Source organism: Rhizobium sp. ZK1, from assembly GCF_047782645.1.
In the GTDB taxonomy this organism is placed as follows: domain Bacteria; phylum Pseudomonadota; class Alphaproteobacteria; order Rhizobiales; family Rhizobiaceae; genus Rhizobium.
The window spans coordinates 3607254-3664692 of the sequence record NZ_CP180586.1; the positions used below are offsets into that span (position 1 = coordinate 3607254).

Genomic DNA, 57439 nt, shown 5'->3' on the forward strand with positions numbered 1-57439 from the left:
GGCGGCGACAAGGAAAACGAAGCTGAGCCAGCCGGCCCAATCAGGCATCTCGGGAAAGAACCCCACCATCCAGGGAAAGATGAAACTGATGAACAGACCGCGCAGCGCAAACCATAAGCCGATCAGCACCAGCACCGTCAGTCCCAGAACTTTCCAGAAAGCCGACCGGGTCTCTGGCGCAAACAAATTGGCAAGTGAAAGGCGAGCGGCCTCAAGGATCATTTCTCTGGCGTCTCCGTTACGCAGCACCATGTAGGAAACCTGCGTCCTTCCGGCAAGTCAGTTGAAAATTACATGCATGAATAGAAAACTTGTCGAAAATTATGTGCTAATATATAGTTGATATGTTCGAAATACGTGTGGGCCATAAGAAGAGCTTCCGGACAATATTAAGAAACAAGGATTCGGCTCTGCATGAATCCACGGAAAGCCTCTGATGAAATGGGGGAGGCTGCGACGTGGAAGACTTTGTAGAGAAACTTAGGCAATACGCGAAGTCCGGCACGCCTGCCGAACGACGCATCGCGAAATATTTCACAGAACACTTGAACGACCTGCCGTTCGAAACCGCCGCGTCGGTTGCCGACCGGCTTGATCTTTCGCCCATGACGGTCGGCCGTTTCCTCCGTGCACTCGGCTATCAGGGCCTGGACAGTGTCAAGGTGGAGATCCGCGAAACGGCAACGACCTCTCCTGTCCAATTCCAGAGCGCGATGACGGAATTGCAGACGGATGCATCGGAGGGCAAGGCACTCGCCGTTCTCGTGGCCGAACAGATACAGGCGCTGCATCACATCTATCATCTGACTGCACAGCCGCATTGGGCCGAAGCCGTCGCGATGATCGGCGCGGCCAAAGAGGTCTTCGTGGCCACCCATGCCAGACTTGCCGGCCTCTCCAATCATTTCTGCCAGCGGCTGACCCAGGCTCGCGACGGCGTGCGTGCGATCGACGGCGCGGGAAGCCGCTTCACGGAGCTTTTCGCCCGTTCCTTCATCGACGACGCCGTGCTCGTCATCATCGATTGCCGGCGCTTCACCAGGTCGCGGTTGCTTGCGCGCACTGCCAGGCGCTACGGCTACAAGGTGATCCTGATTTCCGCTCAGCATGCGGACTGGCTGCCTGAACAGTCGAACGTCGTCTTGCCTTTGCCGCCTGCCCGCGCGCCCGACACGGATAACCTGCCGCCGCTGATCGCCTTGCTCGACTGTCTGTCCGAGGCGGTCATATTGAATGCCGGCGAGGAGGCGAGCCAGCGTCGCCGACGCATGGCGGAGTTTGCAACGATCCTCGGCGAGGCGACAAACCGCTGAACTACTCCACGGCTTCCAACTCTGCCCGATGACGATACATGGCAAGAAAGCGGCGGTAATCGCGGTCGTAAAACGCCTGCTTGCTCCTGTCGGGAAGTCGCTCAACGCCGCCCGGGTACATGGCTTTGCCCGCCGCCGCCAAATTCCTGTGTAAGCCGCAGGCAACCGATGCAGCGATCGCGGTGCCGAGCAGCACCGCCTCATTCATGTCAGGCACGATGACCTTGCAGCCCGTCACATCCGAATAGAGTTCCATCAGCACGGGGTTCTTCACATGCCCGCCGGCCACATGCAGCGTATTCGGCACGTAGCCGTGATCTCTCATCTTTTCGAGGATGTGACGGATGCCGAGCGCAATTCCGACTGCGGTCCTCCAATAGAGCGCACAGAGCCCGTCGAAGGACGTATCGAGCGTCAGACCGCTGATGACACCGACAGCATGCGGATCGGCCAGCGGCGACCGATTGCCGTGAAAATCCGGAAGGACGAAGATCCGTGCACCGAGCGCGTCACCCTCCTCTGCCCTGAGTTCAGCAATGCGGGCGACGATCCTCTGATGCAGCACCGTGGTCGGCTCACCGCCGGCCGCATGCATGCGCACGATATGATCGAGCAGCGCACCGGCCGCCGATTGGCCAGCCTCGACGAGCCATGATTGCTGAAAAACCACCTCGTAGTAAGGCCCCCACATTCCCTGGCTCGGCTTTCGCTCGCGGGAAAAGGCGACAACGCAACTCGATGTCCCGGCAATCAGCGCAAGCTGATGCTCGAGTTTTGCCGGGTCGCCGGCATAGCCGCTGAGCGCGCCGAGCGCGCCGGCATAGGCATCGATCATTCCGGCCGAGATATGGCAATCGATGGTCAGGCCCAACGCTTCGGCAGCCTCCGGCGTCAGCTTACCGATGCTCTCGCCAACTGCCACCGCCTCAGCCGGCAGATGGCCGCGCACCAGCAGATCCTCAAGACCGATCTGCTGCAGGAAATCCCGCCGCCAGCCGTTTTCCTTATGCGCCAGATAGTTCCACTTGGCTGTCAGCGTGCAGCGGGAGCGGGCAAGCGAACCGGTCGCCTTCCAGGTCAGGAAGTCGGCGAGGTCGAAGAAATAGCCGGCCTTCTCCCAGGTCGCCGGCAGGTTCTTCTTCAGCCACATCAGCTTCGGCATTTCCATTTCCGGCGACATGACATTGCCGGAATGTTCCAGCACTTCGTGCTTAGTCGCCGTGCAGAAATCGGCTTCCTTGAGTGCCCGATGATCGAGCCAGACGATCGTGTCGAAACGCGTCTCGCCGCCAGTGGAAACGCTGATCTGCCTGCCCTCTGTATCACGCACCACAAGCGAACAGGTGGCGTCGAAACCGATTGCGCCAACAGCGGCCGCTTCAATGCCGGACTGGCCCATCGCGGTGCGTACCGCGCTGCAGACGGCCCCCCAGATATCCTCGGAATCATGCTCGGCATGGTTCTCGCGCGGCCGATTCATGACAACAGGATGTTCAGCCTTGGCAAGCAGGTGACCATGCGCGTCAAAGACACCGGCGCGTGCGCTACCCGTGCCGATGTCCACCGCAACCACATGATCACGCATCAATGCTGAGTCCCGTCCCGCTTTTGTTTGCGGACAAGGTGTATCAATTCCGGCATGGCGTCAAACACCACTTCCGGTGAAAGACGGTCGAGTTCTTCCCGGTATCCGGCGAAGTTGGCATGCGAGCCACCAGTGAAGGCGAAGACCGTCATACCCGCCGCTTTTGCTGCGGCAATACCGGCCGGACTGTCCTCGATGACGATGCAGTCATGCGGCTCGACTTGCATTTTTCTGGCCGCGTAGAGGAACAGATCGGGTGCCGGTTTGCCGCGCTTGACCATGCTGGCGCTGAAGATATTCGGCAGCTTCGGCAAGAGCCCGGTGACCGAAAGCGACAGCCTGATCCGCTCGACTTGGCTCGACGAAGCCACACAGCAGGGAACACCAATCGCATCGATCGTTTCGCCAATGCCCGCCATGGGTTTCAGCTCGGTGCGGAAGCGGGCGTAGAGGTTGGTGCGGATGCCTTCGAGAAACGCCTCGTTGGCATGCACATTGAACTCCGTTTCCAATATGTCGATCAGGGTTGCAAGGCTGCGACCGAGGAAACGCTCATAGGCCTCGTCCTCGGTGATCGTCACGCCGAGGTCGGCCATCGCCCTGACGAGAACGCTGATCGAAATCGGCTCACTGTCGACGAGCACACCGTCGCAATCGAAAATGACCAGCCGTGGTTCAGCATCAGACATGGAAGACCCAACCTGAGTTCAGTTCGGACGCAACCGTCCTGCTTTGTCCGCAAGCCGGGATGGCGGCAGAAACACCGCCACCGGGATTTCTTACACTGCGAGCTTGCCGTCGAGATAGAGCTGCAAGGTTTCCTTCGTGCCTTTTTCCCACAGGGTTTTGAGCGCACGGGCGAAACGCTTGCGGAAAAGCTCGGATTTCGCCACCTCGCCGAAAATATCGTCGAAGACGAGGAAGGCCGCGGGATCGTCCTTGGCCTTTACCGCCGCCTCGTGCAAACGTTCGGCGCTGGCATCATTGAAGACGATGTCCTTGCCGCTGTCGCTCTTGCCGAAGAAGTAGCGGCACCAGAGCGCAGAGACGAGCGCGAGGCCGACGACATCCCTACCCTGGCGCAGGTTGTCGAGCGTCGAGGGCAGGATGAATTTCGGCTGACGGTTGGAGCCATCCTGTGCAAGCCTCGGGATCGTGTCGGCGATCTTCGGGTTGAGGAAACGGCGTTCGATCAGCTTGAAATAATCGGCAAGCGACGTATCCGGCACCGGCGGCACGATCGGGATGATTTCCTCGTTTTCCAGCTTCGCGAGGAAAGCCCGGATGAGGTCGTTTTCCATCGACTCATGGACGAAATGAATATCCATCAGCGCCGCCGGATAGGCGATCGCCGCATGGCCACCGTTCAGGATGCGGATCTTCATATGCTCATAGGGCGTGACATCGGGCACGAAGGTTACACCGACCTTTTCGAGCGCCGGGCGGCCCATCGGGAACCTGTCTTCCAGAACCCACTGCTTGAACTCTTCGCAATAGACCGGCCAATTATCCTCGATGCCGAAATTCTCCTTGAGAAAATCGATCTCGCGCTGGCTGGTCGCCGGCGTGATGCGGTCGACCATGCCGTTCGGGAAGGAGACGTTAGCCTTGATCCAGTCGGCAAAGGCAGGATCGGAAAGCTTGGCCGTTCCGACGATGGCATTTGCGGTGACGGCGCCATTATGGGGAATGTTGTCGCAGGACATGACGGTGAAGGGCGCGATGCCCTTATCCTTGCGGACCTTCAGGCCGGCAACGATCAGACCGAAGACCGTCTTCGGCGAAGAGGGGCTCTGCCCATCAGCGGCAATCGCCGGATGCGCCGGATTGAACTTGCCGGACGCATCGATGAAATATCCACCTTCCGTGATCGTCATCGAGACGATGCGGATCTCGGGATCGGCGAGCTTGGCAATGATGACATCAGGTTCGCCGACTGGCAGGATATCGATCATCGGCGCGGTCACACGCGCGGCAGTCTTGTTGTTGTCCTGCTCGACGACGGTCGTCAGGAAATCCTGCGCCGCAAGCTTGTCGCGCATGGCCGCATCCGAGGGCAGGACGCCGGCGCCGATGATGGCCCAGTTGTGGTCGCTGCCGGCATTGAAGAGATCGTCGAGATAGATCGCTTGATGGGCGCGATGGAAGTTGCCGACGCCGAAGTGCACGATGCCGGCTTTCAGCGACGCCCGCTCATAGGCCGGAATGGCTGCAGTCTTTGCTGCCTCGGCGAGCGTTGCCAGCGATAATTTGCACGTCATGTTTCAGTCCTCTTGAACGTCTTGCGAAAAGGCTCTCGGCCCCTCCGGTAGCGCGGGCCGGACGATTGCCCGGTCCGCATGTCTGCCCCCAGCCGGCGGCCTCCTCAGATCGCGAGGCCGCTCTCGTTGAATTTATGAATGCGCGTCTTGTCCGGCGTCAGGTAAACGACGTCGCCGGCCTTGGAAGCAAAATCGCCATTGCTGCGTGCCGTCACCATGCCGATGCCGTCGACATCAGCATGCAGGAAGGTGTCGGAGCCGAGATGCTCGGCGACAGTGACCTTGCCCTTCCAGTCGCCGCTTTCAGTCGAGAGCAGGACATGCTCGGGACGGATGCCGATCGTATGCGCATTGAGCTGCGCGGCATTCTGCCCGTTGATGAAGTTCATGCGCGGCGAGCCGATGAAGCCTGCCACGAAGAGGTTCCGCGGACTGCGGTAGAGCTCCAGCGGCGAACCGACCTGCTCGATATTGCCCCTGTTCAGCACCACGATCTTATCGGCCATAGTCATGGCTTCCACCTGGTCGTGGGTCACGTAGATCATCGTCGTCTTCAGCTGCTGATGCAGCTCGCTGATCTCGATGCGCATGTTGACACGCAGCGCCGCATCGAGGTTCGACAGCGGTTCATCGAAGAGGAAAGCCGAAGGCTGTCGCACGATGGCGCGGCCGATCGCGACGCGCTGGCGCTGGCCGCCCGAGAGCTGGCGCGGCTTGCGGTCCAGATAGTCGCCGAGGTTCAGCACGCGCGCCGCATCGTTCACCTTGCGGTCGATCTCTGCCCTGTCCATGCCTGCCATCTTCAACGGGAAGGCGATGTTGTTGCGTACGCTCATATGCGGATAGAGCGCATAGGACTGGAACACCATCGCCAGACCCCGCTCGGACGGGGCCCTCTCGGTCGCGTCCTTGCCGTCGATGACGATCTTGCCGCCGGAGACATCCTCAAGGCCGGCGATCAGGCGCAGCAGGGTGGACTTGCCGCAGCCGGACGGGCCGACGAAGACGACGAACTCGCCGTCCCGGATATCGAGATCGATCGAAGGGATGACCTTGGCTTCGCCGAAGACCTTCGAAACTTTTTGAAGGGTAATGCTGCCCATGTTTCTCTCCCTATGATCTTATTTCACCGCGCCGAAGGTCAGGCCGCGGACAAGTTGTTTCTGGCTGAACCAGCCGAGGATGAGGATCGGCGCGATCGCCATGGTCGAAGCCGCCGAAAGCTTGGCGTAGAACAGGCCTTCCGGGCTCGAATAGGAGGCGATGAAGGCCGTCAGCGGCGCTGCCTTGGAGGCCGTCAGGTTCAGCGTCCAGAAAGCTTCGTTCCAGGCGAGGATGATGTTGAGCAGCAGCGTCGAGGCAATGCCCGGCACCGCCATCGGCGTCAGCACGTAGATGATTTCCTTGGCGAGCGAGGCGCCGTCCATGCGGGCGGCTTCCAGGATCTCGCCCGGGATCTCCTTGAAATAGGTGTAGAGCATCCAGACGATGATTGGCAGGTTGATCAGTGTCAGCACGATCACCAGACCGGTGCGTGTATCGAGCAGGCCCGAATTGCGAAACATCAGGTAGATCGGGATGAGCGCGCCGACCGGCGGCATCATCTTCGTCGACAGCATCCACATCAGCACATCTTTGGTCCGCTTGGTCGGCGCGAAGGCCATGGCCCAGGCGGCGGGAATTGCGATGATGAGGCCCATTAGCGTCGAGCCGAAGGAGATCACCACGGAATTCATGAAGTGGCCGAGATAGTTGGAGCGGCTCTGCACCTCCGCGTAGTTCTCCGTCGTCCAGTGGAAGAACAGGAACTGCGGCGGCGAGGCGATCGCATCCGCCTCCGACTTGAAGCTCGTCAGGAACGTCCAGAGGATTGGGAAGAAGATCAGGATGGCAAGCGTCCAGGCGATCGCGGTCATGATGACTTTACGTTGGGTAGTAGCCTTTCTAGCCATCTCAAGCCTCCAGATTCTTGCCGACGAGGCGCACGAGGAAGATCGCAACGATATTGGCAAGCACGACCGCCACGATACCGCCCGCCGAAGCCCCCCCGATATCGAACTGCAGCAGTGCCTGTACATAGACGAGATAGGTAAGGTTCGTGCTCTGCGTGCCCGGGCCGCCATTGGTGGTGACGAGGATTTCGGCAAAGACCGACAGCAGGAAGATCGTCTGGATGAGGATAACCACGGTGATGGCGCGGGCCATGTGCGGCAGGATAATATAGATGAATTTTGAGATCGGGCCGGCGCCATCCATTTCGGCGGCTTCCTTCTGCTCTTCGTCAAGCGACTGAAGCGCGGTAAGCAGGATCAGCGTGGCGAAGGGAAGCCACTGCCAGGCGACGATCAGAATGATCGAGAACAGCGGGACGCTTGCCAGCCAGTCGATCGGCTGCAGGCCGACAGCCTTTGCCATATAGGCGAAGAGGCCGTTGACCGGATTCATGAACATATTCTTCCAGACAAGCGCTGCCACCGTCGGCATGACGAAGAAAGGCGCGATGACCAGGATGCGCACGATCCCCTGACCGTAAATGTCCTGGTCAAGCAGCAGCGCAAAGAGGATACCGCCGACGACGGTGATCAGAAGCACACCGGCAACCAGCACCAGCGTATTGATGAGCGCCGCGAAGAAGGCCGGATCCGTGAGGAAGTACTGGTAGTTTAAGAGACCGACGAAATTCTCCATGCCTGGGTTGAGCAGATTGTAGTTCAGCAGGGAGAAATAAATCGTCATCGCCAGCGGGACGATCATCCACGCGAAGAGCAGCACCACGGAAGGTGCTATCATCAGGCGTGCTGCGGAGCGAGTGTGGAACGTTGCCATAGCAATCACCGGTCTGATCTGAAGCGGAAACGGCTGCGAAACAGCTTTAAAAAAGCGGCCGCCGATGCAATTCGGGCAATCGGCGGCCCAGAGGTGCGGAATGTCAAGCATTCCGTACGTCTCAGGAGGTTTTACTTGATGTAACCCGCCTTGGTCATTTCGCGGGTGGTCAGCTGCTGCGCGCTCTGCAGGGCCTGGTCGACCGAGATCTGGCCGGCAAGAGCTGCGGAGAACTGCTGGCCGACAGCCGTGCCGATGCCCTGGAATTCCGGGATCGCCACGAACTGGACGCCGACATAGGGAACCGGCTTGACAGTCGGCTTGGTCGGGTCGGCGGAGTTGATGCTGTCGAGCGTCATCTTCGCAAACGGAGCGGCCTTCTGGTAGTCGGCATTCGCATAGAGCGAAGTGCGGGTGCCGGGAGGTGCGTTCAGCCAGCCTTCCTTTTCGGCGACGAGATTGGTGTAATCCTTGCTCGTTGCCCAGGCGATGAACTTCTCGGCTGCTTCAGACTTCTGAGAGCCTGCCGGAATGGCGAGGTTCCAGGCCCAGAGCCAGTTGCCGCGCTTTCCGAGGCCCTTATCAGGAGCCAGTGCGAAGCCGACCTTGTCGGCCACGGTGGATTCCTTCGGATTGCTGACGAAGGAAGCAGCAACCGTTGCGTCGATCCACATGCCGCACTTGCCGGTCTGGAAGAGCGCCAGGTTTTCGTTGAAGCCGTTGGAAGAAGCACCGGGAGGGCCGGCTTCCTTCATCAGGTTGACGTAGAAGGTCAGCGTGTCCTTCCACTCGGGCTGATCGAACTGCGGCTTCCACTGCTCATCGAACCAGCGGGCGCCGAAAGAGTTCGACATAGCCGTCAGGAAGGCCATGTTTTCGCCCCAGCCAGCCTTGCCGCGCAGGCAGATGCCGTAGATTTCCTTGTCCTTGTTGGTAATCTTCTTCGCAGCGTCTGCGATGAAATCCCAGGTCGGCGCGTCGGGCATCTTCAGGCCGGCAGCGTCGAACAGGTCCTTGCGGTACATGACCATGGAGCTTTCGCCGTAGAACGGAGCTGCATAGAGCTTGCCGTCCTGGCTGATGCCGCTGCGGATAGCCGGCAGCAGGTCATTCACGTCGTAGCTGTCGCCGAGGCTGTCGAGCGGCAGGAGCCAGCCCTGCTTCGCCCAGATCGGAACTTCATAAGTGCCGATCGTCAGCACGTCATACTGGCCGCCCTTGGTCGCGATGTCGGTCGTAACCTTCTGGCGCAGTACGTTTTCTTCGAGGGTTACCCATTCAAGGTCGATGCCGGGATTTTTCGCCTTGAAGTCATCCGTCAGCTTCTGCATCCGGATCATGTCGCCGTTGTTCACGGTCGCGATTGTCAGCGTCTCGGCCGAAGCCATGCCGGCAAACGCCATTGCCGAGCAGGCGCCCAGCAGGAAAGTTCTCAATGTCATATCTTCCTCCCAGAAGATGAGTAGTGAGCATTCGCTTTGCTCATGGGCAATTACTCATCAGCGGAGAAAATTTGTCAATTGGCAATCGTTGTTGCAATGCCGAACAATCGATCTATGATATTGATTCACAATGGCAATATTTTTGCTCAGCTATTGAGCAAAAACTCAGCCGTCTCTTCGTCAGTGATCAAACCGTTCACCTGATGGCCGCTGATGGCAGCCCTGATCGCCTTGAACTTGCGCTTGCCCTTGGCAATCCCGATGACGACAGACGAATCGCGCGGCGGGATCGGAGCCGATGCGACACGCTCGTTGATCGGGTTGTCGAGCAGTTTGCCGTCGGCGTCGAAGATCCAGCCGCAAATCTCGCCTGCTGCGCCGCCGCGCATCAGTTCCATCATCTCGTCCTTCTCGAGGAAACCGTCGACGCAGAGCGGGCCGTCGATCCCGAGCTCGCCGATACCGACGAACGTCACATCTGCCTGTGCGCTGATCGCCAGCGTCGAGCGCACGAGCTGCTGGCCATGCAGAAGCTCGCGCTCCTCCGCCGAGGTGACGAGAACCGGCAGCGGCATCGGATAGTGCCGCGCCTTCACGGCATCGGCCATGCTGAAGATGACGTTGTAATAGGCAGCCGAACCGTCCGGCGCGATATTGCCGGTCAGCGAGACGATGCGGTGATTGGGACATTCGATCGCCGGCAACTGGTCGACGGCCGCCTTCAGCGTTCGCCCGGTGCCGACAGCGAGCACGATCGGATCGGGGCGTTTCAACCAGCGCTCGATTTCGGAAGCTGCCGCCTCCGCAATGCCGACCGTCGTCGAGGAAGAACCCGGATCGCTCGGAACGACCTCGACGTGCTTAAGACCGAATTTCTTGCGCAGCTGATTGCCGAGTTCGAGGCATGCGGCAATCGGATGGTCGAGCCGTACCTTGATCAGCCGCTCGGCCACGGCGAGCGAGACGAGCCGCTGTGCCGACTGGCGCGAAATGCCCATGGCCGACGCGATTTCGTCCTGCGTGCGGCCGGCAACATAATAGAGCCAACCGGCGCGCGCCGCGTCATCCAGCCGTCCGGAAGTCTCCGATCTCTTTACCATCTATCGCCGCCATTGATTTCTTTGAGTCTGTCTGGCGTCAGATCAAACCAAAAATCGGGCAAATGTCGAGGGCGTTGAAAAAGTGAGCAGCCAGTTCTTATCCGAACCACTGCATGACGATGTAGATGGCAGCCTTGACGAGACCGTAGATCACCCCACCGGCAACAGCGACGGAAACCGCCGTCATGATGAAGCCGAGAAGTGAAAACAGCCCGTCCCGGCCGAGAATTGCGAAGGCAAAGACAGAAATCGCAATCGCCGGCAGGATATTGCCGAGCGGCACCGGCAGCACGAGAACGATCGCTAGCACCAAGCAGCAGAAGCCCGCCAGATATTCCGCAGCCGGCTCTACGAAAATGCTGAGCCGCGGCTGCAGCATGCGCTCCGCCCAGGCGAGCCAGGGATGGATGCGCCCGACGATCGTCTCGAAATCCTCCCGTCGCATGGAGCGTGCCGCAATCGCCCTCGGCAACCACGGCTTCAAGCCGAAGGTGAGCTGTGCAGCGAGGAATACCAAGGGAGCGCCGAGCAGCGAGGAGGTGCCGGGCGGCGTTGGAAAAGCGTTCGGCAATGCGAAGATCAGCATCAATGCGCCGGTCGCCCGATCGCCCATCGTCTGGAACAGGTCTCCGATCGAAACCCGTTCGCGGCTTCGATCCGCCGCCATCTGACGTAGAATGGAGGAAAGCCGCCGGCCCTTTGGCCGCGGCCTGCGAGTGGTCGTTCTATTGGCTTCGGTATTTTCGATTGTCATGAATCCGGCATCGGCAGGTGAATAATGAAAAGCTTGCCCGTGCAATATGCCATTAACATGACCCTGACGGATGAAAATTTCGGCGCGTGCCTGCCAGTAACTTAGTTCATTTATCGAATAATCCTTGTAATTCCCCGCCAGGAGTGCGAGCAGACGCCGACACAGACAATCGGCAGGCATCAGATGATCATTTCATTCGATATCGGAGGCTCCGCCATCAAGGGCGGGATTGCACGTTCGGAATCCGACATCGTGCCACTTGGCCGCCGCCCGACCCCGAAGAACGATTTCCCGGCTTTCGTCAAAACGCTGAAGAGCTTTATCACCGAGGCCGGCGAACAACCCTCCCGCATTGCGCTCTCGATTGCCGGCGTCGTCGACCCGGACACGCAGCGCCTGATCGTCGCCAACATACCCTGCATCCACGACCGCAACCTCGCTGCCGATCTTGAGGCCGCGCTCGGCCTGCCGGTGCTGATCGCCAATGATGCCGATTGCTTCGCCATGGCGGAAGCCGAGCTCGGTGCCGGTCGCGGTCACCGCATCGTCTTCGGCGCCATCCTCGGCACCGGCGTCGGCGGCGGCGTCGTCTCCGATGGCCGCCTCATTAATGAGTCGGGTGGCTTTGCGGGAGAATGGGGCCACGGCCCGATCATCGCGTCGCAGGCCGGCACCCCGCCGGTCGCTATCCCCGCCTATGCCTGCGGCTGCGGCCAGAAAGGCTGCGTCGATACGGTCGGCGGCGCACGCGGCCTGGAACGCCTGCACAAGACGCTGCACGATCTCGACCTCTCCAGCGAAGAAATCATCATCGACTGGCGCAACGGCGAGGAAAAGGCGAACCGCACCATCGACGTCTATGTCGATCTCGTCGCTTCGCCGCTGGCGCTCGCTATCAACATAACGGGCGCAACCATCGTGCCCGTCGGCGGCGGCCTCTCGAATGTCGAACCGCTACTCGCCGAACTCGATCAGGCAGTGCGCGCCCGCATCCTGCGGAAATTCGACCGGCCGCTGGTGGTGCGCAGTGAATGCCGCATCGAACCGGGTCTGATCGGCGCAGCGCTTCTGGGCCTGAAGGCCGAAGCTGCCTAAAGCAATTCCAGCAGAAGTGTGCAGCGGTTTTTGCGTCCGGAATTGCGTAAAACGAAACCTTAGAGAGTCGGCCACATCCTGACGATCGCGGCGAAGCGCAGCCAGTCCTTTCGCAGCGTCGGGGTCCAGGCAGCCTCCGCAACAGCCGACAGCCGCGGGAAGACCAGCCGGTTGAAATAGGCCCTCGAGACGAAATTCTCGCCCCAGATGCAGGCTTGGATGCCACGCATCCGCTCTCTCATCTCCCCCGGAAATTCGCCTTCAGCCTCGTAGGCATAGGTCTTTTCCGGTGGTGTGAAACCAGCCCAGCTCGCACCCGGCTCTCCCCAGCCTTCCGCCTGGGCCATGTCGAGATAATAGGCCTGCCCCGGCGTCATGACGATATCATAGCCCTCGCCCGCCAGCTCGATGCCGACCTCCGGCTTCTCCCAGGCCATCAGCAGCGTGCCGTCGCGATCGACACCGCCGCCATGCGAGACCTCGTTCCAGCCGGCAAGCTTCTTGCCGCGCTCAGCCAGCATGGCCTTGATCCGCCGCATGAAATGCGACTGGAGTTCGGCCGTACCGGCAAGCTTCTCCTTCTCCATCAGCGCCTTGCAGGCCGGTGAGGCGAGCCAGGAACCATGCGGCACCTCATCTCCGCCGATATGGAGATAGTCGAAGGGAAAGAGTGCTGCTACCTCGTCGAACACCTTGCCTAGGAATTCATAGGTGAACTCAATCGCCGGATTGAGCGCATTATTCGGATAGCCCTGCACAGAGCGATAGCTGTCCGGCGCCTCCTGCCCATCGATAAGCTTTGGCAGAGAAAGGAGAGCGGCTGCGCTGTGCCCGGGAACATCGATCTCGGGCACGACATCGACATGAAGTGCAGCGGCGTGAGCGACGATCCTGCGCGCGTCGTCCTGTGTGTAATATCCCGATCGCGGCTCGGCCCCGTCACCGAGCTGCGGCACGAGAACCTCATCCGGCCCACGCTTTGCGCCGATCTCCGTCAGTTCCGGATAGGCCTTGATCTCCAGTCGCCAGGCCTCATCGTCGGTCAGATGCCAATGGAAAATGTTGAGCTTGTTCCAGGCAAGGATATCGATCAGCCGCTCGATATCCTCGACCGGATAGAACTGCCTGCTAACATCGAGATGACAGCCGCGCCACTCGTAACGAGGCTGGTCGGCAATATCGCCGAAGACGGGAAACTGGAAGATCTCGGCATCCCGGCGCGCACCGTGCAGCAATTGAGCGAGGCTGATAAGCCCGTAGAACCGCCCCACCGCATCATCGGTGGCGAGAATGATTTCCTGTGCCGTGAAGCGTAGTTCATAGGCGGCCGGCATGATCGAGGATTCCGTCTCGAAGCGGACCGGCCGCCCACCCTGGACCGGCTGCAGCGTGAAAGTCACGTTGTCGGCGGGAAAGAGCCGTTGGCAGAGTGCCAGCACCTTCGCCACAGCCTTGATATCTTCGGCGCGCGAGCCGGCCGCCGGATAAAGCGCGACGGGCGGCACGTCGTTCGGCCGCATTGATAGGGAGAGCGGCCAGGGCAGCAGCGAAAACGGCTCCGTCACCTCGCCTCTCGGCAGCAGCTCCGGCAATTCGCCGCGCTCTGCGCCATCAAGCATCAGATCGCCGAAGCTGACGGGGACATGCCGGCCATCGGCAAGCGTAAGATAGGCGGATTTGATGCCCGCCGTGACGTGCTTCGGGCCATTCGCCAGCCCCTCTACGGTAAACTGCCAACTGTCGCCAGGCTTGAGCATGAGCCCGTCAGGTGGAGAATACTCATGAAAATTTGCAACGCGCCGCTTGAGCACGGCACCTTCCACGGCATGTTCGTCCGCCACGCGGGTGAGCGAAGTATAGGCGAGCGTAAAACCGGAGAGCGGTTCGTCAGAAAGGTTGAAGAGCGTGAAAGTGAAGCGGCCGAAACTTCCTTCGACCGGGCTCCAGCTTGCTTCTAAATGGTAATCGGCCACAGTCATATCCTCCCTCCGGCGAATATAGGGCGATCTTTACTCCCGTTTAGCGCCCCGTCTCCTCGACGGCAGCATCCTGGGCGCCGATGGCGTGCGCGGCGACCGCATGCTCTGGCAGTCGCTCTACTACCGCCACAGGCACGAAGGCCCGAAACAAAAGATGAGTGAGACAAAGGACGAGTGAAACAAAAATGGCGCGGCCACGACCGCGCCATTGTCTCATTCGGCTGCCAATGCCGGCGGATGATGGATGTCCCCATCCGCCTCTTCCTGGTTGGCATTGGCATGTTCGTCATTCCTGGCCTTCGGCTCGCGGCCGAAGAACAGGGCATAGCCGGCCGGCAGTACGAGAATGGTCAGCACGGTGGCAACCAGGATGCCGCCCATCATGGCGTAGGCGAGCGGACCCCAGAAGACGCCGCGCGAGATCGGGATCAGCGCCAGCACGGCTGTCAGCGCCGTCAGCATGATCGGCCGGAAGCGGCGGACGGCAGCACCGACGATCGCCTCCTGCCTGTGCATGCCCGCCTTGATATCCTGATCGATCTGGTCGACCAGAATGATCGAGTTGCGGATGATGATGCCGAGCAGCGCGATGACGCCGAGGATCGCCACGAAGCCGAATGGCGCACCGCTGATCAACAGGGCCGAGGCGGCACCGATGATGCCGAGAGGGCCGGTTGCGAAGACCAGCATCGCCTTGCCGAAATGCTGCAGCTGCGCCATCAACAGGATCATGATGACGACCAGCATGATCGGTGCCTTGGCAGCGATCGAAGCCTGACTTTCGGCCGAATCCTCGGCGCCGCCCTGGATCTCGATCTTGTAGCCTGCGGGTAGGCTGTCGCGCAGGTCCTTCATGTCGTTGTACAACTTGGTCACGACGTCATTCGACTGAACATTATCAGGCAGTGTCGCACGCACTGATATTGTCGGCAGGCGGTTGCGCCGCCATTCGACACCTTGTTCCATTGATGGCACGACCTTGGCGATCTGCGAGACCGGAACGAAGCCGCCGAAATCCGTCGGTACATAGACCGAGTTGACGGCTGAGAGCAGCGAACGGTTGGCATCCGGCTCACGGGCAACGATCGAGACCGTCTCCTCGCCGTCGCGGAAGTCGTCGAGCGGTGCGCCGGACATGGCAGTCTGCAGCATCTGGCGGACGCGTTGCGAGGTGACGCCAAGCGCACGGGCACGGTCCTGATCGATGACCAGCTTCATGGCCGGCACCGGCTCCAGCCAGTCGTCATGGATGGCACCGAGCATCGGATCCATCGTGAAGCGCTCCTTCACCTGATCGGCGATCTCACGCACTTCCGCACGGTCCGGACCCATCACACGCATCTGCACCGGCCAGCCCGTCGGCGGGCCGAGGAAGAGACGGTCGACCTTGCCGCGGATGGACGGGAAGTCTTCCGCCAGGACCGTCCTGAGCTTGGTAATGAGGCGTTCACGGGCTGGCTCATCATTGGCCACGATCAGGAGCTGCGCATAGTTCGGATTGCGAAGCTGCTGGTCGAGCGGCAGGAAGAAGCGCGGCGCGCCTTCGCCGATATAGGTGGCGATGAACTTCTTGTCCGGGTCGTCCATCATCTTGGCTTCCAGCGCCTTTGCCTGGACTTCCACTTCCTTGATGCTGGTGCCCTCTGGCAGCCAGAGATCGACGAGGATTTCCGGACGCGATGACTGCGGGAAGAAGTTCTGCGGAATGAACTGGAAGCTCCAGAGGCTGGCAACGAAGGTGGCGAGCGTCAGCGCGACCACGATGACGCGATGGCGCACCGCCCAGCCGACCGTATGGCGCAGGCCGCGATAGAAGCGCGTGTCGAACACGTCATGATGCTCGCCCGCATGGTGACGCTGCTTCAGGATCATATAGCCGAGCCACGGCGTGAAATAGACCGCCACGAACCATGAGGTCACAAGGGCGATACCGACCACATAGAAGAGCGAGCGCACATATTCGCCGGCCGTCGATGCCGCAAAGCCGACGGGAATGAAGCCGGCCGTAGTGATCAGCGTACCCGTCAGCATCGGGAAGGCGGTCGAGGAATAGGCGAAACTCGCCGCATCGATCTTGACGAGACCTTCCTCGAGCTTTCGCTCCATCATTTCGACGACGATCATCGCATCGTCGACGAGCAGGCCGAGCGCGATGATGAGCGCGCCGAGCGAAATGCGCTGCAGGTCGATACCGAGCTCGTACATGATGGCGAAAGTCGCGGCCAGAACGAGCGGAATGGCGATGGCGATGACAAGACCCGAACGCCAGCCGATCGACAGGAACGAGACGACGAGCACGATGGCAAGGGCTTCGCCGAGCGCATGCATGAACTCGCTGACCGCATCCGTCACGACGTCGGGCTGGTTGGAGATCTGGTCGACGGCGACGCCATAGGGCAGCGAGTCCTCGAAGCGCTTGTAGGTCGCCTCCACATCCTTGCCGACATCGGTGACCTTAAAACCCTTGGCCATGACGACGCCGACCTGCACGCTCTCGTGACCGTTATAGCGGTACTTGCGCTGATAGGGATCCTCGAGGCCGGAGGTGACGGTGGCGATATCGCCGAGGCGCGTCACCTGATTGCCGGAACGCAGACGCAGTTCGCGGATATCCTCCACCTTGTGAACATTGCCTTCGACCGAAATGCGCACCGAGCGCAGGCCGGTATCGACGTTGCCGGCCGGATCGACGGCGTTCTGGCCCTTGATGGCGTTCTGCAGGTCAGGGATCGTCAGTCCGCGCTCGGCGAGCGCTTTGGAGGAGACGTCGATATAGATCTTTTCCGGCTGATCGCCGATGATGACCGCCTTCTCGACGCCTGGCGTCGTCAGCAGCATGTCGCGCGCCTGGATCGCGAACGTCTTCAACTCCGGATAGGAATAACCGTCGCCGCCGATCGAATGCAGCGTGATGAACGTATCGCCGAATTCATCGTTGAAATAGGGACCGAGCAGGCCCTGCGGCAGGTCGCCGTTGATGTCGCCGACCTTCTTGCGCACCTGATAGAAGGCGTCCGCGACCTGAGCTGAATCCGTGTCACCCTTCACCTGCACGGTGATGATCGTGCTGCCGGCACGTGTGTAGGACTTTACCCAGTCGAGATGCGGAGTTTCCTGCAGTTTGCGTTCGATCTTGTTGGTGACCTGGTCTTCCATGTCCTGAAGCGAGGCGCCAGGCCAGAGCGCCTGTACCACCATGACGCGGAAGGTGAAATCAGGGTCTTCCTTCTGGCCCATGCGTGTCAGGCCGAGCACGCCCGTAATCAGGATCAGCCCGAACAGGAACCGCGCGATGCTCGGATGGCCGATCGCCCAGCGCGAAAGGTTGAAGGGGCGCTTTTCAGTGGTGGTAGTGTCCATGATCCTGTTCCCTCTCCCTGACTGTTCAGCGGACGGCTGCGTCCGTTTCGGCGGCCGCCGATTGCTGGTCGGGAAGCTTGACCTTCAGGTTTTCGCTCATGAATTGTGTGCCGGCTGCCACGACGAGATCGCCGCTGTCGAGCCCCTTTGCGACACGAACGCCATCGCCGGTGAAATCCGCAATCTCGACGCCACGGACATGGACGGTTTCCGTTCCACGGTCGACGGTCCACACGACCTGCTTGCCATCCTTCTGTGCCAGTGCGCTGAGCGGGATGGAAACATAGGTGTCGGCATTGCTGACATCGGCTTCGATCGTCGCCGTCATCCCGAGCAGCACGCGCGGATCGTTCGGCAGGCTGACACGCACGGCGAAGGTGCGCGACTGCTGGTCGGCGCTGCCCGCGACCTCACGAACGGTACCATCAAGCACCAGCTTGTCATCGGACCAGAAGCTCGCCTTGACGGTCTTGCCCGGCTTGAACTGCGCGATATCGTTTTCCGGCACCGCGATCTGAACTTCCTTCTCACCATCGACGGCAACGGCAACCACCGGCGTGCCGGACCCTACGACCTGTCCGACATCGGCATTGATGGTGGTCACGATACCGCTGTGGTCGGCCTTGAGTTCCGTATAGCTTACCTGGTTCTTGGCCTGATCGAGCGCGGAAGCTGCGGCATCCCGGCTCGAAATCGCCTGGTCATGGCTGAGCGAAGCCTGCTCGACCTGGGATTTCGGCGCAACATTCTTGTCGAAGAGCTGCTCTGCGCGGCGGTTGGCGATATCGGCCGTCTCGACGGCCTTCTCGGCGGCGGCGAGATTGGCGTCGGCAGTCTTCACCGCAAGCTGGTAATCAGTCGAATCGATCCGTGCGAGAACGTCACCCGGCTTCACCTGCTCGCCGATATCAACGAGGCGCTCGGTGATCTTGCCGCCGACGCGGAAGCCGAGGTTCATTTCCGTGCGCGCCCTCACCGATCCGGAATAATCGAGCGTGCGGGTATCACCGGCCTTGGCGACCTCGACCACTTTTACCGGCCGGATGACCTCCTTGACCTCTGCCTTTTCTTCCGTGCAGCCGGCAATGCCGAGCCCGACCGCACCAAGGAGCGTGAGGCTCATGACGGACGGCATGCGGTTGCTGAAGGTCTTGAGCGAAAACATCTTTCGCACTCCTGATTATCTAGGGTTTTCTCGGGCGACCTTGGCCGCGCTTATTTTCTAAGTGCCTTGATCGCAAATTCGATCAGTTCGTCCACGGTCGCCCGGTTTGTCTTGGCAAGACATTGGGCCACCATCTGCGGGTGGCAGAGATTGATGGTCGCCGCGCCAAAGCAGCGGGAGGCGACCTCGGGATCCTGGTCAGCGAATTCACCGGCAGCGATGCCTTCGCGGATGACATCGGCAAGCAATGCGTGAATGGAATCGATGTGCCTCTCGATGACGTGCCAGTCGCGTTCGATTGCGACGACCACCATCTCATGCACCTTCTGCTGATCGAGCATGGTGTCGAGCGTCAGCTGGTACTGGCTGCGCACATATTGGCGTAGCCGGTCCGAAGCGCTGATCTTCTGATGGCAGATGTTGGATGCAAGCTGATAGGCGGCTGCCAGCATCCGGCCGCAGATCGCCTGGTGGATTTCAACCTTGGAGGCGAAGAAGCGGTAGATATTGGCAGGCGACATGCCGAGATCGCGGGCGACATCCGCAACCGTCGTCTTGGAATAGCCGTAGTGGCGAAAGAGCCGCTCCGCCGCATCGAGAATGCGGGTGATATTTTCCTGCCGCGTGACGTCCAGCGTATTTTCCGCGATGTCATTCATGGGTTTCAGGCCTGATATTTTACGACTGACGAAATTCGAATTTCGTCAGTCGTAAAATATCATCTTTCATTTGTCAATGATTTCGCGATGCAAATAAAAATGCCGCAGCCCGGAAAGACTGCGGCATCGAAATAAAAACAAGCTTGAAGGATCAGGCGAGCTTGACGTCGAGCGTGATCGGAACGGCAGAAAGCGCCTTGGAAACCGGGCAGCCGGCCTTGGCCTTGCCGGCAAGTTCCTCGAACTTTGCCTGGTCGGCGCCAGGAATGCTGCCTGTCAGCGACAGGTGGATGGCAGTGATGGCAAAGCCGCCCTCGACGCTTTCAAGCGTTACCTTGGCGGAGGTTTCCATGTGATCGGCCTTGAGGCCGGCTTCGCCGAGGATCAGCGACAGCGCCATAGTGAAGCAGCCTGCATGGGCAGCGCCGATAAGCTCTTCCGGGTTGGTGCCGGGAATGCCTTCGAAGCGGCTTGCGAAGCCGTATGGGTAATTGTTCAGCGCACCGCTCTGGGTCGAGATCTGACCCTTGCCGTCCTTGAGACCGCCCGACCACTGGGCTGAACCTGTGCGATTGATCTGCATGCCGTCCTCCTGTTTCGATTGATTTTCGAAGCGCAGCAACGCTCCACCGCGAAGAGCGTTCTGCCCTTCCGACCGGCAATATAGTCCTCTATCCGCCGAAGACGACATCAGATTGAATTCCAATCATCATACAAGAAGATTGCTTGTGTATGATGATTGCTTTAAAAGACTTGGCCACGAGGAATCTTCCGATGCAGCCCGCAGTAAGACGCGATGAAAAAACTGCGGCGCCCGAGCGCCGGCCGCGCGTCCGCCGTAACGTCACGGCGGCGATTGCCGAGGATATCTGCGCCAACCGGTACCCCGTCGGTACGCTGCTGCCGCGGGAAAACGATCTCTGCGACCTCCATGGCGTCAGCCGCACCGTCATACGAGAATCCCTGAAAGTCCTGGAATCCAAGGGGCTCGTACGCGGCAAGCCACGCATCGGCACCACCGTCTGTGACAAGGACGAATGGAACATCCTCGATCAGGATGTGCTGGAGTGGATGGGGCCGCATCTCGGCGACTTCGACCTGCTGGCGAGTATCCTGGAGGCCCGCCGCACGATCGAGCCGGCAGCGGCCGAATATGCCGCGAGCCGCGCGACCGCCCAGGAGATCGCCGATCTGGAGGAAGCCTGGCAGCGCATGCAATCGGCGAGCGACGATCCCGAAGCCTTCACCGAGGCGGACCTCCTCTTTCATACGGTGCTTTTCAAGGCGAGCCACAATCAGGTCTTTCGCCGCCTCTCCAGCGCCATCCACGCCGCACTGAAATTCGCGCTTCACGCGTCGAACCTCGCCATGCCGGATCACCGGGAAGCGATCGCCTTGCATGGCAAGGTCGTGGAGGCTCTGCGCCTGCGAGACGCTGCAGAGGCGCACGATTGCGTCAACCGAATTCTCGACCTCGCCAAACGCGACCTCACCGCCGCCGGCCGGACGAAATAAACGACCTCTGAGCAATATCGGCGGCTTCGTTCGCCGATGGGAACACCAAGCGAAACGAAAGCACGATTTCCATGAAGATCACCAAACTGACCACCTATATCGTCCCGCCGCGCTGGCTGTTTCTGAAGATCGAAACCGATGAAGGCATCGTCGGTTGGGGTGAACCGGTCGTCGAAGGTCGCGCGCTGACCGTCGAGGCCGCCGTTCACGAACTCGCCGACTATCTTGTCGGCAAGGATCCTTTCCTCATCGAAGACCACTGGACCGTCATGTATCGCGGCGGCTTCTACCGCGGCGGCGCCATCCACATGTCGGCGATCTCGGGCATCGACCAGGCGCTTTGGGACATCAAGGGCAAGGCGCTCGGCCAGCCGATCCATTCCCTGCTCGGCGGCCAGGTGCGCGACCGCATTAAGGTCTATTCCTGGATCGGCGGCGACCGCCCCTCCGACGTCGCCCGCAATGCCAAGGACGTCGTCGCCCGCGGCTTCAAAGCCATCAAGCTCAACGGCTGCGAAGAGATGCAGATCGTCGACACCAACGAGAAGATCGACAAGGCGGTCGAGACCATCGCGACCATCCGCGAGGCGATTGGCCCGCATATCGGCATCGGCGTCGATTTCCACGGCCGCGTCCACAAGCCCATGGCTAAGGTTCTCGCCAAGGAGCTCGAGCCCTACAAGCTGATGTTCATCGAAGAGCCGGTCTTGTCCGAGCATCGCGAAACTCTGAAGGAAATCGCCAACCATTGCTCGACGCCGATCGCGCTCGGCGAACGCCTCTATTCCCGCTGGGACTTCAAGTCGGTCCTGTCGGACGGCTATGTCGATATCATTCAGCCGGATCTGTCCCACGCCGGCGGCATCACCGAATGCCGCAAGATCACCGCCATGGCCGAAGCCTATGACGTGGCGCTCGCGCCGCATTGTCCGCTCGGTCCGATCGCGCTTGCCGCCTGCCTGCAGCTCGACGCCGTCTCCTACAATGCCTTCATCCAGGAGCAGAGCCTCGGTATCCATTACAACAAGGGCAACGACATTCTGGATTACATCTCCAACAAGGAAGTCTTCCAGTATGCCGACGGTTTCGTCTCCATTCCCCAAGGCCCCGGCCTCGGCGTCGAAGTGGACGAGGCCTATGTCATCGAGCGCGCCAAGGAAGGCCACCGCTGGCGCAACCCGATCTGGCGCCACGAAGACGGCAGCTTTGCCGAATGGTAAGCGAGAGGGCCGTGACGCGGCCCTTTTTCATGTCCCCTGTCGGATAACGGGCAGCTTGTCCGTCATAGTGAAAACTCAAAGGGGAGATTTTACCATGGCCAGAGCAATAGCGATCCTTATCGCCCGCATCATCTTCAGCTTCATCTTCTTCATGGCCGCCGGCTTCAAATTCGCCGATATCGGCGCGACGGCGGCCTATATCACCGCGGCCGGCTTTCCGGCGGCGGCATTCCTTGCCTGGGTCGCAGCCTTCTTCGAGATCGCGCTGGCGCTCGCCTTCATCACCGGCGCCTTCTTCAGCGAGGCCAGCTTGCTTGCCGGCATTTACGTGATCTTCCTCGCCTTCTCCTTCCATGGCCCGTCTCACTGGCAGCAGAACCAGGCTGAGTTCGGCTTCTTCGTCGATCACTTCACCTTCCTTGCCGGCCTGCTCTTCGCCGCCGTTCACGGACCGGAAAAATGGGCGCTTCGCCATAGCCTCCTGAAATAGTCCTCAACGCCACACGCTCCGGAACCAAGAGCCGCCCCGATCATTGCCTTTACCGGCAACCGCAAAGAGGAGCGGCTCATGGAGTTGCAGGGAAAGATCGCATTGGTGACCGGCGCGGGCTCGGGCATCGGCAAGGCAACCGCATTGAAGCTCGCCGCCGAAGGCGCAAAGGTTGCGGTGCTGAGCCGCACCGAGAGCGAGGTGCACCAGACCTGCCAGGAGATTATTGCCGCCGGCGGCCAGTCGATCGAACTGACCGCCGATACCAGCGACGAAGCGCAGATGCGGACTGCCATCGAGAAAATGACCGAGACTTTCGGGGGCATCGACATCGTCGTCGCCAATGCCGGCATCAACGGCGTCTGGGCACCGATCGACGACCTCAAGCCCGACGAGTGGGATCAGACCATGGCCGTCAACCTGCGCGGCACTTATCTGACCCTGCATCTCACGGTGCCCTACCTGAAGATGAATGGCGGCTCGATCGTCGTGGTCTCCTCGATCAACGGCACGCGTACTTTCACCACACCCGGCGCCACGGCCTATACAGCCACCAAGGCCGGCCAGGTCGCCATGGTGCAACAACTGGCGCTGGAACTCGGCAAACACGGCATCCGCGTCAACGCCGTCTGCCCCGGCGCGATCGAAACCAACATTTCCGCCAACACCACCACGCGTCACCGCGAGGAAACCGAGGTGCCCGTCATCTGGCCGGAGGGCGAAATTCCGATCACCGGCGGCAGGGCGGGATCAAGCGATGATGTCGCCGAGACGATCCTCTTCCTCGCCTCCAAGCGCGCCCGGCATATTACCGGCACGCCCGTCTGGATCGACGGCGGACAGGGATTGCTGCGTTAGAGCAGTCGCAGCCGACAGGATGAGCGTCCCTGTGCATAGTCTGCAGGGGCCGCATAGGCATTTTTGGTCGTATGTGGAAAAATGTCAGTCTCTTGTCTGACATTTTCTAGAAAGCGTAGGAAACTGCCCATGCACCCTCCGCACCCTATGCAGGCTCCGAACACGGATGGATCTTGTTGATCAGCCGTTCAGCCGCGCGCTTTCCAGCGTGTAAAGCAATTGCGGGCGTTTGACCCCACGCAGAGCATAGCGGCCGATACAGGCGAGGACGTTCCGCTCTGCCTCGGGGATCGCCGCTTCGAAATCCGACGACATCAGCACGTTGAGATCGACCGAACGGCAGATCGAGGCAATGCGGCTGACCTCGTTGACCGCCGGCCCGATGACCGTGAAGTCCAGACGATCCTGGCTGCCGATATTACCGTAGAAGACATCGCCGATATGCAGGCCGATATAGACATCCGTCGTCGGCTGCCGGTTCACTTCGCGCGCAGCGTTGAGTGCTGCAAGCTTCTGCCGGAGCAGGCGCTCTGCCCTCAGCGCCGCAGAACAGCTTTCCGCCGGCTCCTCGCCCTTGAAGATCGCAAGAACCCCGTCGCCGATCAGCTTCAGAACATTGCCGCCGGCCTCATGAATCGCTGTTATCACCGCCTCGCTATATTCGTTGAGCAGCGGAATGATCTCTTCCGGCGGAGAATTGTCCGAGATCTTCGTGTAGTTCAAGAGGTCGGAGAACCAGAGCGCTGCCGAAATGCGCTCGGTCTTGCCGCGCGAGATCTTGCCGTCCATCACCTGGCGCGCCGCATCCTCGCCGAGATAGACCTCGGCGATCGTGCGGGCGATACGGGCGAGCGCCACGCATTTGATTGCGAGCCCCAGCACCGGCACCAGTTTGCGCAGGATCGCAAGATCCTGATCGGAAAAGCCTTCCGGATGTTTGGTCGAGAAATGCGAGAAGAAGCAATCCATCTCGCCGATCGTGCCGGCCTCGGCAAAGCGATGCGCCATGGCGACGTAATCGGTATGACCGAGCTTATAGATCTGATCCAGCATGATGAAATCGGTCGGATCGCCGAAGCCGATCCTGCGCCGCACCTCTCGATCTCCGCTGGTCCAGAGATGGTAGAAGGCCGACCGACGCCAGGTGTCCAGCCCCTGGCCCTCGCTCGAAGGGCCATATTCGAATTCGCCTTCGAAATCCTCAACACTATCCCAGCGAAAGGCGCGGCCTTCATGCACGGGGTGAAGCGTGTCCATCAGCGCCATGGCGCGATCGAGCCGCATGCCGGCATTGCGGCAGGCTTCGCAGAAGCCGGCAAGCAGCTCCGCTTCGGTCGCACCGTTCAGGCCCTGTTCCGTCACCCATGCTGCGATTGTGCCGACGTCGCTGTGGTCCATGCGCTCTCCTCGCTATTCGCAAGCTGTAACGTGAATCTGCCGCAGATGGAAAGACAATCAACCCGAACAGCCTATTGGCTCGTCGGCATATTGTAAGGCGTAACGATTTCGACGGCCGAAAATGACGCCGGCGCCGTCCGGATGGCAGGCGTCGCGCGGGCCATCATCGCACGAAAGGCGGAACGCGCATCGGTTCTGAGATCGTTATGCAGCACGAAATCGATCCGCCGTTCAGCCAGCAAGGCGCGGTTGTCGGCATCGAGATCATGTGCCACGAAAACCGAGATAGGCCGGCCTGCGGCCTCGAAAGCCGCAAGCACCGCGCGGTTGCCGCCGCCGACCGAATAGACGGCATTGATATCGGGATCATCGGCGAGGGCTGCCGCAACGAGCGTACCTGTCGGGGCATCGGTGCCGTGCCCTTCGCTGACTTCGATAATGCCGATCGAAGGATAACGCGCCCGGATCACCCGGCGAAATCCGATCTCGCGCTCCTCCTCGCCACAGAACCGGCCGCTTGAGAGCGTCACCAGCACCTTGCCGCCGGAGGCGCCGAGCAGCCGGCCAATGAGATAGGCGGCCGTCTCGCCCGCTGCCCGGTTGTCGGCGCCGGCATAGGCTGATCGCGCCGAATTCGGCAGGTCCGTCACGAGCGTGACGACGGGAATACCAGCCGCATCGAGCCGCGCAACGGCGGCAACGACCTCAGGCACATCAGGCGCCTTCAGCACGATGCCATGCGTGCCGCGCAGCGGATACGGTCGAGAAGCTGCACCAACTCCGCCGCCCGCATCACCTCGGCGAAATGAAAGCGGCAGCGGAAGACGGTCGGCAGGAAGGTCGCAACCTCCGCTTCAAAGGCCGTGCGCACCGCAGTGCTGAACCGCTCCGGCGTCTCCATGACGATTTCGATCGCAAGCTTGCGGCCGGCCACATCGGCTCCCGTTTGCTTTTCGAGTTCGGCCATTGCCGCCCTCACCCGCATCTCCGTCTGCCGCCGCACACCGGGCCTGCCGTTCAGCACCCGGTCGACAGTTGCGGTGCTGAGGCCTGCCTGAAAAGCGATGTCCTTGACGAGAAAGGGATGAGCCACAGCGATCTCCACTCTTGGAACTCTGATGGATTTTTGATGGATTCCTGATCTACATCAGGATCGCCGGCGGCGTATATTCCCTTCATCGGACATGGAGGAGCACCCGATGAAATCAGACAACCAGCAGAAACTGCGTACCGACCGCGTCTGGCTCACCGAAGACGCCTGCGATCTCAGCGATTTCCGCGCGCTCGCCGAAAAGACAACCGTCCTCGCCGACTATCCAACGGCTTCTGCCGTCGAGAAGAACGTGTTGATCTACGACAGCCGCAAGGTGATCGAGGCAGCCTCGACGCCGGAAGGCCGTCGCGCCGTTCTCGCCGAGATCTCGGAAGCCTTGGGCATCGGCCCCGGCGTCGTCGTCTTCAAGCGCGCCTATGAAGATACCGGCATCATCGACCGGGCGAGCACGATCTTCGAAGAGATCATTGAGGAGCAGCACCGCACGTCCACTGGCGGCGGCGACCATTTTGCCAAGCCGGGCGCCAATGACCGCATCTGGAATTCGCTGGAAAAACACTGTCTGGCAGACCCTGAAAATTTCGCCCGCTATTACGGCAACGCCGTCGTGGCGCTGGCAAGCGAGGCATGGCTCGGCCCGTATTATCAGATGACGGCGCAGGTCAACCGGGTGAACCCCGGCGGTGCGGCGCAATCCGCCCACCGCGACTACCACCTCGGCTTCCAGTCCTCCAAAGTGATCGAGCAGTTCCCGGCCCATGTGCATCGCCTCTCGCCGGTGCTGACGCTGCAGGGCGCGGTTGCCCATTGCGACATGCCGCTCGAAAGCGGCCCGACGCTTTTCCTGCCGCACAGCCAGACCTTCGAGCCGGGCTATCTCGCTCTCAAGCGCCAGGAATTCAAGGATTATTTCGAGCAGAACCATATCCAGCTACCGCTGGAAAAGGGCGATGTCGTCTTCTTCAACCCCGCCCTCTTCCACGCTGCCGGCACCAACCGCTCGAAGGACATCAAACGCATGGCGAACCTGCTTCAGGTCTCCTCGGCTTTCGGCCGGGCCATGGAAACCGTCAATCGCGAACGCATGGGCGCAAAACTCTTCCCCGCCCTGAAGGCGCTGAAGAGCAGGCTTTCGGCCGACGAGATCACCAATGCCGTCGCATGCTGCGCGGAAGGCTATTCCTTCCCGACCAATCTCGACCGCGACCCGCCGCTCGGCGGCCTCGCGCCGAAGACACAGGCACAACTGATGCACGAGGCGCTGGAGGAAGGCTGGAGCGACGAGACATTCACCAAAGCCCTCGCCGACCACGCGGCCAAGAAGCAGAGCTGACATCGCGCCTAACGCTATAATCATCCCAGAGCCTCTCGCTTCCGGCGAGGGGCCATTTGCATATCATCAGGAGGAGAAGACATATGAGCACGGATTACGCCCGCCTCGACGGCAAGATCGCCATCGTCACCGGCGGCACACAGGGCCTCGGGGCCACCATCGCCCGCCTCTTTGCCGAACGCGGCGCCACGGGCATCGTCATCTGCGGCCGCAACGAGACCAAGGGAAAGGCGAAGGCCGAGGAGATATCGGCAAAGACCGGCGCGAAAGTGGTTTACGTCAAGGCCGATCTCGGCAAGGTCGAGGATGGGCAGAATGTCGTCCATGTCTGCGACCAGACCTTCGGCCGCGTCGATGCTCTCGTCAATGCTGCCGCCATCACCGATCGGGGCACAATCCTCGACACCAGCCCGGAACTCTTCGATGCCATGTTCGCCGTCAACGTCCGCGCGCCTTTCTTCCTCATGCAGGAAACCGTGAAGGTCATGCGACGTGAGAAGATCGAAGGTACGATCGTCAATATCGGCTCCATGTCCGCCAAAGCAGGCCAGCCTTTCATCGCCGCCTATTGCGCCTCTAAAGGCGCGCTGGAGACGCTGACTAAGAACACCGCCTACGCGCTCTTGCGCAACCGCATCCGCGTCAACGGCCTCAATATCGGCTGGATGGCCTCGGAGGGCGAAGACCGCATTCAGAAGGAATTTCACAAGGCCTCGGATGACTGGCTCGCTAAGGCCGCCGCCAGCCAGCCCTTCGGCCGGCTGGTCGATCCGGAAGAAGTTGCCCGCGCCTGCGCCTATCTCTCGTCAGCCGAATCCGGCCTGATGACCGGCTCCGTCATCTGCTTCGACCAATCGATCTGGGGCGCTTATGACGGCTCGCCCCATCCGGTGTCGGCACTCTGACGTGCCATTCGAGGTTCCAGAGCCCGACGCTTTCCGTCTTCGGGCTCTGGCAGATTCGTCCGTTTGCCGCTACGAAGAAACAAGAGCGATCTGGGAGGAATCGGGCATGGCTGGAAGCGAGCTTTATGACATCAAAGACGAGCGTTTTCGCGCGCTGATCGCCGGCAGTGCCGTGCTGGAAGAGCTTTACACGGGCTGCCGTTGGGCCGAAGGTCCTGTCTGGTTCTCGGATCTGAATTGCTTGCTCTGGAGCGACATTCCGAACGAACGCCTGATGCGTTGGGTGCCGGATGGAACAGTCTCCGTCTTCCGCTCGCCGTCCAACTACGTCAACGGCAATACCCGTGATCGGCAGGGTCGCCTGGTTTCCTGCGAGCATGGAGGCCGCCGTGTGACTCGCACCGAGTCGGACGGCCGCATCACCGTGCTTGCCGACAGTTACAACGGCAAGCGGCTGAACTCCCCGAACGACGTCGTGGTCAAGTCCGACGGCTCGATCTGGTTCACGGATCCAAGCTACGGCATCATGTCCGACTACGAAGGCCACAAGTCGCCGGAAGAGCAGGAAAGCCGAAACGTCTATCGCATCGATGCCGCGACTGGCGACATCGAAGCCGTCGTGACCGACTTCATCCAGCCGAATGGGCTGGCCTTCTCACCGGACGAACGCCAGCTCTTCATCGCCGATTCCGGTTCCGCCAATCATGACGTACCGCGCCATATCCGCGTCTTCGATGTCGTGGATGGACGCAAACTCGCAAACAGCCGCTACTTCTGCTCGATCGACAGCGGCATACCGGATGGTTTCCGCTTCGATGTCTCCGGCAATCTCTGGACGAGTGCGGCCGACGGCGTGCACTGCTTCGCGCCCGACGGAACGCTGATCGGCAAGATCAAGGTGCCGCAGACCGTCTCCAATGTCACCTTCGGCGGCCCCAAGAGGAACCGCCTCTTCATCACCGCGACACAATCGCTCTATTCGATCTACACGACGACCAACGGCGCGCAGTACCCGTAATCCTATCCCTTGCTGGCCGCGGCTCTGAGCCCCACCCGCGGAGGCCAGAACCTTCATGGCCCCAGCCCCACGGGAGGGATTACTAGGCTTTCACCTTGTCCGGCCGGGCGTGCAGCGGCTCCTTGCGGTGCCAGTTCTCGAGGATGCGGCCATCCGTGTGCTTTTGCTGCGCCCAGCGGATGCCGTTCGAGATGACCCTGTGCACGGTCTTGTCGTGATAGATCGGATAGGTCTCATGGCCGGGGCTGAAGAAGAAGATGCGCCCACGGCCGCGCTGGAAGGTGCAGCCGCTGCGGAATACCTCGCCACCGGAATACCAGGAGATGAACACCAGCTCGTCCGGCTGCGGAATGTCGAAGGGCTCGCCATACATTTCCGAGGCATTGACCTCGAAATAGGGCGGCAGTCCCTCGGCGATCGGATGCGAGGGATTGACCACCCAGACGCGCTCCAGATCGCCTTCAGGCGTCTCGCGCCACGAGAGGTTGGCGTTGGTGCCCATCAGCCGGCGGAAGAGCTTGGAGTGATGGCCGGAATGCAGGACAAGCAGGCCCATGCCCTTCAGCACCCGCTGCTGGACGCGGTCGATCAGCCCGTCGCTGACCTCCTCATGCGCCATATGCCCCCACCAGAGCAGCACGTCGGTATCGTTGAGCACGGAATCCGGCAGGCCTTCATCCGGATCGTCGAGCGTGCCGCGACGGATCTCGAAATCGGGATGGGCGATACCGGCTGCGATCGCGCCGTCGATGCGGTCAGGATAAATATCCTGAACTTCCTTGTGGACCTGCTCGTGGCGTCCTTCGTTCCAGATCGTGACCTTGATTGTCATGCTATTCCTCGATGTTTCAGGCTTGAGCCGAACGGACAAGCCGGCCGGCGGAATCGAACAGATGGCAGGCGGCGCGATCGGCCGTCAGCGAGACGCGATCGCCGGGGCGGATGCTCATGTCGCCTTCCGTGCGCACGACGATCGGCTGCTGCTGCGAGCCAACCGTCAGATAGGTCTCGACGCCGAGCCGCTCGACGATGACGACCTCGGCCGAAAAATCGCCCTGCCCTTGCGGCGCCAGCTTCAGATGTTCCGGCCGGATGCCGAGCTTCGCCTCGCCCTGCGGCACGGAACCGTTTGCATCCGAGAGATCGATCGCAAGACCGAGCGGGCTTTCCAGATGCACCTTACCGGCATCCCGGCGCGTCGCCGTCATCGGCAGCACGTTCATTTTCGGCGAACCGATGAAGGTTGCGACGAACTCGTTTTCCGGCTGGTGATAGAGCTCCATCGGCGCGCCCTGCTGGGCGACGACGCCCTTGTTCAGAACGACGATACGGTCGGCCATCGTCATCGCCTCGACCTGGTCGTGCGTGACATAGACCACCGTCGCCTTCAGCTCGCGATGCAGGCGCTGCAGCTCGGCGCGCATCTGCACGCGCAGCGCCGAATCGAGGTTCGAGAGCGGCTCGTCGAACAGGATCAGCGACGGCTTCTTGATGATCGCACGGCCGATCGCCACGCGCTGGCGCTGGCCGCCGGATAGCGCGCCCGGCTTGCGGCTGAGATAGTCGGTCAGCTGCAGGATCTCGGCGACGCCTTCCACCTGCTTCTTGATTTCGGCTTCCGGCACCTTCTTGAGGCTCAGCGAAAAGCCGATATTCTCCGCGACCGTCATATGCGGATAAAGCGCGTAGGACTGGAACACCATGGCGATGCCGCGCTTGTCCGGCGGCACATCGTTGATGCGCTGGCCGTTCAGCACCAGATCGCCCTCGTCGATGCCTTCAAGGCCGGCAATCATGCGCAAGAGCGTGGACTTGCCGCAGCCGGACGGGCCGACGAAGACGGCAAATTCGCCGTCTTCCACCGTGATGTCGACGCCCTTGATGACTTCGAGCGCGCCGTAGAATTTGCGAACGTTTCTGAGATTGATCATTCGTTTCTCTTTCTTGATCTCAGCCCTTCACACCGCCCGAGAAAGTTTGGACGAGGAAGCGCCGCGCAAAGCCGAAGGCGACGACGGCAGGCAGCAGGTAGATGAAGGCGAGAGCCGTCAGCAGTCCGTAATCGATCTCGTTAATACGCAGGAAGGCGCGGAAAAGACCGAGCGGCAGCGTCTGCAGCTCCGGCGACGACAGGAAGATCAGCGGCAGCAGGAAATCACCCCAGGCCGACATGAAGGCGAAGAGACCGGCAGCCGCAAGCCCGGGCATGGCAAGCGGAATCAGCACGCGGCGGATGCGCTGCATCATCGTCGCCCCGTCCATGACGGCCGCTTCCTCATAGTCGCGCGGCAGGCCGTCGAAGAAGGTCTTCATGATCCAGAGCGCCAGTGGCAGCTGCATGGTGGCAAGCACCAGCATGATGCCGAGATAACCGTCGATGAACCCGGTCCAGCGCATGATATCGCGAGCATAGCTGCCGAAGATCGGCCTGAGAATCGCGCTTTCCGCATTGTTGAGCGTCAGCAGGAACTTGTAGAGCGGCACGACGAGCGCCGTCGGCGGCAGCACGCGGATCAGCAGGATCGCGTAGAGGAAAGGCAGCTTCCACCAGGCTCGCGTGCGCGACAGCGCATAGCCGCCGAGCCCCGCCAGAACCATGACGATAACCGTCGCTCCGCCGACCACGAAGAGCGAGTTGAACAGCCACTTCGCCCCATCCTCCTTGGTGAAGACGCGCATATAGTTTGCAAGCGTCCATTGTTCCGGCCAGCGCAGGAAGAGCTGCGCATTGCCATCGAGGGAGGCGAGCAGCACCCAGAAGAAAGGCACGGCGCAGAAGATCGAGATGATCGACAGCGTTGCATAGGCGAGAAGATCGGAGCGGGTCCTGTTGGCGCCTTCGCTCGGGGAAATAACGGCCATGTCAGACCTCAACTTTCATGGCTCGGACATAGCCGATGCCGAGGATCAGCGAGATGATGAGCGCGACGACCGCGACCGCAGCGCCGTAACCGAGCTGGAACGCCGTAAACGACTGGTTGTAGATGTAGATGCTGACGACCTCCGTCGCTCCGCCCGGGCCGCCGCGTGTCAGCGCGTAGACGAGGCCGAAGACGGCGATGGTGGAGACGGCCGAGATCAGCATGTAGAGCAGGATCGTCGGCATCATCAGCGGCAGGGTGATGCGACGGAACATCTGTGAGGGTGTCGCGCCATCCATGCGCGCCGCCTCGTAGATCTCGGAGGGAATGGTGCTGAGGCCGGCCGTCAGCAGGATCATCGCCGTGGCGATGCCGCGCCAGGTATTGACGATGATGATCATCGACAGCGGGAAGGCGTTCAGCCAGTCGGCCGGATTGACGCCGAAGAAGGCGACGATGCGCGAGAGCGTCGCATGTTCGCCGCCGGCAAGCATCGAGATCCACATGAAGCCGGCAACGACTTCGGGGGCGGCATTCGGCAGGAGAATGATCGAAGAGAAGAACTGCCGGAAACGGATCGACCGGCGCAGCGCCATCGCCGAAATCAGCCCGAGCACGAACTGCCCGATGACGGCCGAACCCATGACGAAGACGAAGGTGACGAACAGCGAATTCCAGAACTTCGCATCGTTGAGAAGGCGCGTGTAATTGCGGATGCCGACGAAGCGCGGCCGCAGGGCCGCAGCTCCCGTCAGCGCCTCGTTGGTGAAGCTCAGATAGACGGAATAAAGGGCGGGATAGATCACAAAGGCCAGAAGCAGGACCAGCGACGGCAGCAGAACCAGCAGGAGTTGGCGCTCGGTTCGCTTTTCATGAGAGTTTCGGGCCATTGAAGCTCACAACCTTATCGAATGAAACCGGGAAGACGCGGCCAGAATACCGCGTCCCCGTCTTGGCGGGAGGAAGATATCAGTGGCTTACTTGACCATGTCGTCGCCTAGCGTTTCCTTGACGTAGTCGACAAGGATCTTCTGGGCACCAGCTGCATCGGTTTCCTTGCGCAGCAGCGCTTCGGTGGCGCGCGCCACGCCTTCGGCAACCGTACCGAAGCCGGAAGCTTGCTTCAGGAAGACACCGTTTCCAGCAGCGGCATGGATCGGAACGAGTTCCGTCAGCTTCTGGAATTCCGGGTCCTTGGCGGCATCCTTGCTGGCCGGGATATTACCGATGCGGGCAGCGTAGGAAACCTGCGTTTCGACCGAGCCGATTTCCATCAGCGCCTTCTTGGCAAGTTCGACATTGGCGGACTTGGAGCTGATGGCCCACGGAGCAGCGAGATTGGCGAGAACATACTGGCCGCCGCTCTGGCCGGGAACCGTCCAGGTGCCGACGATCTTGGTCACGTCAGGGATCGGGTTCTTGCTCTCGCGGCCCCAGTCGAAAATGTAGCACCAGGAGCCGCAAGTGGTAGCGGCAAGCTTGCCGGCCGGGAACATCTCATACTTCGGCACGACCCAAGGCTCCGGTCCGAGCAACGGCTGCACCGGCATCAGATCCTTGTCGATCAGCGTCTTATAGACATTGAAGACATCCTTCACGCCCTCGCCATTCAGATCGAGTTTGCCGTCGGCGTCGACGAGCTGCGGCGTCTTGGAGCCGACGATCAGGTGCTGGAAGCCTTCGTCGAAGGCGCCGCTGCCCCAGGACACGCCGGCCGGAAAGAGCAGGCCGTAGGAGCCGGTCTTCTGCTTCACCTCGGCTGCGCGATCGAGGAGTTCCTGCCAGGTCTTCGGCTGTTCGGTGGAGATGCCGGCCTTTTCGAGAACGTCCTTGCGGTAATAGATTTCCTGAATGCCGAGCATGAACGGCATCACATAGGTCTCTCCATCAGGGCTGACGGCAAGCTGCTTGGCGACGTCATAGAGATTGGCGTAACCGTCCCATGCCTTGAACTCGGTGGTAACGGGCGCGAGGTAGCCAGCTTCGACCATGTCGGCAACGGCAGCCGTCGTTGGGATGGAGAAGAGATCGGGCGCGTTGCCGGCGCCGAGTTCGGTCAAGAGCTTGGTGAGATAGTCCTTGTCCGGCGCCGGATATTCGACGACCTCGACCGTCACGCCATATTTTTTCTCAATCCGCTCGACGGTCGACTTCATGGCATCGATTCCGGCCTGACCGTGATTGGCAATACGAATTGTTTCAGCATGCGCCAGCGTTGAAACCGCGCTGAGCAGGATGGCGCACAGGCCACCGATAACCGTCTTCTTCAACGGAAGTCCTCCCTTTTTTAGAGCTACGGCGCCCTCCAGCACCGGCGACGAAAATGTACACGCATTCTGAATGCTGACAAGATGATTTTTGAAACCTCAAACGGCACAAATTTATAGTATTGATTTTATTAAGTTATTTATAACTTGCACCAATTGTGTCATTTGTGTAATCGTTTGCACAACGATATCAGGGAGGATTTCGATGTCTCAGAAATTGCGCCTCGGCGTCATCGGCGCCGGCTTGAAGGCGGCTGAATATGCTCAGAGTTGGGCGAAGATGCCGGAAATTGAATTCGTGGCGCTTGCCGACACCAGCGAAACCTCCCGCAAGCGGCTGATTGACGTCTGCACGGCGGCCGGTGCGCCGGAGCCGAGGGGCTTCGCCGATTACCGGGATCTGCTCACAAAATGCCGCGACGAACTCGACATCATCTATGTCTCGACCCCGCACGCTTCCCATGCCGAGCAGGCGACCGCCGTCGCCGAAGCCGGCCTCGACCTCTTCCTCGAAAAGCCGATGGTCACGACCGTCGCCGAGGCCGAGACGCTGATCGCAGCACAGAAGAAAAGCGGCGTCACCATCGTCACCGCCTTCCAGGGCGGGCTGTCTCCGCTGGTGCTCGACACGCGCAAACGCGCGCGCTCGGGCGAGTTCGGCGAGCTGATCGCCATCTCCGGCATGATCTGGGAAAGCTGGTCTTCGAACTATGACGGGCATTGGAAGCAGCAGCCGGAAATCTCCGGCGGCGGATTTATGTTCGATACCGGCGCGCACATGATGAACACCGTCTGTCTGCTCGCCAATTCCGATTTCGACAGCGTCTCCGCCTATATGAACAACCATGGCAAAAAGGTCGATATCGCCACCGCTGTCTCCGCCCGGCTGAAGAACGGCGCGCTGGTGACCCTGACGGCCGCCGGCGAAGGTCCTCCCGGTTGCGCTTCCTACATCACCTTCTTCTATTCGAAGGCGATCGTGCGCATCGACGCCTGGGGTGGCTGGCGCGAAATCAGCGTCGGACACACCAGCGAACCGCGTGAAGAGGCCGAGATTCTCGGCAATCCCTTGAAGAATTTCCTCGCCATCCGCGCCGGAACGATGGAAAACTCCGGCTCCGTTGAAATGGGTCTTAGATTCGCTAGGCTCTGGGACGCAATCAAGGAATCGGCAGCGGCCGACGGCACCCCCGTCAGGATCACCGCATAGGCGCAAGACGATGAGCGGAACGAACAGACGACGGATCACCTCGAAGGAACTGGCGAAACTCGCCGGTGTCTCCTCGGCGACGATTTCGAGGGCCTTTTCGCCGGATTCGCGGATCGGCAGCGCCACGCGCGACCGTATCCTCGCCGTTGCGCGTGAATATGGCTACCAGCCGAATGCGATCGCCCGTTCGCTGAACAACCAGCGCTCGCGCCTCGTCGCCCTCGTCGTCAATGCCATCGGCAATCCCTGCGAGGCCGAGGAGCAGCAGCTCCTCGTCCACCGCCTGCAGGCCCGCCAGCTCCTGCCCATTATTCTCTGCTGTGCGGATCATTCGGATCGGCTTCAGCTCATGCGGCTTGCCTCTACCTACCAAGTGGATCACGTCGTCATCTTCTCAGACATGGTGTCCATGCAGGATGCTGTCGACATCTTCCATACGACGAAGCCGATCATCGTCTCCTTCGAACCATTGGAAAACGAGGACGTTTCCAACATCCGTATCGATGGCGCGGTCGGTGCGGGCGAGATCATCGACAAGATCGTCGGCGACGGCAAACGGCGCTTCGCCTATCTCTCCGGCACCAAATCGAGCTGGATCGACAAGCTGCGCCGCAAGTGGTTTGCGGACGCTCTGGCGCGTCACAGCCTTGCCTTCGAGGCCGAAGCCTTCGGCGACTATTCCTACGATTCCGGCTTCAAGGAAGCCGTCCTGCTGCTGCACCGCTCCAAGGTCGATGCCATCATCTGCGGCAACGATGTGATGGCGATCGGCGCGCGCGACGCCGCCCGCCGCGTGCTCGGAAAGAACACGCCTGAGGATATCGCCATCGTCGGCCAGGACGGTATTGCCATGGCCGCCTGGGACTGCAACGACCTAACGACGCTGAGCCTCGACCACGTGGCCTTCATGGATGCGGTCGTCGAGGTAATCGAACGCCATGAGGCCGGCGATGAAGGCCCGCACAGCATTACGCTTGCCTGCACACCCCGCTGGGGTTCGACCGCCTGAGGGGCGGCTCCAGTCATTTGCATCAAGGAGGAATACGATGATCACTCTTTCACGCGCCGCCGCCGGGCGTCGCCTCTCCCCTGCCGCCTGCCGGGGAGCCTGAGATGCGTTCCGTCGTTTCCCTCAATGAATCCTGGAGCTTCCACGAAGGCTTTGGCCAGCACCTGACCGAGGCTTTCGATGGCGACCATATGGTCAGCCTGCCCCACACGGCTGTCGAGCTGCCCTTCAACTATTTCGACGAGAAGCGCTATCAGCGCGCCTTCACCTATCAGAAGGTGCTGCGCTGGCTGCCGGAATTCGAAGGCCGCGAAGTCTCTATCCTCTTCGATGGCGCCATGGCCGACAGCGTCGTCTATCTGAACGGCGAAGAGATCATTGCTCATAAGGACGGCTATACGACCTTCGAAGCCCGCCTGACCGGCAAACTCACCAAGTGCGAGAACCTTGTCACGGTCAAGATCGACGGCAGCGAGAACCCCGCCATCCCACCTTTCGGCGGTCGCATCGACTACCTCACCTATGCCGGCATCTATCGCGATGTCTGGCTGAAGGTCACCGACAAGGTCTCCATCCGCAATCTCAAGATCGAGACCCACGACGTGCTGTCCGACATGAAATCGGCGACGGTGCGCATCGATATCGCCAACCCGCAGAACCTGACCTATGCCGCAACCATTACGGCCTCGCTGAAGGGTGCCGATGGTATCGTGCTCGCAAGTGCCGCCGGCGAAACGATCGGCTCGGTGACAACCCTCTCCTTCGGCGGCCTGACCGGCATCGAATTGTGGGACCTGGCAAACCCGGCGCTCTACGAAGTTGTCGTCGATCTCAGAACCGAACACGGCTCAGACAGAACTTCCGCTCATTTCGGCTTCCGCACCGCCAAATTCACGCCGGAAGGCTTCCTGCTCAACGGCCGCCCCGTGAAGCTCCAGGGCCTCAACCGCCATCAGGCCTACCCCTATGTTGGGTACGCTGCCGGCCGCTCCGCACAGGAGCGTGACGCCGATATGATGAAGAAGGTGCTGAAGTGCAATATCGTGCGCACTTCGCACTATCCGCAGTCGAAATGGTTCCTCGACCAGTGCGACCGCATCGGCCTGCTCGTATTCGAAGAAATCCCCGGCTGGCAACATATCGGCGATCTCGATTGGCAGAGAGAGTCCATCGAAAACGTTCGCCGCATGATCGAGCGCGACTGGAATCACCCCTCGATCATCATCTGGGGCGTGCGCATCAATGAATCGCTCGATAGCCACGACTTCTATACCGCCACCAATCGCCTGGCCCACGAACTCGATTCCACCCGCCAGACTGGCGGCGTTCGCTACCTGACCGAAAGCGAGCTTCTGGAAGACGTCTATACGATGAACGACTTCATCCTCGGCAACGAGGAATTGCCGGGCGCCAATCGCCCACGCACGGCGCTTCGCAGCCAGCAGGAAAATACCGGCCTCTCCTACAAGGTCCCCTACATCATTACCGAATTCAACGGCCACATGCATCCGACCAAGATGTATGATGCCGAGCAGCGCCAGGCCGAGCATGTGCGCCGCCACCTGGAAGTGCTGAACGCCGCCTATGGCGATCCGGATATTTCAGGAGCGATCGGCTGGTGCATGTTCGACTACAACACGCACAAGGATTTCGGCTCCGGCGACCGCATCTGCTATCACGGCGTCATGGACATGTTCCGCGAGCCGAAGTTCGCGGCCTATGTCTATGCCAGCCAGTGCGACCCTTCGGATGAGATCATCATGAAACCGGTCACCTTCTGGGCGCGCGGCGAGCGCAGCATCGGCGGCGTGCTGCCGCTGATCATCCTGACCAATTGCGACGAGGTGGAACTGACATACGGCTCTCTGACCAAGCGCATCGGCCCGGATCGCGAAAACTATCCGCACTTGCCGCATCCGCCTGTCGTGCTCGACCACCGCCATTTCACCCAGGACGAACTCGGCCGCTGGGGCCTGGAATGGATCGACGGCGAATTCACCGGCTTCATCAATGGTGAATCGGTCGCCAAGCTGACACTCGCCGCCGACCCGCTGCCGACCGCACTCGAAGTAGCGCCCGACAGCACCACGCTGAAGGCCCGCGAACGCGACACGACCCGCGTCGTCATCCGCGCGCTCGACCAGCGCGGCCAACGCCTGCCCTTCCTGAACGATGTGGTGACCCTGACGGTCAAAGGCCCTGCCGAGATTGTCGGCCCGACAGCCGTACCGCTCCAGGGCGGCACGACGGGCTTTTGGCTGGAGGCAACCGGCTTGACCGGCGAAATCACCGTCGAAGCGACCTCAAGCCGCTTCGCACCAGTCACGCTCTCGGTAGCGGCCATCTGACGGCCGCCAGACAAAATATTTCTGGCTAAGCGATCCTGAGCTGGCTTGCAGGATCGAAGAACACCGCCTTGTCGAGATTGAAGGCAAGGCGGGTGTTCTGGCCAGGCAGGATGCCGGTATCGGCCCCGAGGCGCGCCACCACCGACTTGCCGCCGAGCTTGGTGACGGCAAACGTATCCGACCCGGCCGGTTCCACGACTTCGATGGCACAGTCACCATGAACGACCGACTTCGCCTTGCGGTCGGCTCCGTCTATATCCGTCAGTGCTTCCGGACGAATCCCGAAGATCACCTGCTTGCCGGCATAACCTGTGAGGCTGGTATTGCCGGCATTGACGGGCAGCTTCAGCGGTTCGCCATTCGGCCGTTCCAGCGAGACCTGCAGCCCGCCGGTACCGTTTTCAACGGTCGCGTTCAGCAGGTTCATCGCCGGCGAGCCCATGAAATCAGCTACGAAGACATTGGCCGGGCTGTTGTAGATTTCTGCCGGCGTACCGAACTGCTGCAGCACACCGTCCTTTAGCACAGCGATCTTCGTCGCCAGCGTCATCGCCTCGATCTGGTCATGAGTGACGTAGACGATGGTCGTTCCCATGCGCTGATGCAGGCGCTTGATTTCCGTGCGCATATCGACACGCAGCTTCGCATCGAGGTTGGAAAGCGGCTCGTCGAAGAGGAAGACCTGCGGATTGCGCACCAGTGCGCGGCCCATCGCCACACGCTGACGCTGGCCACCCGAAAGCTGCGAGGGTTTGCGATCCAGCAGATGGCCGATCTGCAGCATGTCGGAGACCTGCTTGATCGCCTTTTCCCGCTCTTCCTTCGGCACGCCGCGGATTTCCATGCCGAAGGCGATGTTGCCGGCAACGGTCATATTCGGATAGAGCGCGTAGCTCTGGAAGACCATGGCGATATCGCGCTTGGAGGGGTGCAAGCCGTTGATGGAGCGGCCATCGATGCGGATCTCACCCGAAGTGATCGCTTCGAGCCCGGCAATGGTGTTGAGCAGCGTGGACTTGCCGCAGCCGGACGGACCCACCAGCACCAGGAAGCCGCCCTTTTCGAGTTCCAGATCGATCCCCTTGAGAATGTCGACGGCGCCGAAGCGCTTCTTGAGACCGGAAATTTCAAGGAAAGCCATGGATCACCCTTTGACGGCGCCCGCCATCAGACCGCGCACGAAATAGCGGCCGGCGAGGATATAGACGATGAGCGTAGGAACGGCCGCGATCATCGCCGCAGCCATGTTGACATTGTATTCGACCACGCCGGTCGAGGTATTGACGACATTATTGAGCGCCACCGTCATCGGCATGGAGTCACCCGTACCGGCATAAGCCGAGGCGAAGAGGAAATCGTTCCAGATATTGGTGAACTGGTAGATGACCGTCACCACGATAATCGGCAGCGAATTCGGCAGCATGATGCGGCGGAAGATCTGAAAGAAGCTTGCGCCATCCACCTGCGCGGCCTTCACGAGTTCCGTCGGAAACGCCTCATAGAAATTGCGGAAGAACAGCGTCGTGAAGCCGAGGCCATAAACCACGTGCACGAAGACGAGGTTCACAGTCGGATTGCCGAAGCCGAAGCTGAAACCCGTTGCATTCTGCAGCGTCGTTCCGAAACGGCCGAGCGCGCCGAGAATAGTCGCCATCGGCAGCAGCACCGACTGGAACGGGATGAAGCAGGCAAAGAGCATCAGGCCGAAGACCAGCGTATGGCCCGGAAAGCGCCACTTGGTCAGTACATAGCCGTTGAGCGCGCCGAGAACGGTCGAGATCGCCACTGCCGGCACGACCATCTTGATCGAATTCCAGAAGTAGCCCTTGATGCCGGCGCAGGTGAGGCCGACGCAGGCCTCGCCCCAGGCCTTGAACCAGGCATCGAACGTCGGTGACTGCGGCAGCGCGAGCATATTGCCGCCCTGAATTTCGTCCATGGTCTTGAACGAAGTCGTCAGCATGACGAAGAGCGGCATCAGGTAGAGAACGGCAAAGATCAGCAGCAGCCCGTAGATGATGACGCGGCCGATCCAGCGACCGCTGTTGCCGCCCTGCGCGACCTCGGAAGAGGTAATACTGCTCATCGCGCCTTCTCCCTCAGTTCGGAATAGAGATAGGGAACGATGATTGCCGAGATCGTCATCAGCATGATGATGGCGCTTGCAGAACCGACAGCCATTTCATTTCGCTTGAACGTATACTCATACATGAAGTTGGACGGCAGCCATGCCGAGCCGCCGGGACCGCCCGATGTAAGCGCCACGACAAGGTCGTAGGACTTGATCGCCATATGCGCGAGCACGATAAAGGCCGACAGGAAGATCGGCCGCAGCATCGGAATGACGATGCGCCGGTACATCTGGAAGGGCGATGCGCCGTCGATCTGCGCCGCCTTCATGATTTCGCCGTCAATGCCACGCAGGCCGGCCAGGAACATTGCCATGACGAAACCGGAGGCTTGCCAGACACCGGCGATGACGACAGTGTAGATGACGAAATCCTTGTTCTTGATCCAGTCGAAATGGAAGCTCGTCCAGCCGAGATGATGCAGCGTCTGCTCGAGCCCGAGGCCCGGATCAAGGAACCACTTCCAGGCGACGCCCGTCACGATGAAGGACAGCGCCATCGGATAGAGGAAAATCGGCCGCAATATGCCTTCGCCGCGGATCTTTTGGTCGAGAAGGATCGCCAGCAGCAGCCCGAGCGCCAGGCAGATGAAGATATAGAGGAAGCCAAAGATCCCCATATTGGTGATCGATGTGTACCAGGAGGACGGCGGGTCGCTCTCGAAGGTCCAGCGCCAGAGCCGATGATAGGCGCGCGAGCCCGTCAGCACATAGGACGGAAAGGTCTTGGAATTGGTGAAAGAAAGATAGGCCGTCCAGACGATAAAGCCGTAGACGAAGATCACCGTGATGAGGAAACTCGGCGCCAATACGATTTTCGGCAATGCATCCTGCAGTCGGCCGCGAATGGACGTGCGGGTTGAGGGCTTCGACGTCAGGACCGGATCCGTGGTCGCAACTGTGCTCATGTGATCATCTCCTCCCCGCGCAGCAGGGCCGTGGCTTCCCCGCAAGAGGGCGGGAAAGCCTTTGTCGTTAGAATTAGCGGGCGTCGTCGATAGCCTGAACGAGCTGGGTAACAGCCTCGTCGGAGGTCTTGATCTGACCATGGACGAACTTCGAGACAACGTCCTTATAGGCGTTAGCAATGGCCGGAGGAGCACCATAGCCCTGAGCCAGCGAGCCGAACAGCGTGCCGCCTTCGTTGGCAGCCTTCAGGTCGGCAATGCCCTTCTTGCCGCAAGCGTCGAAATCCGTATCCGGAACGTCGGTACGGGCCGGAACCGAACCCTTGACGACGTTGAAGGCGGACTGGAAGCTCTTGGACAGCGTTGCCGTGGCAAGCGCCACCTGAGCGGCCTTGCGGTCGTCAGGAACGTTGAACATGCCGAACATGTCGGAGTTGTAGACCACGCTGCCCTCGGTGCCCGGGAAACGGTAGCACAGGAAGTCGGTATCAGGGGTCTTCTTGGCGGCAACGAATTCGCCCTTCGCCCAGTCGCCCATGACCTGCACCAAAGCATCGCCCTTGATGACCATGGCAGTCGCCAGGTTCCAGTCGCGGCCCGAGAAGTTCGGATCGACATACTGGATGATCTTGGCGAGGTTATCGAACGACTTCTTCATCGTGTCAGACTTCAGCGATTCCTCGTCGAGGTCGTTGAAAGCCTTCTTGTAGAATTCCGGACCACCGGTCGACAGCACGATGGAGTCGAACATCGTGGCTTCCTGCCAGTTCTGACCGCCAAGCGCGAGCGGGATGACGCCGGCTGCCTTTGCCTTGTCGAGCAGGGCGATCAGGTCGTCGAAGGTCTTCGGCTGCGTGCCGCCGATCTTGTCCATGACCGACTTGTTGATCCACAGCCAGTTGACGGAGTGAACATTCACAGGGGCTGCGACCCACTTGCCGTCATAGACGGAGAACTTCTGCAGCGCTGCCGGAACGGACTTGTCCCAGCCCTCCTTCTTTGCCGTCTCGGTCAGGTCACCCATGACGCCAGCCTGGGCATAGTCGAGAACGGTATAGCCGAGCATCTGAGAAGCGGTCGGATAGGTGCCCGCGGCAACCATCGCCTTCAGCGCGGTCATGGCTGCGTCGCCGCCACCGCCGGCCACCGGCACGTCCTTCCAAGCAAAGCCTTCCTTAGCGAGGTCCTGCTTCAGCACGTTGAGCGCCGCGGCTTCACCGCCCGACGTCCACCAGTGCAGCATCTGGACTTCCTTGACGTCAGCCGCGTGAGCGCTGCCGAAACCAGCCATCATCACGACAGCAAGAGCTGCCGAGCTCAAAAACTTGCGCATGAATATCCTCCCGTTCGTAAGTGGCGGCGAGACCCACCTCGCCCGCCCCGATGTCTTCCGCCGTGAGGGCGGCCAAACATCACGCTACCGCACCTCCCAGCGCGGTTACCAATTTAAAACGTTATAAATGCTATTACGTCAAGTCCTTCCTCGACTCCCGAGAAAAATATGATTAGTTCAATAACTATTGATTTTATTTGCTTTTTTCTGAACGCTTAAGAAACCGTAAAAATTTAAATCGTTTGCATTGATTGATTGCGTGCCGGTTTCATCGTGTTATTGTAGCCGCGATCCAGCATGGAATGTCTCCAGTGACCGAATCGTCCCAACTGCAACGTGGTGAAAATCCGGATGGTGCGCAAAAGCGCGGCAAGCCGACCTTGCGTACCATCGCGACATTGACCGGTCTTGCAGTGACGACGGTTTCGCGCGCACTCAGCGACGCGCCGCAAATATCGGTTGAAACGCGTGAGCGCGTCCATCGCATTGCCCGCGAGATCGGCTACTTGCCGGACCGGGCTGCCCAGCGCCTCAAGACGGGCCGCACCAACGTCATCAGCATCCTTCTCGATCCGCATCAGGAAGTGGTCGGCTTCGGCACCGCGATCATGTACGGCATCGCCAAGGCGTTGAAAGAGACATCCTATCACCTCGTCGTCGCCCCGAACTTCCTGTCGACGACCGATCTCGAAGCGGCGGAATATATCGTCCGCAACAATTTCGCCGACGGCCTGATCTTCACGCGGACAGAACCCTTCGATGCGAGGGTGCGGATGCTGCAGGAAGTGGGCTTCCCCTTCGTGTCTCACGGGCGCACGGAGTTTTCGACACCGCACGCTTATGTCGATTACGACAATTACGCCTTCGCCTACGAAGCCACCCGGCGCCTGATCGCCAAGGGCAGGAAGCGGGTCACGGTCGTCATGCCGCCGAAGCGGCTGACCTTCAGCCAGCACATTCTGCATGGTTTCATGACCGCCGTGCGCGAGGCCGGCGTCGCCTATGAGATATCGGAAGCGGTCACGCTCGATTCACCGGCCAACGAGATCAGGGATTTCTTTCGCGCCCGCGCCGCAGCACCCGATGTTCCCGATGGCTTCGTCTGTCCCGGCGAGGTTTCGGCGCTGGCTCTTGTTACGGCCATGAATGATGCGGGACGCGTTCTCGCTGATGACTACGATATCGTCGCCAAGGAGACGTCGCATCTCCTGACGCATCTGCAGCCGAAAATCGAGACTATCTATGAGGACCTGGTCGAGGCGGGCGAACATCTCGGCCAGATGCTTCTTCAGCGGATCGGCAATCCGGCAGCGGAGAGCCAGAGCCTGCTCCTGCCACCGCAGATCAATTTTCCGGTAGCCTAAGCAGCGTCACGACCGGCTGTCGGCTTTTCGCGGAAAGCGAAGACTTCGACCGGCTCGCCAAGCCCGCGCAGGGGAAAAGTGCCGAGATTGTCCATCTCTTCCGTGCAGGTCGCCATCTCAACGAAAGCGCGAGACAGCAGTACCGGCCGCTTAACCTCCTTGGTCAAGGTTTCAAGCCGCGAAGCGACGTTGACTGCCGGGCCGATGACCGTGAAATCCAACCGCCGGCTCGAACCGATATTGCCGTACATCACGTCGCCGACGTGGACGCCGACACCATAGCGTAAGGGATCACGCCCCAGGCGCTGATGTTGCTCATTCACTTTCGCCATCGCCTCCTGCCCTTCACGGATCGCCGTCAAGAGATCCTCGCAGGCCGAAGGCTTCGACAGCGGGAAGATGGCAAGCAGTCCATCGCCCATGAATTTCAGGATTTCGCCGCCGTGCCGCTCGATCGGATCGGACATGGCATCGAAATAGTCATTGAGCAGCTGAATGACGTCATCGCGCGGCCAGAGATCGGAGATCGCCGTGAAATCGCGCAGGTCGCAGATCATGATTGCCGCGCCGACGGTCGTGCCGCTGCCGCGGGTGATGACGCCGGAGAGAATCTGTTCGCTCGCATGCGGCCCGACATAGGTCTGCAGCAACGTGCGCGCCATGATGTTCTTCAGCCTGATCTCGCTGACGAGAGTGAGAGCCGGCAGCAGATCGCGCAGGAAATCCACGTGTTCGCCGGTAAAACCGCCTGGCCTATTGGTGGAGAATGTAACGACGTGGCGCTTGTCGAACGTATGATCGATCGGCCAGGCAACATATTCCGTATAGCCGTCGTCTCGCAATTCCTGGTAGAAGGGATAGTCGTCGCCCTCCCATAGATCCTCAAGGTTCTTCCGCACCTCGTTGGCGCCGCTGTGGATCTCGTTGACCGGGCTGTTGAGGAATTGCGGCGTGGTTTCCACCCCGTAGGCAAAGGTGTTGATCTTTGCCTCTCCCATGCCTTCCACCCATAGGATGCGGGCGCCGATCCATTGCGGATGGTTGGTACGGAAATGCAGGCTGGACCGGGTCACCGGTACGCCGGCTGCCAGCAGCCGGTTGCACATCTCCACCAGGATATTGTCGATGAAACGCTCGCTGCGGGTCTCGTTGATCAGCCAGTCGAGAATTCGGCGCCTGCGGATTGGCCAGACGCCTTCGGCAGCTTCGCTTGCCGGATCAGTCGCTTCGAAAGAGGGCCTCATGAAAAACTCCCGCTACGCCACATTCAACGAATATATCGCGCTGAATGTGGGCGATAGCGGGCCGAATGATAAGAGGCTTCGCAAAGATAAACGTCAGAAATCCCAGTCTTCGTCCTCGGTCGCCACCGCCTTGCCGATGACATAGGACGAGCCGGAGCCCGAAAAGAAGTCATGGTTCTCATCGGCATTCGGCGAAAGCGCCGACAGGATTGCCGGATTAACCTTGCAGGCTTCGGCCGGAAACAGCGCTTCGTACCCGAGGTTCATCAACGCCTTGTTGGCGTTGTAATGCAGGAACTTCTTGACGTCCTCGGTGAGGCCAACTCCGTCATAGAGCGCTTCGGTATATTTCGCTTCGTTGTCGTAAAGTTCGAGCAGCAGGTCGAAGGCGAAATCCTTGATCTCTTGGCGGCGCTCTTCGGAGAGCTTTTCAAGTCCGCGCTGGAACTTGTAACCGATATAATAGCCATGCACGGCCTCGTCTCTGATAATGAGGCGGATCATGTCGGCGGTGTTGGTGAGCTTGGCCCGGCTCGACCAGTACATCGGCAGATAGAAGCCGGAATAGAAGAGGAAGCTTTCGAGGAAGACGCTCGCGACCTTCTTCTTCAGGGGATCGCCGGAAGCATAGTGCTCCATGATCAGCGCCGCTTTGCGCTGCAGGAACTCGTTCTCCTCCGACCAGCGATAGGCATCGTCGACATCGGGCGTCAGGCAAAGCGTCGAGAAGATCGAGGAATAGGAGCGCGCATGCACCGCCTCCATGAAGGAGATGTTGGAGAGCACCGCCTCCTCATGCGGCGTTGCCGCATCCGCCATCAGTTTGACGGAGCCGACACCGTTCTGGATCGTATCGAGCAACGTCAGCCCGGTGAAAACACGGATCGTCAACTGCTGCTCGACCGCCGTCAGCGTCGCCCAGGAGGGAATGTCGTTCGACAGCGGCACTTTCTCGGGCAGCCAGAAATTGCCGGTCAGGCGGTTCCAGACTTCAAGATCCTTGTCGTCCTCGATACGGTTCCAGTTGATGGCGCGCACGCGGCTGACCGGCTTGAATTGCATGTTCATCATTGTCTCCGGTCGGTTAGAGCGTGCAGGAAACGCAGCCCTGCACCTCAGTGCCGGACAGCGCCATCTGGCGAAGGCGGATGTAATAGATCGTCTTGATACCCTTCTTCCAGGCATAGATCTGGGCGCGGTTGATGTCGCGCGTCGTTGCCGTATCGCGGAAGAACAGCGTCAGCGAGAGGCCTTGGTCGACATGCTGGGTCGCCGCCGCATAGGTGTCGATGATCTTGTCCGGCCCGATCTCGTAGGCATCCTGGTAATAATCGAGATTGTCGTCGGTCATGAACGGCGCCGGATAATAGACGCGGCCGATCTTGCCTTCCTTGCGGATCTCGATCTTCGAAACGATCGGATGGATCGAGGAGGTCGAGTGGTTGATATAGGAGATCGAGCCTGTCGGCGGTACCGCCTGCAGATTCTGGTTATAGAGGCCGGAGACCATGACCGCCTTCTTCAATTCCAGCCAGTCTTCCTGCGTCGGAATATGGATGCCGGCATCGTCGAATAGCGCCCGCACCTTCTCGGTCGCCGGCTTCCATTCCTGCCTGGTATATTTGTCGAAATAGTCGCCCGAGGCATATTTCGAATTCTCGAAACCCTTGAAGCTCGCACCACGTTCGAGCGCCAGACGGTTGGAGGCGCGCAGTGCGTGATAGGTCACCGTGTAGAAATAGATATTGGTAAAATCGACGCCCTCTTCCGAACCGTAATGGATGTGCTCGCGGGCGAGGTATCCATGCAGGTTCATCTGTCCCAAGCCGATCGCATGGCTGTCGTCATTGCCCTTCTCGATCGACGGAACCGAGGAGATATGGCTCATATCGGAAACGGCCGTCAGCGCGCGGATCGAGATCTCGATCGTCTTGCCGAAATCGGACGAATCCATCGCCATCGCGATGTTCAGTGAGCCAAGATTGCAGGAGATATCCTTGCCCATCGTCTTGTAGGAAAGGTCGTCGTTGAATTCGCTGGCCTCGCTCACCTGCAGGATTTCCGAGCAGAGGTTGCTCATGCTGATACGCCCGGCAATCGGGTTTGCCCGGTTCACCGTGTCTTCGAACATGATGTAGGGATAGCCGCTCTCAAACTGGATTTCGGCGATCACCTGGAAGAATTCGCGCGCCTTGATCTTCTTCTTGGTGATACGGGCATCCGCCACCATCTCGCGATACTTTTCCGTCACCGAGATCTCGGTGAAGGGCACGCCATAGACCCGCTCCACGTCATAGGGCGAGAAGAGATACATGTCCTCATTGTTCTTGGCGAGTTCGAAAGTGATATCAGGCACGACGACGCCGAGTGACAGCGTCTTGATGCGGATTTTCTCATCGGCATTTTCGCGCTTGGTATCGAGAAAGCGCATGATATCGGGGTGATGCGCGTTGAGATAAACCGCGCCCGCACCCTGTCGCGCGCCGAGCTGATTGGCATAGGAGAACGAGTCCTCGAGCAGCTTCATGACGGGGATGATGCCGGAAGACTGGTTTTCGATCTGCTTGATCGGCGCACCGGCCTCACGGATGTTCGTCAAGGACAGCGCCACGCCACCACCGCGCTTGGAAAGCTGCAGCGCCGAATTGATGGAGCGACCAATCGATTCCATATTGTCTTCGACACGCAGCAGGAAGCAGGAGACGAGTTCGCCGCGCTGCTTCTTGCCGGCATTGAGGAAGGTCGGCGTTGCCGGCTGGAAACGGCCGGTAATGATCTCTTCCATCAGATCGCGTGCCAGCTGTTCATTGCCTCTGGCAAGCGCCAGCGCCACCATGCAGATGCGATCTTCATAGCGTTCCAGATAGCGTTTACCGTCGAAGGTCTTTAGCGTGTAGCTGGTGTAATATTTGAAGGCGCCGAGGAAGGTCGGGAACCGGAACCTCTTGGCATAGGCTTCGTCGAACAGATCGCGGACGAAATTGAAGGAATACTGATCGAGTACGTCCTGCTCGTAATAGCCTTCGGTCACCAGATAATCGAGCTTCTCCCTGAGATTATGGAAGAACACCGTGTTCTGGTTCACATGCTGCAGGAAATACTGCTTGGCCGCCAAGCGGTCCTTGTCGAGCTGGATCCTGCCCTCATCGTCATAGAGGTTCAGCATCGCGTTCAGCGCGTGATAGTCCAGCGCTTCCACGGCCTTTAGCGGTTTTACACCCGCATCCCGCGTCAGGTTCGTTCCTGTGTCCAAAATCGTCCCATCCCGTCTTTGACATTGGCGACATCCTCGGCAGTTCCCAGAAGCTCGAACCTGTAGAGGTAGGGAACCCGGCACTTCTGCGAGATCACGTCGCCGGCAAGCCCGTAGGTCTCGCCGAAATTGCTGTTGCCCGCTGCAATCACGCCGCGGATATTGGAGCGGTTTTCCGCATCGTTGAGGAAGCGGATTACCTGCTTGGGCACGGCTCCCTTTACGATCCCTGGGCCGCCATCCCCGCAATAGGTGGGCGAGATCAGCACGTAGGGTTCGCGAATGTGGATGTCTTCAGCACTGAGGGGAATGCGCGCCGCGCGCAGTCCCAGCTTCTCGACGAAACGATGGGTATTCTCGGACCGGCTGGAATAGTAGACGATCAGGCCCATCGCTCTTCTCCAATTAGGAGAGCGCGCTGATCATGTCGGGACGGAAGCCCGCCCAGTGGTTCTCGCCGGCAACGACGACCGGAACCTGCATGTAGCCCATGCCGCGAACGCGATCGAGCGCGTCGGCATCCTCGGAAATATCGATGATCTGATAGTCGACGCCCAGACGGTCGAGGGCGCGATAGGTGGCGATGCACTGAACGCAGGCAGGCTTGCTGTAAACGGTAACGCTCATCATGTTCCTCGTGATGTCAATGAATTTCGGACGCAGTACAGGGCACGGGCGCCTTGCGGCGTCCGGGGTAACGCTTGACGATGATCTTGCAGAGTCGGCGCTTAAACGCCTGAAATTATCCCTTGCAGGATTTGCGCGGGCGGCGGCCTTGACGTTCTCGACATAACTTCAACCCCGAAGTGCTCATGCGGACGTTCGGGGCAGCGTAACAGCACGGATGGATTCCGCTTTCATGCACGCGACTTTCCGGACACCCCGCCCGTGGACGTTTTATTCAAGGCAGGTCTCCTGGCTTACGGGTCGAAGCCCCTGCCCCAGCCTTCCCAAAGCCTCATGCCTCAGTGACCTGAAATCGGACAGTTGCTCGCCGCTTACAGTTGCGGGGGCAGCTCCGGCTTTGTCGCGCCGTCATGGCGAAACGCACCGTATTCCCGTCTTAGCCCCCGACCCTCACGAATCGAAGGAACCTTGAACACTAGATATAGTACGCGAATCCCGGTTTGCGTCAACGGATGGTTTGTGCATCGCGTTACGGAATGTTTGAAATCGCTGCATTCCTGTGAAAAACGTGGTTAACGAATGGTAAAGAAAACAGGCTGTGGAGGAGGCCTCAAAGGTGAAAGCCGGCATATAGCCGGCTCTCCCAGGAATCGACTAGGCGCTCATGCGCGGGTCGTTGCTGCGGCACCGCGCAACAATCGAGCAGCCGCCACCATGTTGACGAGCGCTGGGCGAACCTCCTCCCATTTACGCGTCTTCAGACCGCAATCGGCGTTGATCCAAAGCTGCCCATTCGTCAGGCGCTCGCGCGCCAACATCAGAAGTTCGGTCGTGGAACCACGATGCGGCAAGCATGCACTGCCGCATCCAATCGCAGGATGATATAGAGAAATCTTTATGTCTTCATCCGAAGAAGGCGAAGCGCATTCATCGTCACCAGCACGGTCGCGCCCGTATCCGCCAGGATCGCCGGCCACAGGCCGGTAATGCCGGCTATAGTGGTGACGAGAAACACTGCCTTCAGCCCGAGCGCGATGGTGATGTTCTGCATGATATTGCGCATCGTCCGCTTCGAAAGGTCGATCATGCGCGCCACGTCGCCGACACGTCCATGCAGCACCGCCGCATCCGCCGTTTCCAGCGCCACGTCGGTGCCGCCGCCCATGGCGATGCCGACATCGGCAGCAGCAAGCGCCGGCGCATCGTTGATGCCGTCACCGACCTTGGCGACGAAAAGCCCTTCCTTCTTCAATTCGCCGACGATGCGCTGCTTGTCCTGCGGCAGCAGCTCGCCGCGCCAGTCGATGCCGAGATCACCGGCAACGGCGGCTGCCGTGCGCTTGTTATCACCGGTCAGCATGATGGCCCGCACACCGGCCGCCTTCAGCGTCGCAAGGCCGCTCTTTGCGTCCTCGCGTGGCTCGTCGCGCATGGCGATCAGGCCGGCAGCGACGCCATCGATCAGCAGCACCGAAACACTTTTGCCCGCGCCATTCAGGATGGTAACCTGCTGATCCTGCTCCGCATTCAGCGCTCTACGCTCACGCGCAGCCGGCGGCGACAGGAGATCGAGCGTTTCGCCGCCCACCTTGCCCGTCACACCCTTGCCCGGCAGCGCCTCAAGTTCGAAAGCCGGCGGCATGGGTACACCATCGGCTTTCGCCCGGTTTAGGATCGCCAGCGCCAACGGATGGCTGGAAGCTTGCTCCAGGACCGCGGCGCGTGACAGCACCTGCGTCTCAGAGCGTCCAAAGGCAATGATATCGGTCACCTGCGGCTTGCCAACGGTCAGCGTACCCGTCTTGTCGAAGGCAACGGCCGTCACCTTGCCAAGCGATTCCAGAACTGCGCCGCCCTTCATCAGCAACCCGCGGCGCGCACCCGCCGAAAGAGAAGCGGCAATCGCAGCCGGCGTGGAAATGACGAGCGCGCAAGGGCAACCGATCAGCAGGATCGCAAGGCCCTTGTAGATCCATTCGCCCCAAGCCGCGCCCGTCAGCAGCGGCGGCAGGATCGCCACCAGAACCGCCACGACGACAACACCCGGCGTGTAATAGCGCGAAAAGCGGTCGATGAAGCGCTCCGTCGGCGCCTTGGATTCCTGCGCCTCCTCCACCAGCTTGACGACGCGGGCAATCGTATTGTCCTCGGCAGCGGCCGTCACACGAATGCGCACTGCGGCATCGCCATTCACCGTGCCAGCGAAGACGGTCTCGCCGGTTCCCTTGCGCACCGGCGTGCTTTCGCCGGTCACCGGCGCTTCGTCGATGGCGCTCTCACCAGACAGGATCGTACCGTCGGCGGAAATCCGATCGCCCGGCCGTACGAGAATGACTGAGCCGACGGTAAGCGTTTCCGCCGGCACTTCCTTCACCTCACCGCCCGTTTCGAGCAACGCATTCTTCGGCACCAGCGTCGTCAGCGACTGGATGCTGGCGCGCGCCTTTCCGGCGGCAACGCCTTCCAACAGCTCACCGACAAGGAACAGGAAGACGACCGTCGCCGCTTCTTCGCCGGCATTGATGATGACGGCACCGACGGCGGCGATTGTCATCAGCATTTCGATCGAAAAGGGAATGCCGGCAAGCGCGGCCATGACGGCGCGCCGCGCGATCGGAACCAGCCCGACCAGCATGGCGGCAATGAAGGCATAGGAAGCGATCGCCGGCACCAGATGGCCGATCACATAGGCGATAACGAGCGCCAGGCCGGAGAAGATCGTCAGCCGGCCCTTCTTGCTCTGCCACCAGGGGCCGGTCATCGGTCGATGATCATGACCGTGCAGCCCCTGGACTTCCTCCACACCATGCGAATGGGCGTGACCGGAATGATCGTGGTCATGATGTTCATGCCCGCCATGATCGTGGTGCTCATGGTCATGGTCGTGCCCATGATCGTGATCATGATGCGCGTGATCGTGGCCGCCCTTCTGTTCCTGAGCGGGCGCCTTGCCCGTGAGCGGAGCGACGGAATAGCCGAGGCCGGTCACCTTCCTCTCTATCGCCTTGAGATCGCTGCTGCCATTGTGGCGCACCGTCATCGTGCCGGCCGTCACCGAAACCGTGACATCCTCGACCCCGTCCATACGCCTGATGGCCGTATCGATCTTCGTTGCGCAGGCGGCGCAATCCATACCGCCGACCCTGTACCGTGCCTGTGCTGCTTCGCTCACGATCTAAATCCTTGCTTGTAGGCAGCGTCCTTCCTACATCCTCTAGCGACTAGAGGTGCAAGAGGAAAATCATGAAAAAGATCACCATCGGTGAAGCCGCGCGTCACAGCGGCGTCAAAGTGCCGACGATCCGCTATTATGAGAGCATCGGCCTGCTTTCCGAACCCAGCCGCAGCGAGGGCAACCAGCGTTCCTACGAGCCCGCTGACCTCAATCGCCTCGCCTTCATCCGCCACGCTCGCGAACTCGGCTTCGAGATCGAAGCGATCCGCACGCTGCTGCACCTGCAGGATGACCCACACCAGCCCTGCGCCTCCGCCGATGCCATCGCCAAGGCACGTCTCATCGAGGTCGAGCAACGTATCCGCAGTCTGAATGCGCTGAAGGCGGAACTGGAGCAGATGGTCGAGAGCTGCTGCCACGGCCGCGTCGATCAATGCCGGGTCATCGAAGTGCTCGCCGACCACGGCAAGTGCGTGCATCCGCGTCACTGAGACTTGCGCTGGACGTTTACCCGCTTCAAGAAGACGCAATGGAACAGAAGACAATTGCGATCATCGGCGGCGGTCCCGCAGGTTTGTCAGCCGCCGAAGTGTTGTCGGAAAGCGGCTACGCCATCGCCGTCTACGACGCGATGCCGACTTTCGCCCGCAAGTTCCTGCTCGCCGGCAAGTCGGGCCTCAACATCACCCATTCGGAGGACTACGACCGTTTCGCCACCCGCTTTGGCGATGCCAATGTCAGTCTTCGTTCCACCCTTGATGCCTTCACCCCGGCCGATATCCGCACCTGGGCAACTGAGCTCGGCACCGAAACCTTCGTCGGTTCCTCCGGCCGCGTCTTTCCCAATGTCATGAAGGCGTCACCACTTCTGCGCGCCTGGCTCGGCAGGCTGGAAGATCGCGGCGTAAGCTTCTTCACCCGCCATCGCTGGGTCGGCTTTGCCGAAGGTGGACACAGTTTCGAAACGCCAAACGGACGCAAGACTATTTCCTGCGATGCCACGCTGCTTGCGCTCGGCGGCGCAAGCTACCCCCGTCTCGGCTCAGATGCGGCCTGGGTGCCGCTGCTTGCCGGACGCGGCATCGCCATCGCTTCATTCCAGCCCGCCAATTGCGGCTTCGATGTTGCCTGGAGCGAATTTTTCCGCGAGCGTTTTGCCGGCGAACCGCTGAAATCCGTCACAGCAACGTCCTCCGCAGGTACGTTTCCCGGTGAATTCGTGATTACCAAACACGGCATCGAGGGCAGCCTTGTCTATGCGCATGCCGCCGCCCTGCGGGATCGTCTGCTTGAAGGCAAGGCGTCACTGACGCTAGACCTCGTCCCCGGCCGCACGCTCGAACGCCTGTGCCGCGACCTTGCCCGACAGGATACGAAATCGAGCTTCTCCAACCGCCTACGCAAAGGCGCCGGGATCGACGGCGTGAAAGCCGCGCTCCTGCGCGAACTGACGCCGGAAGCCGATCGCAACGATCCGCAGAAGCTCGCCGCCGCCATCAAGGCCCTGCCGGTTCCACTTCTGCGCCCGCGTCCGATCGCCGAGGCCATCTCGTCTGCCGGCGGCATCGCCTGGAGCCAAATCGACGAGGCCTACATGCTGAAACATCTCCCCGGCGTCTTTGCAGCCGGGGAGATGCTGGACTGGGAAGCGCCGACAGGTGGTTATTTGCTGACAGCCTGTTTCGCCACGGGCCGCGCCGCGGCGAGAGGCATCGGACACTGGCTCAGCCGAAGGTGAAGGTTTGCACGCCGGATTGAACCACAAGGGCATACTGTCTCAGAAATGCGACACTCGCCATCCGGCAAATTCGATCCATACAATCCGCGGTCATGCCGGCTTGATTGCAAAGCCGCCATATTTACATCAGAATATACGTGAGTTCCGTGGGAGGAGCCTTCATGCACGAACAATCCGCACATGCGGAGCATGTCTATACGTGCGCCCAGCAAAACTCTGCTGCGGCCAGCTCGCCGATCGTGGCTTCATGGCGCCGCTGCATGACCATGTATCAGCTGGCGCCGGAGGAAAAACGTGCGCCCCTGCGCCTGACAGAACAGGAGTTTCGCCTTGCGCGGCAACAATCCGAGCAGTTGATCGCCGATGCCCGTGACGAACTCGACCGTCTCTTTGCGACGGTAGGCAAGGCCGGCTGCTGCCTGCTTTTGACCGATCGCAACGGCATTGCGCTGGAACGCCGCGGCGCCGCCGGCAATGACAAGGAATTCCACGATGTGGGCCTTTGGACCGGCTCCATCTGGACCGAGGCCAGCATCGGCACCAACGGCATCGGCACGGCTCTTGCCGATGAACGTGCCGTCGCCGTTTTCCGCGACCAGCATTTCTACTGCTCCAATATCAAGCTGAGCTGCACCACAGCCCCGATCCGCGATCATCGCGGCCTGCTTGCCGCCGCGCTCGACATTTCCACCTGCCGTGACGACGTCAATGAAATGACGCTCACCATCCTGTCGCAGGCCGTGCGAGATGCGGCCATGCGTATCGAGCTCAATCTGTTCCGGTCCGCTTTTGCCGGTGCCCGTTTCGTCATGGTCCCGGCCGGCGCCAATTCCGCCAATGCGCTGCTCGCCGTCGACCGGCATGACCTCGTTCTCGGTGCCACACGCGCCGCCCGTCTTGCCCTCAAGCTCGACGATAGGCATATCGCCGCCGGCATTCCGGCCTCCGACGCGCTGCACGAAGGTCGCGTTTCGCAGGAGGAAGAAATGGCAGAGGCGGAAAAAGCCGCTCTCCTGCGGGCGCTGTCGCGTACCCATGGCAACGTCTCTCAGGCCGCCACAGCCCTTGGCATCAGCCGCGCAACACTGCACCGGAAGATGAAGAAGCTCGACCTGCACTGAGACAGGGCGAAAGGTGCAATCACAATGTCGTGGCGGTGCCGGAACCTGTCGCAACTCTGCGACACTGTGCACTGCGGTATTGGCGAGCTCCCCTGTTCCCCCAGGCAAAAGCGACACAGATTCCTTCCACTGGTTCGTTCCCGAACCTGTTCATCAAGGGAGGATGACATGCTTCATCAGAAAATCGTCGAGTCGCCGTTCAAGCTCAAATACGGCAACTACATCGGCGGCGAGTGGCGCGAGCCGATCGGCGGCAAATATTTCGACAACGTCACTCCCGTCACCGGCGGCAAGCTCTGCGAAATCCCGCGCTCAGATGAAAAGGACATCAATGCCGCGCTCGATGCCGCCCATGCCGCGAAGGAAAAATGGGGCCGCACCTCCACCACCGAGCGCTCCAACATCCTCATGAAGATCGCCCAGCGCATGGAAGACAAGCTGGAGCTTCTGGCCCAGGCCGAAACCTGGGACAACGGCAAGCCGATCCGCGAAACCATGGCGGCCGACATCCCGCTCGCCATCGACCACTTCCGCTATTTCGCCTCCTGCATCCGCGCCCAGGAAGGCACGATCGGTGAAATCGACCATGACACGGTCGCCTACCACTTCCATGAACCGCTCGGCGTCGTCGGCCAGATCATTCCCTGGAATTTTCCGATCCTGATGGCGACCTGGAAGCTGGCGCCGGCTCTCGCCGCCGGCAACTGCGTCGTCATCAAGCCGGCAGAACAGACACCCGCCTCCCTGCTTCTCTGGGCAGAAATCGTCGGCGATCTGTTGCCGGCCGGTGTGCTCAACATCGTCAACGGCTTCGGCCTCGAAGCCGGCAAGCCGCTCGCCTCCAGCCCGCGCATCGCCAAGATCGCGTTTACCGGTGAGACGACGACAGGCCGCCTGATCATGCAGTATGCCAGCCAGAACCTCATTCCGGTGACGCTGGAGCTCGGCGGCAAGTCGCCCAACATCTTCTTTGCCGATGTGGCGGCCGAAGACGACGATTTCTTCGACAAGGCACTCGAAGGTTTCGCCATGTTCGCGCTGAACCAGGGCGAAGTCTGCACCTGCCCGAGCCGCGCCCTCATCCAGGAATCGATCTATGACCGCTTCATGGAACGGGCCGTCAAGCGCGTCGAAGCCATCAAGCAGGGCAACCCGCTCGACCCGGCAACGATGATTGGCGCTCAGGCCTCCACCGAGCAGATGGAAAAGATCCTCGCTTACCTCGATATCGGCAAGCAGGAAGGTGCTCAGGTATTGGCAGGCGGCTCGCGCAACGATCTCGGCGGCGAACTTTCGGAGGGCTATTACATCAAGCCGACCATCTTCAAGGGCCACAACAAGATGCGTGTCTTCCAGGAAGAAATTTTCGGCCCGGTCGTCTCGGTCACCACTTTCAAGGATGACAAGGAGGCGCTCGAGATCGCCAATGATACGCTCTACGGCCTCGGCGCCGGTGTCTGGACTCGCGATGCCAACCGCGCCTATCGCTTCGGCCGGGAAATCCAGGCCGGCCGCGTCTGGAC

At 60.4% G+C, this 57439-nt stretch carries 48 protein-coding genes, 2 pseudogenes and 1 riboswitch (2 of these 51 only partly in view); of the genes and pseudogenes, 17 read left to right on the top strand and 33 right to left on the bottom strand.

Annotated elements, in window-relative coordinates:
- On the bottom strand, positions 1-222 hold the 5' portion of the coding sequence (locus ACK9YZ_RS18335) for a sulfate transporter family protein (protein WP_216756000.1). The gene continues 492 nt to the left of window position 1, outside the view; the window shows 222 of its 714 coding nt (coding positions 1-222); it begins with the start codon at positions 220-222; the stop codon falls past the left edge of the window.
- A 236-nt stretch (positions 223-458) separates the two neighbouring features.
- On the opposite strand from ACK9YZ_RS18335, the gene ACK9YZ_RS18340 reads away from it, so the two are divergent.
- Positions 459-1313, top strand: a complete 855-nt coding sequence (locus tag ACK9YZ_RS18340) for a MurR/RpiR family transcriptional regulator (RefSeq protein WP_216756001.1) — start codon at positions 459-461, stop codon at positions 1311-1313.
- A gap of 1 nt (position 1314) precedes the next feature.
- Here the strand turns inward: ACK9YZ_RS18340 and ACK9YZ_RS18345 are convergent, their stop codons facing one another.
- The 9 genes from ACK9YZ_RS18345 to ACK9YZ_RS18385 form a co-directional block, all read right to left on the bottom strand.
- On the bottom strand, positions 1315-2898 hold the full coding sequence (locus ACK9YZ_RS18345; protein WP_416064750.1) for an FGGY-family carbohydrate kinase: 1584 nt from the start codon (positions 2896-2898) through the stop codon (positions 1315-1317).
- Positions 2898-3587, bottom strand: coding sequence for an HAD family hydrolase (locus ACK9YZ_RS18350; protein ID WP_416064751.1), 690 nt, complete (start codon positions 3585-3587; stop codon positions 2898-2900). The genes ACK9YZ_RS18345 and ACK9YZ_RS18350 overlap by 1 nt, the downstream gene beginning before the upstream one ends.
- Positions 3588-3677: 90 nt before the next feature.
- Entirely contained in the window at positions 3678-5159 is a 1482-nt protein-coding gene (locus tag ACK9YZ_RS18355; RefSeq protein ID WP_416064752.1) for a mannitol dehydrogenase family protein, read from the bottom strand.
- Between the two features lie 104 nt (positions 5160-5263).
- The gene (locus tag ACK9YZ_RS18360) at positions 5264-6262 is read right to left on the bottom strand and encodes an ABC transporter ATP-binding protein (RefSeq protein ID WP_216756005.1); all 999 of its coding nucleotides are present in this window, start codon (positions 6260-6262) and stop codon (positions 5264-5266) included.
- Between the two features lie 18 nt (positions 6263-6280).
- Positions 6281-7111, bottom strand: a complete 831-nt coding sequence (locus ACK9YZ_RS18365; protein WP_216756006.1) for a carbohydrate ABC transporter permease — start codon at positions 7109-7111, stop codon at positions 6281-6283.
- 1 nt (position 7112) lies between these two features.
- Positions 7113-7985: a carbohydrate ABC transporter permease gene (locus ACK9YZ_RS18370; protein WP_416064753.1), complete on the bottom strand. Its 873-nt coding sequence runs from the start codon at positions 7983-7985 to the stop codon at positions 7113-7115.
- A 131-nt stretch (positions 7986-8116) separates the two neighbouring features.
- Positions 8117-9427, bottom strand: coding sequence for an ABC transporter substrate-binding protein (locus tag ACK9YZ_RS18375; protein WP_416064754.1), 1311 nt, complete (start codon positions 9425-9427; stop codon positions 8117-8119).
- 146 nt (positions 9428-9573) lie between these two features.
- The gene (locus tag ACK9YZ_RS18380; RefSeq protein ID WP_216756009.1) at positions 9574-10527 is read right to left on the bottom strand and encodes a sugar-binding transcriptional regulator; all 954 of its coding nucleotides are present in this window, start codon (positions 10525-10527) and stop codon (positions 9574-9576) included.
- 97 nt (positions 10528-10624) lie between these two features.
- On the bottom strand, positions 10625-11281 hold the full coding sequence (locus tag ACK9YZ_RS18385; protein ID WP_216756010.1) for an exopolysaccharide biosynthesis protein: 657 nt from the start codon (positions 11279-11281) through the stop codon (positions 10625-10627).
- Positions 11282-11464: 183 nt separating this feature from the next.
- Between ACK9YZ_RS18385 and ACK9YZ_RS18390 the strand changes: the two genes are divergently transcribed.
- Positions 11465-12376 (top strand): ROK family protein, encoded by a 912-nt coding sequence (locus ACK9YZ_RS18390; RefSeq protein ID WP_216756011.1) that lies wholly within the window; start codon positions 11465-11467, stop codon positions 12374-12376.
- Positions 12377-12435: 59 nt separating this feature from the next.
- Here ACK9YZ_RS18390 and ACK9YZ_RS18395 read toward each other — a convergent pair whose 3' ends face one another.
- From ACK9YZ_RS18395 to ACK9YZ_RS18415, 5 genes are all read right to left on the bottom strand, one after another.
- Positions 12436-14349, bottom strand: a complete 1914-nt coding sequence (locus ACK9YZ_RS18395) for a beta-N-acetylhexosaminidase (protein WP_416066769.1) — start codon at positions 14347-14349, stop codon at positions 12436-12438.
- 219 nt (positions 14350-14568) lie between these two features.
- Positions 14569-17715: an efflux RND transporter permease subunit gene (locus ACK9YZ_RS18400; protein WP_416064755.1), complete on the bottom strand. Its 3147-nt coding sequence runs from the start codon at positions 17713-17715 to the stop codon at positions 14569-14571.
- Between the two features lie 25 nt (positions 17716-17740).
- Positions 17741-18880, bottom strand: a complete 1140-nt coding sequence (locus ACK9YZ_RS18405; RefSeq protein ID WP_216756013.1) for an efflux RND transporter periplasmic adaptor subunit — start codon at positions 18878-18880, stop codon at positions 17741-17743.
- Positions 18881-18930: 50 nt separating this feature from the next.
- Complete coding sequence (locus tag ACK9YZ_RS18410) at positions 18931-19539, bottom strand: TetR family transcriptional regulator (protein WP_416064756.1); 609 nt, start codon at positions 19537-19539, stop codon at positions 18931-18933.
- A gap of 151 nt (positions 19540-19690) precedes the next feature.
- Positions 19691-20122 carry an OsmC family protein gene (locus tag ACK9YZ_RS18415; RefSeq protein ID WP_184399174.1) on the bottom strand — a complete coding sequence of 144 codons (432 nt, stop codon included), beginning with the start codon at positions 20120-20122 and terminating at the stop codon, positions 19691-19693.
- 191 nt (positions 20123-20313) lie between these two features.
- Here ACK9YZ_RS18415 and ACK9YZ_RS18420 point away from each other — a divergent pair, with 191 nt between their 5' ends.
- The 4 genes from ACK9YZ_RS18420 (at position 20314) to ACK9YZ_RS18435 (ending at position 23622) form a co-directional block, all read left to right on the top strand.
- Positions 20314-21054 carry a FadR/GntR family transcriptional regulator gene (locus ACK9YZ_RS18420; protein WP_216756015.1) on the top strand — a complete coding sequence of 247 codons (741 nt, stop codon included), beginning with the start codon at positions 20314-20316 and terminating at the stop codon, positions 21052-21054.
- 71 nt (positions 21055-21125) lie between these two features.
- Positions 21126-22274, top strand: coding sequence for a galactonate dehydratase (gene dgoD, locus ACK9YZ_RS18425; protein WP_416064757.1), 1149 nt, complete (start codon positions 21126-21128; stop codon positions 22272-22274).
- 94 nt (positions 22275-22368) lie between these two features.
- A complete protein-coding gene (locus ACK9YZ_RS18430; protein ID WP_416064758.1) occupies positions 22369-22764 on the top strand; it encodes a DoxX family protein in 396 nt (131 codons plus the stop codon).
- A gap of 78 nt (positions 22765-22842) precedes the next feature.
- Entirely contained in the window at positions 22843-23622 is a 780-nt protein-coding gene (locus ACK9YZ_RS18435) for an SDR family oxidoreductase (protein WP_416064759.1), read from the top strand.
- Positions 23623-23802: 180 nt separating this feature from the next.
- Here ACK9YZ_RS18435 and ACK9YZ_RS18440 read toward each other — a convergent pair whose 3' ends face one another.
- Both ACK9YZ_RS18440 and ACK9YZ_RS18445 read right to left on the bottom strand, forming a co-directional pair.
- Positions 23803-25020, bottom strand: a complete 1218-nt coding sequence (locus ACK9YZ_RS18440) for an adenylate/guanylate cyclase domain-containing protein (RefSeq protein ID WP_216756019.1) — start codon at positions 25018-25020, stop codon at positions 23803-23805.
- A 71-nt stretch (positions 25021-25091) separates the two neighbouring features.
- Positions 25092-26113 (bottom strand): annotated as a pseudogene (locus tag ACK9YZ_RS18445) (LacI family DNA-binding transcriptional regulator).
- Positions 26114-26219: 106 nt separating this feature from the next.
- On the opposite strand from ACK9YZ_RS18445, the gene ACK9YZ_RS18450 reads away from it, so the two are divergent.
- The 3 genes from ACK9YZ_RS18450 (at position 26220) to ACK9YZ_RS18460 (ending at position 29330) form a co-directional block, all read left to right on the top strand.
- Entirely contained in the window at positions 26220-27407 is a 1188-nt protein-coding gene (locus tag ACK9YZ_RS18450) for a phytanoyl-CoA dioxygenase family protein (RefSeq protein ID WP_416064760.1), read from the top strand.
- Between the two features lie 83 nt (positions 27408-27490).
- Entirely contained in the window at positions 27491-28312 is an 822-nt protein-coding gene (locus ACK9YZ_RS18455) for an SDR family oxidoreductase (protein WP_416064761.1), read from the top strand.
- 106 nt (positions 28313-28418) lie between these two features.
- Entirely contained in the window at positions 28419-29330 is a 912-nt protein-coding gene (locus ACK9YZ_RS18460; RefSeq protein ID WP_416064762.1) for an SMP-30/gluconolactonase/LRE family protein, read from the top strand.
- Between the two features lie 82 nt (positions 29331-29412).
- Here ACK9YZ_RS18460 and ACK9YZ_RS18465 read toward each other — a convergent pair whose 3' ends face one another.
- From ACK9YZ_RS18465 to ACK9YZ_RS18485, 5 genes are all read right to left on the bottom strand, one after another.
- Positions 29413-30162, bottom strand: coding sequence for a ThuA domain-containing protein (locus ACK9YZ_RS18465; protein ID WP_416064763.1), 750 nt, complete (start codon positions 30160-30162; stop codon positions 29413-29415).
- A 16-nt stretch (positions 30163-30178) separates the two neighbouring features.
- Positions 30179-31261, bottom strand: a complete 1083-nt coding sequence (locus ACK9YZ_RS18470) for an ABC transporter ATP-binding protein (protein WP_416064764.1) — start codon at positions 31259-31261, stop codon at positions 30179-30181.
- Positions 31262-31280: 19 nt separating this feature from the next.
- On the bottom strand, positions 31281-32192 hold the full coding sequence (locus ACK9YZ_RS18475) for a carbohydrate ABC transporter permease (RefSeq protein ID WP_416064765.1): 912 nt from the start codon (positions 32190-32192) through the stop codon (positions 31281-31283).
- A 1-nt stretch (position 32193) separates the two neighbouring features.
- Positions 32194-33081, bottom strand: a complete 888-nt coding sequence (locus ACK9YZ_RS18480) for a carbohydrate ABC transporter permease (protein ID WP_416064766.1) — start codon at positions 33079-33081, stop codon at positions 32194-32196.
- Between the two features lie 87 nt (positions 33082-33168).
- Positions 33169-34461, bottom strand: coding sequence for an ABC transporter substrate-binding protein (locus ACK9YZ_RS18485; protein ID WP_416064767.1), 1293 nt, complete (start codon positions 34459-34461; stop codon positions 33169-33171).
- A 202-nt stretch (positions 34462-34663) separates the two neighbouring features.
- On the opposite strand from ACK9YZ_RS18485, the gene ACK9YZ_RS18490 reads away from it, so the two are divergent.
- The 3 genes from ACK9YZ_RS18490 (at position 34664) to ACK9YZ_RS18500 (ending at position 39025) form a co-directional block, all read left to right on the top strand.
- Positions 34664-35668, top strand: coding sequence for a Gfo/Idh/MocA family protein (locus ACK9YZ_RS18490; RefSeq protein WP_416064768.1), 1005 nt, complete (start codon positions 34664-34666; stop codon positions 35666-35668).
- Between the two features lie 10 nt (positions 35669-35678).
- Positions 35679-36677, top strand: coding sequence for a LacI family DNA-binding transcriptional regulator (locus tag ACK9YZ_RS18495; protein ID WP_416064769.1), 999 nt, complete (start codon positions 35679-35681; stop codon positions 36675-36677).
- Positions 36678-36781: 104 nt separating this feature from the next.
- Positions 36782-39025: a glycoside hydrolase family 2 protein gene (locus tag ACK9YZ_RS18500; protein ID WP_416064770.1), complete on the top strand. Its 2244-nt coding sequence runs from the start codon at positions 36782-36784 to the stop codon at positions 39023-39025.
- Between the two features lie 25 nt (positions 39026-39050).
- On the opposite strand, the gene ACK9YZ_RS18505 is transcribed toward ACK9YZ_RS18500, so the two are convergent.
- From ACK9YZ_RS18505 to ACK9YZ_RS18520, 4 genes are all read right to left on the bottom strand, one after another.
- A complete protein-coding gene (locus ACK9YZ_RS18505; RefSeq protein ID WP_416064771.1) occupies positions 39051-40166 on the bottom strand; it encodes an ABC transporter ATP-binding protein in 1116 nt (371 codons plus the stop codon).
- A gap of 3 nt (positions 40167-40169) precedes the next feature.
- Positions 40170-41111, bottom strand: a complete 942-nt coding sequence (locus ACK9YZ_RS18510; protein WP_416064772.1) for a carbohydrate ABC transporter permease — start codon at positions 41109-41111, stop codon at positions 40170-40172.
- Positions 41108-42061 carry a carbohydrate ABC transporter permease gene (locus ACK9YZ_RS18515; protein WP_416064773.1) on the bottom strand — a complete coding sequence of 318 codons (954 nt, stop codon included), beginning with the start codon at positions 42059-42061 and terminating at the stop codon, positions 41108-41110. Before ACK9YZ_RS18515 ends, ACK9YZ_RS18510 begins: the two co-directional genes overlap by 4 nt.
- Positions 42062-42134: 73 nt before the next feature.
- Entirely contained in the window at positions 42135-43394 is a 1260-nt protein-coding gene (locus ACK9YZ_RS18520) for an ABC transporter substrate-binding protein (RefSeq protein WP_416064774.1), read from the bottom strand.
- A 311-nt stretch (positions 43395-43705) separates the two neighbouring features.
- Here ACK9YZ_RS18520 and ACK9YZ_RS18525 point away from each other — a divergent pair, with 311 nt between their 5' ends.
- Positions 43706-44758, top strand: coding sequence for a LacI family transcriptional regulator (locus ACK9YZ_RS18525; protein WP_416064775.1), 1053 nt, complete (start codon positions 43706-43708; stop codon positions 44756-44758).
- Here ACK9YZ_RS18525 and ACK9YZ_RS18530 read toward each other — a convergent pair.
- The 7 genes and pseudogenes from ACK9YZ_RS18530 to ACK9YZ_RS18560 form a co-directional block, all read right to left on the bottom strand.
- Positions 44755-46002, bottom strand: a complete 1248-nt coding sequence (locus tag ACK9YZ_RS18530) for an adenylate/guanylate cyclase domain-containing protein (protein ID WP_416064776.1) — start codon at positions 46000-46002, stop codon at positions 44755-44757. The two genes, ACK9YZ_RS18525 and ACK9YZ_RS18530, sit on opposite strands and share 4 nt — an antisense overlap.
- Positions 46003-46095: 93 nt before the next feature.
- Positions 46096-47070, bottom strand: a complete 975-nt coding sequence (nrdF, locus tag ACK9YZ_RS18535; protein ID WP_416066770.1) for a class 1b ribonucleoside-diphosphate reductase subunit beta — start codon at positions 47068-47070, stop codon at positions 46096-46098.
- A 16-nt stretch (positions 47071-47086) separates the two neighbouring features.
- Positions 47087-49255, bottom strand: a complete 2169-nt coding sequence (gene nrdE / locus ACK9YZ_RS18540) for a class 1b ribonucleoside-diphosphate reductase subunit alpha (RefSeq protein ID WP_416064777.1) — start codon at positions 49253-49255, stop codon at positions 47087-47089.
- Entirely contained in the window at positions 49234-49647 is a 414-nt protein-coding gene (gene nrdI / locus ACK9YZ_RS18545; RefSeq protein ID WP_416064778.1) for a class Ib ribonucleoside-diphosphate reductase assembly flavoprotein NrdI, read from the bottom strand. Before nrdI ends, nrdE begins: the two co-directional genes overlap by 22 nt.
- Before the next feature lie 13 nt (positions 49648-49660).
- Complete coding sequence (gene nrdH / locus ACK9YZ_RS18550) at positions 49661-49882, bottom strand: glutaredoxin-like protein NrdH (protein ID WP_416064779.1); 222 nt, start codon at positions 49880-49882, stop codon at positions 49661-49663.
- 260 nt (positions 49883-50142) lie between these two features.
- Positions 50143-50368: riboswitch (cobalamin riboswitch) on the bottom strand.
- 176 nt (positions 50369-50544) lie between these two features.
- A pseudogene (locus tag ACK9YZ_RS18555) lies at positions 50545-50733 on the bottom strand (hypothetical protein); the annotation flags it as partial.
- 44 nt (positions 50734-50777) lie between these two features.
- Positions 50778-53015 (bottom strand): heavy metal translocating P-type ATPase, encoded by a 2238-nt coding sequence (locus tag ACK9YZ_RS18560; RefSeq protein WP_416066771.1) that lies wholly within the window; start codon positions 53013-53015, stop codon positions 50778-50780.
- A 110-nt stretch (positions 53016-53125) separates the two neighbouring features.
- Between ACK9YZ_RS18560 and ACK9YZ_RS18565 the strand changes: the two genes are divergently transcribed.
- From ACK9YZ_RS18565 to adh, 4 genes are all read left to right on the top strand, one after another.
- Positions 53126-53548, top strand: coding sequence for a MerR family transcriptional regulator (locus tag ACK9YZ_RS18565; RefSeq protein ID WP_416064780.1), 423 nt, complete (start codon positions 53126-53128; stop codon positions 53546-53548).
- A gap of 38 nt (positions 53549-53586) precedes the next feature.
- Positions 53587-54795 carry a TIGR03862 family flavoprotein gene (locus ACK9YZ_RS18570; protein ID WP_416064781.1) on the top strand — a complete coding sequence of 403 codons (1209 nt, stop codon included), beginning with the start codon at positions 53587-53589 and terminating at the stop codon, positions 54793-54795.
- A 161-nt stretch (positions 54796-54956) separates the two neighbouring features.
- A complete protein-coding gene (locus ACK9YZ_RS18575) occupies positions 54957-55916 on the top strand; it encodes a helix-turn-helix domain-containing protein (protein ID WP_216756043.1) in 960 nt (319 codons plus the stop codon).
- Positions 55917-56084: 168 nt separating this feature from the next.
- A protein-coding gene (gene adh / locus ACK9YZ_RS18580; RefSeq protein WP_216756044.1) for an aldehyde dehydrogenase crosses the window boundary here: on the top strand, positions 56085-57439 show its 5' portion. Its footprint extends 154 nt past the window's final position; only the first 1355 of its 1509 coding nucleotides appear in the window; its start codon is at positions 56085-56087; its stop codon lies off the right edge, out of view.

What these genes read in the sequence shown, in the direction of transcription:
- ACK9YZ_RS18345 (WP_416064750.1), bottom strand. Translation starts at nt 2,898, where the DNA reads ATGCGTGATCATGTGGTTGCGGTGGACATCGGCACGGGTAGCGCACGC.
- ACK9YZ_RS18355 (WP_416064752.1), bottom strand. Translation starts at nt 5,159, where the DNA reads ATGACGTGCAAATTATCGCTGGCAACGCTCGCCGAGGCAGCAAAGACT.
- ACK9YZ_RS18370 (WP_416064753.1), bottom strand. Translation starts at nt 7,985, where the DNA reads ATGGCAACGTTCCACACTCGCTCCGCAGCACGCCTGATGATAGCACCT.
- ACK9YZ_RS18500 (WP_416064770.1), top strand. Translation starts at nt 36,782, where the DNA reads ATGCGTTCCGTCGTTTCCCTCAATGAATCCTGGAGCTTCCACGAAGGC.
- ACK9YZ_RS18415 (WP_184399174.1), bottom strand. Translation starts at nt 20,122, where the DNA reads ATGCAGATCAATCGCACAGGTTCAGCCCAGTGGTCGGGCGGTCTCAAG.
- ACK9YZ_RS18390 (WP_216756011.1), top strand. Translation starts at nt 11,465, where the DNA reads ATGATCATTTCATTCGATATCGGAGGCTCCGCCATCAAGGGCGGGATT.
- nrdH (WP_416064779.1), bottom strand. Translation starts at nt 49,882, where the DNA reads ATGAGCGTTACCGTTTACAGCAAGCCTGCCTGCGTTCAGTGCATCGCC.
- ACK9YZ_RS18435 (WP_416064759.1), top strand. Translation starts at nt 22,843, where the DNA reads ATGGAGTTGCAGGGAAAGATCGCATTGGTGACCGGCGCGGGCTCGGGC.
- ACK9YZ_RS18440 (WP_216756019.1), bottom strand. Translation starts at nt 25,020, where the DNA reads ATGGACCACAGCGACGTCGGCACAATCGCAGCATGGGTGACGGAACAG.
- ACK9YZ_RS18570 (WP_416064781.1), top strand. Translation starts at nt 53,587, where the DNA reads ATGGAACAGAAGACAATTGCGATCATCGGCGGCGGTCCCGCAGGTTTG.
- ACK9YZ_RS18480 (WP_416064766.1), bottom strand. Translation starts at nt 33,081, where the DNA reads ATGGCCCGAAACTCTCATGAAAAGCGAACCGAGCGCCAACTCCTGCTG.
- ACK9YZ_RS18385 (WP_216756010.1), bottom strand. Translation starts at nt 11,281, where the DNA reads ATGACAATCGAAAATACCGAAGCCAATAGAACGACCACTCGCAGGCCG.
- ACK9YZ_RS18495 (WP_416064769.1), top strand. Translation starts at nt 35,679, where the DNA reads ATGAGCGGAACGAACAGACGACGGATCACCTCGAAGGAACTGGCGAAA.
- ACK9YZ_RS18430 (WP_416064758.1), top strand. Translation starts at nt 22,369, where the DNA reads ATGGCCAGAGCAATAGCGATCCTTATCGCCCGCATCATCTTCAGCTTC.
- ACK9YZ_RS18505 (WP_416064771.1), bottom strand. Translation starts at nt 40,166, where the DNA reads ATGGCTTTCCTTGAAATTTCCGGTCTCAAGAAGCGCTTCGGCGCCGTC.
- ACK9YZ_RS18420 (WP_216756015.1), top strand. Translation starts at nt 20,314, where the DNA reads ATGCAGCCCGCAGTAAGACGCGATGAAAAAACTGCGGCGCCCGAGCGC.
- ACK9YZ_RS18405 (WP_216756013.1), bottom strand. Translation starts at nt 18,880, where the DNA reads ATGTTTTCGCTCAAGACCTTCAGCAACCGCATGCCGTCCGTCATGAGC.
- ACK9YZ_RS18575 (WP_216756043.1), top strand. Translation starts at nt 54,957, where the DNA reads ATGCACGAACAATCCGCACATGCGGAGCATGTCTATACGTGCGCCCAG.
- ACK9YZ_RS18520 (WP_416064774.1), bottom strand. Translation starts at nt 43,394, where the DNA reads ATGCGCAAGTTTTTGAGCTCGGCAGCTCTTGCTGTCGTGATGATGGCT.
- ACK9YZ_RS18365 (WP_216756006.1), bottom strand. Translation starts at nt 7,111, where the DNA reads ATGGCTAGAAAGGCTACTACCCAACGTAAAGTCATCATGACCGCGATC.
- ACK9YZ_RS18515 (WP_416064773.1), bottom strand. Translation starts at nt 42,061, where the DNA reads ATGAGCACAGTTGCGACCACGGATCCGGTCCTGACGTCGAAGCCCTCA.
- ACK9YZ_RS18460 (WP_416064762.1), top strand. Translation starts at nt 28,419, where the DNA reads ATGGCTGGAAGCGAGCTTTATGACATCAAAGACGAGCGTTTTCGCGCG.
- ACK9YZ_RS18375 (WP_416064754.1), bottom strand. Translation starts at nt 9,427, where the DNA reads ATGACATTGAGAACTTTCCTGCTGGGCGCCTGCTCGGCAATGGCGTTT.
- ACK9YZ_RS18350 (WP_416064751.1), bottom strand. Translation starts at nt 3,587, where the DNA reads ATGTCTGATGCTGAACCACGGCTGGTCATTTTCGATTGCGACGGTGTG.
- nrdF (WP_416066770.1), bottom strand. Translation starts at nt 47,070, where the DNA reads ATGAACATGCAATTCAAGCCGGTCAGCCGCGTGCGCGCCATCAACTGG.
- ACK9YZ_RS18450 (WP_416064760.1), top strand. Translation starts at nt 26,220, where the DNA reads ATGAAATCAGACAACCAGCAGAAACTGCGTACCGACCGCGTCTGGCTC.
- ACK9YZ_RS18530 (WP_416064776.1), bottom strand. Translation starts at nt 46,002, where the DNA reads ATGAGGCCCTCTTTCGAAGCGACTGATCCGGCAAGCGAAGCTGCCGAA.
- nrdI (WP_416064778.1), bottom strand. Translation starts at nt 49,647, where the DNA reads ATGGGCCTGATCGTCTACTATTCCAGCCGGTCCGAGAATACCCATCGT.
- ACK9YZ_RS18565 (WP_416064780.1), top strand. Translation starts at nt 53,126, where the DNA reads ATGAAAAAGATCACCATCGGTGAAGCCGCGCGTCACAGCGGCGTCAAA.
- dgoD (WP_416064757.1), top strand. Translation starts at nt 21,126, where the DNA reads ATGAAGATCACCAAACTGACCACCTATATCGTCCCGCCGCGCTGGCTG.
- ACK9YZ_RS18380 (WP_216756009.1), bottom strand. Translation starts at nt 10,527, where the DNA reads ATGGTAAAGAGATCGGAGACTTCCGGACGGCTGGATGACGCGGCGCGC.
- ACK9YZ_RS18510 (WP_416064772.1), bottom strand. Translation starts at nt 41,111, where the DNA reads ATGAGCAGTATTACCTCTTCCGAGGTCGCGCAGGGCGGCAACAGCGGT.
- ACK9YZ_RS18465 (WP_416064763.1), bottom strand. Translation starts at nt 30,162, where the DNA reads ATGACAATCAAGGTCACGATCTGGAACGAAGGACGCCACGAGCAGGTC.
- ACK9YZ_RS18360 (WP_216756005.1), bottom strand. Translation starts at nt 6,262, where the DNA reads ATGGGCAGCATTACCCTTCAAAAAGTTTCGAAGGTCTTCGGCGAAGCC.
- ACK9YZ_RS18410 (WP_416064756.1), bottom strand. Translation starts at nt 19,539, where the DNA reads ATGAATGACATCGCGGAAAATACGCTGGACGTCACGCGGCAGGAAAAT.
- ACK9YZ_RS18455 (WP_416064761.1), top strand. Translation starts at nt 27,491, where the DNA reads ATGAGCACGGATTACGCCCGCCTCGACGGCAAGATCGCCATCGTCACC.
- ACK9YZ_RS18490 (WP_416064768.1), top strand. Translation starts at nt 34,664, where the DNA reads ATGTCTCAGAAATTGCGCCTCGGCGTCATCGGCGCCGGCTTGAAGGCG.
- ACK9YZ_RS18560 (WP_416066771.1), bottom strand. Translation starts at nt 53,015, where the DNA reads ATGGATTGCGCCGCCTGCGCAACGAAGATCGATACGGCCATCAGGCGT.
- ACK9YZ_RS18400 (WP_416064755.1), bottom strand. Translation starts at nt 17,715, where the DNA reads ATGGACACTACCACCACTGAAAAGCGCCCCTTCAACCTTTCGCGCTGG.
- ACK9YZ_RS18475 (WP_416064765.1), bottom strand. Translation starts at nt 32,192, where the DNA reads ATGGCCGTTATTTCCCCGAGCGAAGGCGCCAACAGGACCCGCTCCGAT.
- ACK9YZ_RS18470 (WP_416064764.1), bottom strand. Translation starts at nt 31,261, where the DNA reads ATGATCAATCTCAGAAACGTTCGCAAATTCTACGGCGCGCTCGAAGTC.